This is a genomic window from Streptomyces scabichelini (assembly GCF_011045015.1).
Taxonomy (GTDB): Bacteria; Actinomycetota; Actinomycetes; order Streptomycetales; family Streptomycetaceae; genus Streptomyces; species Streptomyces scabichelini.
The window spans coordinates 1-54,424 of sequence record NZ_JAAKZY010000048.1; the positions used below are offsets into that span (position 1 = coordinate 1).

Consider the following 54,424-nt stretch of genomic DNA (forward strand, 5'->3'; position numbering starts at 1 on the left):
GGGGCGTTGGCCGCCGGCCTGAGGTCGGTGGTCGCCGACCCAGGGGCGTCAGCCGCCGGCCGGGGGGCGGTGGCCGTCGACGCGGGCGTGTTGGCCGCCGGCCTGAGGTCGGTGGTCGCCGACCCGCGGGCGTCAGCCGCCGGCCGGGGGGCGGTGGCCGTCGACGCGGGGGCGTTGGCCGCAGGCCCAGGATCGTTGGCCGCCGGCGCGGGGTCGTTGCCGCCGACGCGGGATCGGTGTCACCAGCGTGGGATCGGTGGCCGCAGGCCCAGGGTCGTTGGCCGCCGACGTGGAGGCGCCAGCCGCCAGCGCGAAGCCGTCAGCCGCCGGCGCGCCCGGCGCGCTCCGCGCGCTCGGTCTCTCCCGTGGCCCCGAGCGGGTCCCCGAAGGACGCTCCGCCACTCCGCCGCTCCATCAACTGCCGTACGAGCCGCACGAGTTCGGCAGGCTCGAAGGGCTTGGCCAGAAAGGCGTCCACCCCCACATCGAGCCCACCCTCGACCTCGTACTGCGTGCAGGCGCTCACGATGGCGAGAGGCAGGTTCCGGGTGCGCGGATCGGCGCGGAGCCGGGCGGCCGTCCGCAGCCCGTCGAGCCGGGGCATCACCACATCCAGGGTGACGACATCGGGCCGCACCTGATGAATGACATCCAGACACTCGGCACCGTCAGCCGCGGTCACGACCTCGAAACCCTCCAGCTCGAGGTTGACCCTGATCAGCTGCCGGATGACCTTGTTGTCGTCCACAACAAGCACCCGACCCGACGCCCCTGGCACAACTCGAGAGTAGGTCCGCACCCCCGCCCGCGTCCGGCTTTTCCCCACTTCCGCCGTGCCCGGGGGCTCGCACGCACACCCGTTTCCCCACCTCAAAACCCGTTCATGACGCCCCCGACAGAGCTGGTAGGGTTCTACTCGTCGCCGCGCACACCGCGCCCGACACGCCCCCGTAGCTCAGGGGATAGAGCAACGGCCTCCGGAGCCGTGTGCGCAGGTTCGAATCCTGCCGGGGGCACTCGCCAGTCAAGCAGCAAGAATCAAGCTCTGACCTGTGCGGATGCCGACATGAGAGAGCGGGAGTCAGTCTCACTGACTCCCGCTCTTTCTCGTTGTCTCTCAGTGTTCGCGCACTATCTGCGATACACGCGACACACCTCCGACGCACTCGTCAGCCGTAGAGCGTGGCATCAGGCCGCGCCAACCGCGACGAGGATGATGTGATGAACGATGGGTTGGCGGCCCTGATCGCCGGGAGCTTCGGACTGATCGGCGCTTTGGCTGCTGGCGCCGCTATGCGGAGCGCTCAAACAGGGGCAGTAGAGGCGCTGCGAGCCTCGCCTTAGTCCCGCCTCTGCTGTCAGCTAGCGGTGACCCGAGGTCGCTGGTCAGCGTGAGATGGCCACCAACGTCGTAGTGACACTGCAAACGAGCATCAGGGCGGTTCCGAACGCCGCGGCGGCTCGGGAACAAGCTACGGGGTAGGTGGCATGGTCTCGGCGTGCAGAGAAAGCGGCAGCGATCGCGGCAAGGGTTGCGAGCAACACGACCGCGACACAGCCCAGTACAACGGCAGCTGAGTGGTCAGACATGATCGATCTCCTGTCGGTAAGCCAATCTGTGCCGCTGAATCTCCTCAAGCTGCTGTTCGTCGTGGTCCGCAGCGGTAGAACTGGTCGAAGACGAACAGGAGCGAACGATCACAGGGGACTGCATGGCCGTAGAGGATGAGGATGGTTGGTCTCCCGGAGCGGCCCTCGTTGAACTACGTGATCGCTTGGAGCGTGGGCTAGCAGAGCGAGGCATGACGAAGACCGCTCTCGCCCGGCGCTCGGAGTTGGGGCGAACTGCTGTCAGCGAAGCTTTCAACAGGTCTGCTTCCGTTCCCTCGGCTCGAACAGTTGTGGCGCTCGCCCAGGCACTCCGTCTGGATGTGCCGGAGCTCCTGAAGCTCCGGGCAACGGCTGCTGGCGTTCAACGCGAGGGGTCCGTGAGGGGCACGTTCTTCCCACCTGCGGGCGTTGGGCGGCCAATCGCTGATTTTGACCCGCACGACCTCGAAGTTCATCCGGCCATCGATGTCGCACCCAGTAAGACCGGCTTAGGGGGCGTACAGGGTCGCCGGTTGCCCGGATATGTACGGCGCTACCACGATCAAGAATTGGATGACCTCGTCAAGGCAGCAGCCGACGGCCATAGCGGTGTGATTGTGCTGGTCGGCCCGTCCTCAACAGGGAAGACCCGCGCTTGTTGGGAGGCGATTCAACCCCTAGCGCCACGGGGATGGCGCCTCTGGCACCCTTTCGACCCCACCCGGGCCGAAGCAGCCTTGAACGATCTCCAACGCGTGGGGCCGGGCACTGTGGTGTGGCTAAACGAAGCCCAGCACTACCTTGGCGCGAGTCGGGGGGTGGGAGAGCGCATCGCGGCTTCCCTACGCTCGCTCCTAGTTGACCGAACGGCAGGCCCCATCCTGATATTAGGGACTCTCTGGAATAACTACGCGGCTGAATACACGGCTCTCCCAGCACCTGGAAAGCCAGATCTACACCCTCAGACGCGGGAACTCTTGGCGGGACGACTGCTCTCGCTTCCAGATAGTTTTGATACGTTCGCGATAAGAGACGCCAGAACCAAAGCTAGCGAAGGAGACCTGCAACTCACTCAGGCGTTGAATCAAGCACAAGGAGGGCGCCTAACTCAATATCTGGCAGGCGCTCCCGCTCTAGCTGAACGGTATAGGACTGCTACCCCTTCCGTTCGTGCACTAATTCAAGCCGCTATGGATGCGCGTCGCCTTGGTGTCGGGAGTCGCATAACCGGGAATTTCCTTACCCAAGCAGCCGAGGACTATATTTCGGACTCTGAATACGTAACCCTAGGGTGTGATTGGGTAGACGAAGCCTTCCGGGAGGCCACTAGACAAGTTCACGGGAACATGGCACCCCTGATGCCCGTTCGCCTTCGCGGCCCTCGTCTGGGCCAATCAAACCGGATCGGCGAGGTTGACGGCAATGAATATCGACTGGCTGATTCGCTGGATCAGCTAGGTCGACTTGAGCGTCGACACAGTTGTCCACCAGCTTCGTTCTGGGAGGCGGCTCATGAGGGATTGACAGATCCTACTGTGCTAGCAAACCTTGCCAGCGCTGCTCATGCTCGGTATCGACTTCAGTGGGCCCATCGCCTCACTGGTCGAGTTGCGGAACAAGCGGACGCTTCCGCGTTGGTTGACTTAGCTGGCATGTGGATGGAAGAACACCCTAGCGTGGCTGAACCGCTGCTTCGGCAGTCTGCTGAAATGGGTAACGCTCGCGCCATGGGCGACTTGGGGTATCTCTGCGAAGAGGCCGGAGATGCAGACGGAGCTGAAGAATGGTATCAGAAGGCTACTAAAGCTGGCGACGGCCACGCGACATACCGCCTAGCTCAAAAGCTTGAAGAATTGGGAGATGCGGAAGGGGCGGAAAGGCTATACCGGCAGGCCTTGAATCGCGGAGATACGGAATCCTTGGGGGCGTTGGGGCGAATCATATTGGACCGAGGTGGGGATGCTTTCGAATCCCTCACGATGTTAAATCGATCCATTCTCCACCTAATACGTCAGACCGCACGCACAATGATTGCATCGCTGGATAGAGCGACTGGAGCGGAAAAACATTCTACTATAGGCCGGTGGGCCGAGAGAAAAGAGGGCGAACGTCTCAGGTCTAGGATTGAGGAGGTGGGGGACAAGGGGGACTTTGATAGATTCCGAGAGGCCGTGGCAGAAGGTAATCGTAACGGTGATACGTATGGAATTTTTTGCCATTATTTATTCTTAGGCATGAAAGATCACGACCGAGCTGGAGCAATGCTTGAGCGCGCTGGGCGGGATGGGAATTCCTATGCACTGATGGAAATTGCAAAGGAACGAGAGAAGACTGGCAGTCTGGATGAAGCAGATGCGATTTATCGAACCTTGCTGGATTCCGGCGATAATGCACCGCTGGCGCCTCTCGCGGGCCTGATGAGAACGGCTGGGAATCTTAAAGAGGCGGAGTCTCTCTACTGGCGATCGGTTGAGGCAGGAAGTACTTATGCGATGTTCCGACTCTGCGAGCTAAAAGAGGACATGGGTGATCACGCTAGTGCCGAGGAAATCGCTCTGCAGGCTGCTAATGCCGGGGATGCATCCGCCGTCCGCGTGCTGTCAGGGGCGAGAGGTGGACGCGCAGAGCCCGATGGCTTATGGCCGTACGGGCTCAACCCGGACGGAACACCGACGGTTGAACCTTGGTGGTTGCCTTAGAGCGATCACTTTCAAGACGGCTCCAGGAGTAATGATCACCCTCGCTAAGCCGCGTCTCCATCCTCCTCAAGTGCCTTTGCGATCTTTGCGTTAGCCGCTTCCTCGTGCCCGTCGATGCAGCCGTGATACCGGCGGTGAATCACCTCTGGTGAGTTGCCGACCCGCCGGGCGACCTCAGCGATCGGGACCCCGGCGTTCAGCCACCGCGTGATGCATGCGTGCCGCAGGTCGTACGGGCGCCCAGCAAGCGGCGATTCGACGCGGTCCGGCGGGAGAGCGAACAACCGCGCCTCCTCCCACACGCGCCAGTAGGTGGATGAGCCGACGACTCCCCCGCGCTCGTTCCCGAACACACGCCCCTCCTTGGCAGCCCCGAAAATCTTCAGGTGGGCCCGAAGAATGGAGACCAGGACGGGCGGGATGGGGACCGGGCGGTCGGTATCGGACTCGCGAGCCTTCAGGCCCCGGCGGTCGTGCCGCTCCCCGGAGTCGGTCCATTGCTTGCCCGAGACGGGGCGCGTCTCCCGCAGCGTCAGCGTGCCCCAACCCTCCTCCGGTAGATGGCAGTCAGGGAGCCTCAGCCCGACCGCCTCAGCGGGCCTGAGCCCCGCGTAGTACAGAACCGCGTAGAACGCCACAAGGCGGCGCCCGCGGCTGCGGTCCCACGAGCCGACGTAAGAGACGGCGGTGAGCAACTGGCGCCCCTGTACGGCGTTCACGAGGACGCGTCGGTCCACCACCCCACCGGAACCCACGCGCTTCTTGTGGTTCCCCTGAAGAGGATTCTCCGGGAGTTCCTTCGCGGCCACCGCGTGTTCGAGGGCCGTGTTCAGGGCGCGGCGCCGCCGCTTGTGCGTCTCCCCCGCCGCCGGGGTACCGTCCAGTCGATAGCTGAGGCGGTACAACACGTCCTCGAACACCTCAAGGTCGACCAGGTCGACAAGCGGCCGATCCTCTTTCGTGAGCCACTCGTACGCGGCCTTCAGTTCGGCCGGCGGCTCCTGTCCCGCGTTCGCGGGGACGATCGCCCACCGAAACGCCAGGCGCAGGTACTTGTCCTCAGGGGTGTTCTCGCCTCGCTTCACCATGGCGAGCGCCACGGCCGCGAGACCGTCCGCCATGCCCTCACGGGTTTTCGCAGCACTCATGCGCCACCGCCCGGCGACGTACTTCCGGCAGAACTCGAACCACCGCAACGACGGCTTGGCCTCAGCCGCCGTTGCCGCCGCTTCAGCCGCCGCGCGGACTTCGGACTCAGGCTGTCCGCTTGCGATCTCGAACGCTTCGCCCCGCCGCATGGCTTGCCGCAACTCCGAGCGTCGGCTTTCGGCGAGTGCCGACGTGGCGAACGTCGCGCTGCTCACCTTCCCGCCGACGACCCATCGGAGTTGATACGGCCGCGCCTTGCGGTCGACCTTCGTGACTTTCCACAGCCGGACATCGAGGGAGTACCCCGGCCGGGCCTCCCCGTGGGGGCGGAGCGCCGCGGTGTCTTCGGTCGTGCTCACGCGGCGTCCTCCCGCTCCGCAAGCCACCGCTCGTATTCCGACCTGCGGATGCGAACGTCACCGTTGGGAAGCTTGATCGACCGCGGGCCCTTCCCGAGTTGGCGCCACCGGTAGAACGTCGACGGAGCCACCTTCAGATCGGTGATGACCTCCGCGACGGTCAACTTCTCGTCCAGCGCGCGGGCGCTCATACCGCCGTCCCTTCGGATTCGGTCGACCCGGACAGCCCGGACAGCTCCAATTCCGACTGTCCGGGGCGTTCGGGCTGGTCAGGTGCGGTAACCGGACAGTCGGACAGCTCGGACAGCTCCGGTACGCCCTGTGTCCGGGTCTCGGTGTCCGGGTAGTACCGGCCGCTGCCGTCCCTGGTGAGCTGTCCGTCAGCGGCCATGCGGGAGCAGGTGCGGCGGATGGTGTCGATGTCGACCTGCGGCAGGTCGCCCGCGATGTCCTTCGGCTTCGCCCCGGGGTTGGCACGGACGTGCCGCAGGATCGCGGCGCGGGTGTCGCCCACGGTGTGGTCGGACACCGGGCCGTCCAACAGATGCCAGGCACCGGAGGCGGCTTGGAAGCTGAGCGCGTACTCGGCTTCGTCCACGTCCCGCCCGGTGACGTGCAGGATGCCGTCTGCCTGCCCTCGGGCCCGCTTGAGTACGAGGGTGGCGTCCGCGGCGCCCGCGATGCCGTTGGTCCCGGAGACCTCCGTGAGGAAGTCGTCGGAGCCTGCCTTGCGGACGTGGTGAACGAGCACAATGGCGATGCCGTAGTGATCGGCGAGCCGCTTCGCGTAGCTGACGGAGACGTAATCCGCGTCGTACGCGGACACGCCCTGCGGGGCTTGGCCGCGCATCTTGGCGAACACGTCGATGACGACCATGCGGGCATCGAGGTTGCGATCCAACCACTGTGCAATGGCCTCGGTCCCGCCCTGGGGGAAGGGCGGGCATTCGGTGACCAGGGTCAGACCGGCCGGGGCCTGTTGGCCGCCCAGGAGTTTGCCCATGCGGGTCTGAAGACGGCGGGGGGTGTCTTCCAGGGCGAGGTAGAGCACCGGGCCGCCCTGGACGGGCACGGAGTCGAACGCCTGCCCTCCGGCCGCGACCGCGAGTCCGAGCCCGAGGGAGAGCCAGGACTTGCCGACCTTGGGCGGTCCGGCGAGCAGGCTGACGCCTTCGGCGAGGAGGCCGGGCACCGCCCATTTCGGCTCCGGGAAGTCCGCCGCCATGAGCTGATCCGCGGTCCATGCGGTGCGCGGGCGCTCCCGCTTCGGCAGCTCCCGCGGGGCCGCCTCTGGGTCGCTGGGTACGGAGTACAGGTGCAGTGGGGGAATCGGGTTGGTGCTCATGCCGCGACCCTTCGGGGGCGGTTGGCTCCGGCCCGCAGGCCGGAAGCGATGGTGCGCCGTGCCTCGTGCTCGCCCTGACCGACTTGGAGCGCGGCGGACAGGAGCCAGCCGGTCACGTCGGCTTCGCTCAGCTCTCCCCCGGCGACAAGCTGTCCGAGAGCGACCGAGGCGAGGTAGAGCGCGTGGTTGTGCTGGTGCTCACCGGAGTCGGTGACGCGGGCCAACTCGCCGTTGACCGCGGCGTTCAGGAACGCGGTGCGCCGGTCGCGGGTGGCGAGCGCGACCGTGATGGGGCGCTGCGGGGGCAGTGGCGCGGGGCGTAGCAGGTCCGTCAGCCATGCGGGCAGCGGCGCCACGGGAGCGGCACGGACGGTCGTGTACGGGTGGCCCTTGACGATGCTGCCCGCGCCGACCACGTAGCCGCCTTCCGCGCGGGTGTCGACCTTCCAGCCGAGCTTGCCCGCGGTGTTGCGCAGCGGCTCGCCCTCGGGGGCGGCGAAGTACAGGTGCGTGCCGCCGCTGGGGGTCTTCACGACGTGCGTGTCCGGGGCGAGTTCGCGGAAGCCGTCGTGCGGCTCGCACCGTACGAGGTAGCCGTCCCATTCGTGCAGCTGGCACAGCGCGAAGAACACGCCCATGCCGTCGCGGATGTCGGGGTGGGCCCAATCGGCCGGCGGGTTGTCCTCCGGGCCCTTGGCGGTGTCGAGGTCGACGACGACCAGGCCGGAAGGGCCGGTGGCGATGCCGACGTTGTAGGGGGCGTGCGTCCAGCACCGGGTGATGCGGTCCGGGTCTGTGGTGGCGCGCTCTTCCCATGCGGTGATGGCGGGGCGCTTGTCGCCGGGCCGGAGGGGGAAGACATGCCAGCCGTGCGACGCAGCTTCAAGCGCCGCGGTGAGCTGGGCAGCGTCGTCCAGGTGAGGCATCCTGGGGACCTCCTGTTCTGTCTACGGATGGGCAGGGAGAACCGCGGCGGCGGGCGACCTTGCTGGGGAGTCCCGCCGCCGCGGCAGTGCTACTGGTTCTTGGCCCAATGGGCGTACTGCTGACGGACGTAGGCGCGCGGCTCGCAACTGCCGTGGACGTCGTCCAGGTCCATCAGCCGGTGGGCGGCCCTAGACGCGAGTTCGGCCGCGTCGCGGGTACTGCTGTCGGCTTCGTCGCTCAGCGCGATGCGGTCCAAGAGAGCGGCTTTGCGGAGCCAGAACTCACGGCTCGATCCGTCGTAGGACGGCCTGTCCGCGACTGTCCGGGCGGTCCATCCGATCTCGCTGATGATGCTCGGGGCGAGCGCGTACGCCTCCTCGGGCTCGGGCCACGACTTCAGCTCGGGGCGATGGTCGGCGGTGACGTACAGCCGCTGCCTCTTGCCGTCGCGGGTGGGGTGCTGGCGTACGGGGCCGACAGTGAAGGCCTGGGACAGGGCCTGGTTGACGCGGTCGCTTTCGGCGGGATCGCAGATGATGCGGATCTCGAACATGGCTTCCTCTCGGGTTCGGGTCAGAACGACGGTTCGTTGCTGTAGCCGTCGGTAGCCCACGGGTCGCGGCCGGTGTCGCGCCGTCGTCGCAGCCATCGGGGCAGGCGCGGAAGGGGCAGCAGGAGCCAACGGCGGTTCTCGTTCCAGCAGGTGCAGGGCTCCCAGTCGGTGCCCTCGTACTCGCCGGTCTCGGGGTGGCCGTAGTCGTGCTCGACGCCGCCGATGCCGTCGCAGTTCTGGCAGTCGGGGCGGGGCGTGTCGGTGAGGATGAGCGCGGGCTGGGGCCAGGTGGCGCGCTGGATACGCAGCCGGGGCAGGGCGCAGCGGCTCATGCGGACTTCCTCTCGGTGGTGGGGAGTTCGGGCAGGCCTGCCGTTTCCAGGGCCTTGGGGTCGAAGCCGGGCAGCATCGCGCGGGCGGTGAGTGCCTGTGCGAGCTGCTCGGCGTAGGCGGCGCCGGTGCGGGCTACCTCGATCTGTGTGGTGCCGCGGATGGTCTCGACGCGTTCGATGTGGGCGTGTTCCTCGCGCCGGTCGCTCACGTGCCGCTCGTGCGCCACGCGCTCGCGGCGGTCGGTGCGCCAGTACCGGGCGACGAGCCCGTAGGTGACGGCCGTGGCGAGCACCCAGAGCAAGAGCGGCAGGGAGAGGCCATCGGCGTATCCGGCCACGCCCGCGAGGGCGATGCCGCCGGAGGCAGCGAATGCGGTGCCCGCGATCACACTGTCTCCGGCGTGTCCGACGCTCGCGCACGCTCCGGCCGCAGCGGCGGCGAGCGAGAGTGCGGTCATCAACACGGCGTTGCCGAGGGAGTGTTCGGCGCCGTTGGCGTTCCAGATCCGGGCCAGGATCAGCACGGTCGAGGTGGCGAGTGCGGGCGCGGCCTTGGGGGCGATGAGGGCGAGCCATTGGCGCGCCACGATCTGTTCGTTCACGAGCGTTCTCCCGTCAGTTGCCGAGTTCGGTCAGGAAGTCGGCGAAGGATGCGACCAGGTCGCGGATGGGCTCGTAGGCGCCGGTCCCGGCGGCGAAGAAGCCGAAGAGGAAGACCAGCAGCGCGGCGCCCGCGCCGGTCGACTTGGTCTTGACGGCGACCACGGAGGCGAGGCCGAAGAGCAGCACGGCGGAGATGTCGATGTTCATCGCGAAGCCTCCGGGCGGGGAGTGTCGGTGCCTGCGCGGTAGATGCGGGCCCAGCGGTTGTAGAGCCAGCGGCCGACGCGTATGCGCTTGCCGGTCGCGTGGCAGCGGCGGCAGTCCTTGCCGCGCTTCATGCGGCCCTTGCGGTCGGTCTTCATCGCGAAGCCCCAGCCGCGGCACTTGCGGCAGTTGCCGAACGGCGAGACCGCGCACAGGGATGCGTAACCGAGGGTGAGGAGTAGGAGGAGGGCGCTAGCGGCGAGCGCGGGGGTCATCTGGGGCCTCCAGGGCCGGTTTTGGGGTGTGCGAGGGGAGGGCCGCTAGGCGCTAGCGGCCTGATCAGGTGCGATATGGGGTGCTAGCGGTGCCGCTAGACCTAGCGGGTGTGGGTGCTAGGTCTAGCGGCGCACTTCGCTCAGCCCGTGTCTCGGTTTCCGTCACGCTCCGCAACAGCGGCGGTGAGTCGGGCGCGCTCGATGCCGCGCCGGTTGGCGCCCTTGCCGGACTCCGTCTTGCCCCATACCTGGCCCGTGGCGATGCCGTAGGGCTTCAGGGCGGCGGCGAGGCCTTCGGCGTCCCAGCCGCCGTAGACGTCCGGGCGCAGCTCGGCGAGCCGGGCGGCGACGGTCTCCGACCACACCTTGGGCTCCTCGGCGGGCACGACGGCGAGGATGTCGGCGAGCAGGTCGTATCCGCCGCTCTCGCTGGTCTCCGGGTCCTGCCCGAGGGCGTATCCGGCGAGCGTGCCTGCCTTCTCGCGAACCGCACGGGCGCGCAGCGCGATGTGCTCGGCAACGACCGCATCGACGAACACCGAGCGGACGATGCGGGCGTCCGCGCCCTCGCCGACGAAGTAGCAGATGCCCTTGTCGGCCCAGCTGAACATGGTGGCCCGCACACCGCGCTTGTACGACGACGTGCCCAGCACCATGTCGTTCTCCAGCTGGCCCATGACCTTCAGGCACCAACGGGCCGACGCGTTCGCGCTGATGCCGGTGGGCAGCGACTTGGCGTCGGGGCGCTGGGTGGCGAGCAGCAGCACGATCCCGGTAGCCGGGCCGCGCTTGACCAGGTCGGTGCAGATCTCCTCGAACTCGGCCCCGTACTTGGGGTGTTCGAACCACTTCTGGCACTCATCCACCCCGATCACGATCGGGTGCAGCCCCAAAGAGGGCTTGTTCGCCAGCTCCGAGGTGACCTTGGACTCGGGGCAGACGTCCCGCGGCAGCGAGCGGATCACCTTCGCCCGTCGGCGTAGCTCACCGCGGACCTCGCGCATGTCGGCGAGGGCGTATTCGAAGTCCTCCTCGTCCTCTCCGGCCCGGTGCCGGTAGGCGACCGCGTCGCCTACCGGGTCCAGGTCGCCGGTGCCCTTCATGTCGTAGGTGTGCAGCTCCGCGCGCGGGTCCAGGGCGGCGAGCAGCATGAGCAGCCGAAGCAGGAACGTCTTGCCCATGCGCGGGATGGCGCCGATGACGCCCGCGATGTACATGAGGGTGATGTCGACCCAGCGTCCGCGCTGGTCGGTGGCGAACGCGGCGGGCTTGAACAGGTCCACCGTCCCGGCCTTGGCCAGCGGCCAGGCGGGCGGCTTCGTCTTGGACATGTCCTGATCGCCCACCCACAGCACTAGGCGCCCGGTGTGCTCGTCGGGCACCGCTTCGGGCCACACGCAGCCCAGCGGGCGCCGCAGACCCGAGGCGAGCCGCTCGCGGCGGTCCATCACGTCCGTGACCGTCACGCCGTACGGGAGGTCGCCCTCGGCGCGCCAGCCGGGCCCGTCGCGGGTGATCGGGGCGGTGAAGGCGAAGCCGTCCCGTCCCTTTGCCTGCGCCTGGTTGATCGCCGGAATGCCCAGCGCTCCCAGCGCCCGCAGCACGATGTCACTGGTCAGCTTCGGCGCATCCGGCAGCTCCACAGCCTTGTGGATGACTGGGGCGTCCGCCTTGCGTCCGGCGAGGCCGAGCGCCAGCGTGACCGCGCCCGCCGATACTGCCTGAAGCCAGGTCGGGGCGAGGACGTAGATGGCGAGCGCGGAGCCGAGTCCGATGAACATCGCCAGCACGGCGACCAGGGTGCGCAGCCGGACCCGTCCGTCCCGCTGTCGCGACAGCTTCAGGTACTCGGCTGCGTCCTCGCGCCGGACGGCGGCGAGTCGGACCGGCTCGCCCTCGCGGTCGGCCATCCGCCGCATGGTGCCGCCCACGAACCGCGCGGCACCCGTCGGGGCTTGGAGAGTGAGGCGGGCGGCGTAGACCGGGGTGCGCAGCGCGTGGTAGCCGACCGAGTGGGCGTAGTGGCGGGCCACCCACGCCGACGCGGTCCGCAGTTCCGCGAGCGACTTGAGCCACACCGGAACGACCGGACGGCGCTTCGCGGCGAGCAGCCGACCCAGGTAGCCGGGCCCCACCGGGGCGGTCGGTTGGTCGACCATCACACGGGCGGTCGGGTCGCCCGACTCGGTACCCGACCGACCGGTCTCGGGGTCGGCGTCGGGTCGGGTGCTCGGGTCGGCCGACTCGGTACGGGCCGACCGTGCCTTGTCGAGGTCGACTACCTCGCCCCCGGAGTCGGCTCCAGGAGTGGCGCTCATCTCGGCTTCGAGCCGGTTGAACAGTTCGTTGTCGTCGTCGGGGTGCTTCACTGAAGGTCCTTCCAATGGGAGGAAAGGCGGGGTCCGGCCGTCGCTGTAGGAGGTGGGCGGACGGCCCCCGCCGGGTGTTCAGGCGGTGCGCTGTTCCTCGGCGGTGATGCACAGGCCGCAGATGCCGTAGGAGGTCGGGATGCAGTAGCCGACATCGAGCAGGCAGCGGGGGCAGGTGCGGCGGGCGAGCATCGCCAGCGCGAGCGCGCCCCACTTGCGCGACGTCATCGGCCGGACCGGCTTGGCGCGGTCGACGCGGTAGAGGTAGGCGACTCGCACTCCCCCGGCCCGTCGGTTGACGCGCATCACCTGCGCGGCGATCGGCTGCCCGCCGGGCCGCAGCCCACGGGCGCGGAGCTGCCGACGGGTCGCGAGGTCGTCGGGGGCCAGCCGCCACGGATAGGTAGGCACGCCGTAGCGGGCGCCGGTCGGGTCGTAGCACTGGCCAAATGCCGCGGACATCAGGCGACCTCAGCCTCGGGTCCATCGCCCTCCGGGTCGCCCACGGAGTGCAGCGGACGGCCGTCGACACGCTCGGCCTTCAGGGTGTCGCGCAGCCTGCGGGCGTTGGCCTGCGAGACGTGCAGCGTGGTGCGCAGACGGTCCGCGGTCAGCTCCGCGTCCTTCCACTCCGCGGAGACCGTCCGGGCCTCGCTCAGCGCTTCCTCGAAGGTGCGCTGCGCCTTGGCCTTGGTCGTGGCCTGTCGGCGCGGGCGCGGCTTGGTCGCGGGCGGTTGTGCCGGCCGATTCTGCACCGCGGGCGGTGCGGGGGTCTCCTGCTCAGCGGCGGGGGCAAGTTCGCCCATGCGTAGCATCACGCGTTCGCGCCGCGGGGTCTGCGTCCGCCACTTGCGGCCGTAGCGCTCGCGCAGGTCCGCGCGGGCCAACTGCCGCTGCTTCTCCCGCGTTAGCGCCTCGGAGTAGGAGGTGACCTCCCACAGCGTCATCCGGCGCCACAACGCGAAGGTGGACGGGAAGGCCAGCAGCCACCGGGAGAACCGGATCTTCTCCATGCGGCGACCGGTAGCTGCGCCGATCCGGACGGCGTAGACGTGCGCGCCGATCTCGGAGAACACCACCCACAGCAGCGGCATCGTGCCGTGCGCCAACTTCGCCGACAGGGAGTGTCCAGCTGCGACGTTCAGCCAGCACGTGACCAGGGTGAGCACCCAGGGAACGAACCGCACCCACGCCCACGCCATGTCCAGCCGGATCAACAGCAGGTTGGCCACGGTGAACACCGGGATGGCCACGTCGATGCCAACCGGCAGCATCCACGGAGAGGAGAAATCCCACTGCTCGGCAGCGGCCGACAGAGCGTCGAAGGAAGAGGCCAACCCGAGTGCGCCGACTCCGGCCGCGGCGAGCGCGCCGATACCGGCGAGCCCCATCTCCGGTTTCGTCAGCGGCGGCACCCCGGACGCGGGCACCTCGGGAGTAGAGGTCGTGGCGGTCATCGCTGACCCCCGTTCCGGCGGCCGTGACGGACCCACCCGACGAACTGCATGGCGAACCCGACAGCGGCGATGCCCATCAGGGACTGGTGGCCGGTCACCAGGGCAGCGAGAGAGCCGCTGAGGGCGACGACGACACCGGTCAGGACCAGCGCGAGCGGCCAGCCCTTCGGCGTGGGCGTGGGGTTGGTCGTCATGCCGCACCTCCCCGCAGCGGCGGGTTGACCAGGCCGGTCAGGGTGGCGATCTCGTCGCCAGTGAGGCTGTCGTGCTCGTCCATGGCGAGCGCCACGGTGCGGATCTCGCGCCACAGGTGGGTCACCTTGCGGCGGGCCATCCCGCGCACCATGCCCCAGGACTTGCCGCCCTTGGGCGTGTGGTCGCGACCGAGCTGGGAACCAGCCTGCGCGAGAACGTCGATGGCCAGCTCACGGTCATGCTCGGCTGCGCAGGCGGCAGCCCGCTCGGGGGTCCACAGACCGTAGACCATCAGGTACTGCACCTGCGCGAGCGATCCGGCCGCGCACTGCGCGGCGAAGTGCCACGGCGGCGTGTCCTGCGCCTGCCACGTGGTGGCGCCGGTGACCGCCCAACCACCGTCATCGGTGGACCAGGCGATGACCTCACTGGTGATGACGTGCATGCCGTAGGTCATGGACAGCACCGCGTGACCGGCCTCGTGGAAGGCCATGCCCAACCGTGTCTGCTCGTAGCTCAGCGGCATGTGGAGGGCGGCGCGGGGCTTGCCGGTGTGGTCGGCCAGTTCCTCAGCGGTAGGGGCCATGGTCCTCATGCCGCCACCCCCTTGCGCGCCACGCGGCAGCGGGCGGGGCGGACCAGCGGCACGACGTCGAACAGGTCCGGGTGGGCCTCGATGACCTCCGCGGCCATGCGGATCAGGCCGTCGGGAAGGTCCGGGTCGTCGGCGAGGATGTCGCGCGCCGCGTCCAGGCGGGCCGCGCGCTCTTCGTCGCTCTCGCCCTCAACCCCGAGCCACAGCTCAACGGGGGTACCGAGCGCCAGTTCCGCGAAGTCCTCAGCAGAGATGGCCTGTTGGTGGCCGATGTACGTGCGCATTGACGTTCTCCTGAGTCGATGGGCAGGGAGAGCTCCAGCGGCGGGCGACCTTGCTGGGGAGTCCCGCCGTCGGACACGCATGTTCAGGGCAGTGCGGAATCCGGGGACCGCTTTCCGGTGCACCGCACTGAGGAACATGTATTACGTGTTCCTCATCTTGCAGAGGAGGATTCGCCCCGTCAAGCCCTTCGGCTGTTTGGAGTTCTGCGGGCCCCTCCGCTCGATGTACCTACAGACTGGCCTCGTCGGCGGCGACGCTCGACTTCGCGCCTGTACGACTTGGGTCGCTCTTGGCTAGCGTGAAGTCGTACCAAGTCGTCCCAACTAGCGGGAGGTTGGCGTGGCGAACGAGCGACTGCGCGGCGCGATAGTGGACTTGGGTCTGACGCTCGATGAGGTCGCTGAACGGCTCGGGGTCGCGTCCAAGACAGTCGAACGCTGGATCAACGAACCTGAGCGCAAGCCATATCGCCGCTTCCAGTTCGCGACAGCCTCGCTGCTGAGGTGCGAGGTGTCGTACCTATGGCCGGACGAACGCACATCAGCCGAGGTCACGGCCTCTGGCAACGCGGAGTTGGTCAGGCTCTATCCGCACCGGTCCGTCGTGATGCAGACCCTTTGGACGAACCTCTACTCCACGGCGACCCGTCAGTTTGACCTGTTGGTGTACTCCGGGTTCTGGCTCACGGAAGACGCGACGTTCCACCGCATCGTGAAGGAGAAGTCAGCCGACGGAGTGCCCATTCGCTTCATGCTGGGAGAGCCCACGTCGCAGGCCGTAGCCGTGCGCGGCGAGGACGAAGGGATCGGCGCGACGATGGCAGGCAAGATCCGGAACGCCCTCATCAACTACGGCCCGCTCTTCGGGCTCCCCGGGGTGGAGTTCCGGCTGCACGGCACGACCCTCTACAACTCGATCTACCGGTCCGATGACGAGATGTTGGCGAACGGGCATCTCTACGGCGTCGGCGCCTACATGGCCCCCGTGCTGCACCTGCGACGCGTGCCCGGCGGTGAACTCTTCGACGCCTACGCTGAGAGCGTTGAGAAGGTCTGGGAATCGGCCCGCCCGATCTCTTCACCTGCCGATTGGGAAGGCACTGCCTGATGAGCCGCATCGACTACTTCCGCGACCCGAACGCTCCTCAGGCCAACTCGGTCGTGCCCTCGGTCACCGCGGTCGTCCGAGACGACGCGGGGCAGTTGCTGCTCATCCACAAGACGGACAACGATCTGTGGGCACTGCCCGGCGGTGGCCACGACATCGGCGAGCGCATCGGTGACACTGTCGTCCGTGAGGTTGCGGAAGAGACCGGCATTGACGTTGAGGTAGACAGCATCGTGGGGCTCTACACCGACCCTGAACACGTGCTGGCGTACGACGACGGAGAGGTTCGGCAACAGTTCTCCATCTGCTTCCGAGCCCACCCCGTCGGCGGTTCCCTTCGTACAAGCAGCGAATCAAAAGAGGTCCGCTGGGTTGCCCCAACGGACCTCGATGGACTGGACATTCACCCGTCGATGATGCTGCGAATCCGGCATGGTCTCGACAAATCGCGGCGAGAGCCCTACATCGGCTAACCGTCGGCAGAGACCTGCACCAACCGGCCCTCAACGCGCTTCGCCGCTGCGTGGATCTCGGGAGCCGCGCGCTGAATGAACCGCCCGACGATCGTGTCCGGACCGTACCGCTGCACGATCTCGTCCAGCCGCTCGGCCGGCGTGGTCTGCGTCCCGTCCGGCGTCGTCGTCATGTCGCAGTACAGCAGGGCGTCAACCAGGTCCGGACGCTCTAGCTCGAACTCCCCCTCTAGCTCCTGCCTCAGTCCGCGCTCCTCAGCTTCCAGCAGGGCGCATGAGTGGTGAGCCACGAGACGAACGACCCGCTCGTCTGCCTTTTCCTGGTCGCGGAGGAACCGCGCACCGTCCAGCGGGTGAAAGCCGGTGGTGGCGATGGTCGGCGAGTATCCGATGTCATGCAGCACCGCAGCGGCTTCCAGCAACTCGGCATCGTCACCCATGATCGGGCCCAAGGAACGAGCGCGCTTGGCGACCCCCAACGAGTGCGCCCACCGACGCGGGAGCGGATCGGACAGCAGCGATTCGGAGAGCGAGTACGCCCACTCAGTCAGTCCCATGACGGCCAACACTACGGCCGGACGGTGGGGGTCGGGAGAGCGCGCACGGTTCGTCCCTTGCCATGAACGGTGGCGAGCAGGCCGTTTCCCTCCATCTGGGCAAGGACACGACGCACCGCGGTACGGGAAGCACCGAACCGCTCGCAGAGTCTCGCTTCGGACGGGTACGTGTCACCCACTGATATCGAGTCCTCCGTGATCACGTCAGTCATCCGTTCCGCGAGAGACCGACGGTCGCCACCCCGAGCGACGCGCCACCCGATTCCGGGAGCGGACTCAACAACACCGTCGGCTTCGAGAACCTTGAGAGCGCGACGGATCGTATTGCGGGAGACCCCGTGCGAACTCATCAGGCCAGCCTCTGACGGCAGGGCGTCGATGCCCTCCCCCTCTTCGATCTCGTTACGCAGCGCCTCCGCAATGACCAGGTAGGTTCCGCGCGGACTGGCCTCCGGCACTTCGGCTCCTCTCATTCCACCCATTGCCCGCCGTCAAGAGTGCCACCGGGCCCCGCAGTGCATCGACGGACAAGCAGTGTCCCACGTGTCCGGCTGTCCGGTTACACCTCTCACCTGCACAAACAGCCCGGACAGCTCCAAGTATCGGTGTCCGGGCTGTCCGGTTACAGACGGCTGCAACACCCCCTGGTGTTACAGCCCGTCGGCGAAGCCGACCTCTCAATGGGCGCAGGAGCCGGAGGCGACTCCCTATCTGGTCTACCTCACAGGGGCAAACAGCACTCGCGGAACTTTCCCTACTTGATCAAGGCCCGCGCGCGGTGCGGGCGCGCGCGCCGCCTCGACGGCGCGGCCTGCCTCTGTCTTCGCCCCGGCTGGCCGCGCCAAGGCGGCGCGCTACGTGCAGCGAGCGAGAAAAGAGACCCGCTGTGGCTGGGGCGGTCGACTCCGCGACTTTAGCTCAGCCTAGAATCGATCACCTTAGCCCCTGAGAGCACCAGCGCGTCTCATAGATAACAGAAGAGATCTTGATGCCCCGCAGCGTGAGGTTCCCACGGCTCAGCTCGCAACGAAACGCATTTCACAACACCAGAGAGTCCCTAGGAGAGCTGGCTAGGACATACGGCGACATGATCGAAGCGGCGTCGCTTCACTGGGGAAGCGGCGAGATCGAAAGGATAAGAAGGGAAACGCGCCTGACTGCCGGGCGAATCGCTCGGGAAAATGCATGGGTAAAGGCGTTTTGCGAAGGTTGGCTTGGCCGCCTGCTTGAAACGCTTATTTATTTGGCGGTACTATTCGGCCTACTTTCCGCTTATAGAGCAATCGGTGCGATCGACGATAACGATTTCTCGTGGGGTGCCATTGGGTTCACGTGTCTATGGCTGCTCGCGGTACTTGCGGCGATTGTCACGACGCGTCTGGGATTTTCAGCGAATCTAAAGTGGCGAGGACAGGAGGATCCCGAGAAGAGCCTGAAGTTTAAGTTTGTTCTATTCATTACCTGGCTCTTGTCGGCGCCGGTAGCAATCACTGGCCTGATGTCGATCGTAGCGCAGACGCTAAGTATCGACTTGCCTGTCTGGCTCTCCGTTAATGTGTCGGTTTCGATCCTTGTGCTATCGCTCGAATTTTTTGCACGACCGCTCCTGCGGGTAGTGGCCAGGACCTGGCTACTACCTCCAAGGCACAGGACTAGGCCGTATGATCGACTCTTTTTGCGCCTTCTAAAGTCCGCATCACTTGTCGAGACATGGAGGACGCGGTGGCACGAATCCGCTCGGTCGAGATTCATTATCGCAGAGATCGAGGCGGCGGCACGCGAGTGTGAGCGCACAACTCGAACGGGAAGGAGAGTTCCTCTCGTGGACGGCGCGACTCGAAAAGAGCTGTGGAATCGCTCCCATCGAATCGCCTCTCAGATCAGAAGCCACAAAAGGGCCATTGCCGGGTCGGCCAAAGCGGACGACTTTTCAAATGTCTCAGCATCCCTCTGCTCGGGAGTGGATGCGATCTCGCGAGGCGATGTCGCCAGGCTTTTGGACTCAGCGCCAGAAGTTACTGCCATCTCTCGAATTCGACAGGCGACGCGTAGAGTGCTTCCCGCGATCCTCCTATTCGTTGCCGCTTTCACTCTTCCCTTCGTTCCGGGGATCAACGAGAATAAGGAACTGATCAATAGTATCCGGGTCACGATGATTGCAGCGGGTGTGTTGGCTCTAGTCCTTCCGGCGGATTCTCCTACTAGCGGTCGAATCCTGGATACGCTGACTAGATCGTTGACATGGAAGGAAAAGTAGGGTTACGCGCAGAGGCCGAGTGAGGTGCGCAACTCTCGATAGTCATCCGAATTCAGCGGCACGTGCTCGGGGTCGCTGTGCAGTCGATGGCGGTCAAGCTAGCCTTCGCCTCAATAGCTTCCATCAGCTTTCACTGACCAAGGCTCTTCGCGGACATGCGGCCTAGATCCAGATCGACCAGGCTCCTGCGATTGTTCCAATCACCACACCAGCACCAGCAAGCCAAGCTGGGCCACGAAGATCGTCCATCGCCTGTTGCCATACGAGGCGCTGCGCCCACTCGTAGGTGTACGTCAGACGGCCGAGGCTGAAGGCTGGCTGTCGGATGGCGGTCATTGCGGCCGAAGCGTCCGGGTATGTGCCTTCGGGTGCCTGAATGATCTCGTCGATGGCTGTGAGGTCATCCACGAGGCGTTGCGGCCGGCGCAGTGCCCAGCCGCGGCGAACTACGGGCTCCTGCGACACAGCTCCGACACAGTGTGCGCCTCCGTACCGCAAGGGACTGGTTCCCGCGCAGGTCAGAAGGGACGTGGGGCTCGATCGGCACAATCACTCCGGAGCCAGAGCGACTTCCGATCTGCTCTGCCGCAATGTCGCCGACCGCAATGTGGGCCCGACACGGCTCTGTCTACCGGAATTGTTGGGTGACCCCGGGAAGAGCTGCCTTGGTGACAAGGAATGACACTGTCGTGAGGTTGACGCCGTCGACGAGGAGGTCGACGAAGTGCGCGCCTTCCTCCGTAAGGGGGATGCTGCGCAGGGGTACAACGATGGGGACCTGCGCCATGGGTTCCCCGGCGCCGCTTGAGTCGGTCTGCTGCCCGAGATCGGGCGCCTCCCAGCCCAGCTGAAGCTTCCCGGTCTCTGTGCCGTCTTCATGGCGCACGATCACCGTGATGCTGTGTGTACCCGCGAACTCGCTCCACGTCTCCGAGCTGAGCATGATGGCCAGATCGAGATCCGGGGCGGTTGGGAGGGTGAGAGAGGTCTTCGTTACCCCAGCTCCCAGGATGTGCAGCAATCCTTCTCTGACCGTCGCGCGGTCGCAGAGGATCCCCATGCTGAGCTTCACGCTGTGTCGCCTGCTTCCATGGCTGTCGTCACGTCACGCATTGAGATGGAGTTCGATGCGGCGTTCGCGACCCCTGTAGTCGCTGTGCCGCCGATCGGGGCTCCCGTTGTGGCGGCAGCAACCGCGGCAGCCGTCGCCAGTATGGGAGTGACCACCTTGCTGACCTTGACTCGCACCCAGCTGGCGCCAGACGAAGTTGCGCTGCGGTTCTCGGCGAGCGCAGGCGTGATGGGATGCGGCACGGGTTGCGGGACGTCGTCGATCATCGCGCTCCACCTGACGTCCAGGTACGCGAAGCCGTGCTCGATCTTCCGCACGACCGCTGGTGCGGCGACCTCGTCCTCGGACTCGAAGGCTGTGACGGTGTCGCCGACAGCGATGTAGCCGTCCGCGTCCTCGATGAACGCCGGGACGAGGCCTTCGTCGTTGCGCGAGTTCAGGTCGATCTCGATGCGCACGCGGGGGCGTGTGGTGATTTCGATTACCTGTCCCATGCCGGGTTCTTCCTCACGTCGGCGAGCAGGAGGGCTTCCAACCTCTTAACGTCCATTTCGCGCAGTTCGTTGCCCAGGATCACGTCATGATGATGCAGCGGGGGCTCTGAGCGTTCCACTCGGAACCCCTCTGCCTCAAGATGTCGCCGGGTAGTCACAGCAACTTTCCGTCCTTGGACCGGTGCCGTTTCGCAGATAGTCGTGATCAGATCATCGACACTCGTGCGCTCGTCAGGGCGAACGATGCCGAACGTGGAGATCGCGTAGATCGGTGACTTCCCCTCCAGGCGCAGGCGCTCGTAGTCACGCTCTGCCTTTTCCTTGATCTTCTCTGCGCTGAACGGGGCAAACCGTGCAATCAGCAGATCCCCCACCAGAACATCCGTCACACCCTTCAAGCTACCGGACGCTGTGGGACCCGGTGCCTCGGTAACAATTTGTCCTCACGTAGTTCAGTCCTGGCCGGGGTCTTCGCGGAAGGCCTGCGCGATCATCGCGTACTGCGAGGCGATCTCAAGCTGGTGGCGGCTGTTGATCGCCGAGTCCTCGGCCTCGGCCCGGACAAGGAAGGCGCGCGCCCGCCTGAGGCAGTACGAGCGGACTTCGTCGTCGCTGGCAGCGTCCAGGTCCAAGCCTTCCGGTTTGGGGGACTGCGTGTAGGCGGCTTGGTTCCAGGGTCGGTCCTTGGCCATGGTCATCCTTCCGTACGGCATCACAGTTGCCGTACCAGCGGTTGGCGTGGTCAGTGGCGTCCTCGGGCGAGCAACGGCGCGTGAGAGGACGCGGATGGTGCCGGCCGTGATGGCGATGCAAGCGGCCTCGAACTCGGGCGACCTTGGCCGCTACGGCGCCTTCTTGGTTGAAGATGGGACGCCGGGGTACCTCGCGGACTGGCCTGCGACACGTGGCCTCCCCTTCCAGTTATGTGGCGGCTTCCCCTAACAGCGTCCCGCCCGGTTGACCGACACCTAGTGTCCCACCTGTCCGGTTGCGTCTCTCACCTGCATAAACGGCCCGGACAGCTCAAAGTACCGGTGTCCGGGCTGTCCGGTCACAGATGGCTGCAACACGCTGGGGGGTTACAGCCCGTCGGCGAAGCCGCCCCCCAACGGGCGCAGGAGCCGGAGGCGACTTCCGACTTCGCACTATCTGCGATACACAAGGGCACCACACGCCCCGCGGGATCAAGGAATCCGCTGGTCAGAGCCTATTTGCGAAACAATCTCTGATTGTGCTCCGGAGCCGTGTGCGCAGGTTCGAATCCTGCCGGGGGCACCTTGCATTAGGTGCCCAAAGACCCCGCCATCAGCGCTTTAGCTGAGAACGGGGTCTTCGCGTATGTGCAGGCGGATGCCGCCGAATGCGGCTCCATGACAGTGATCACGTTGTAATAGCGTGTTGATCTCGCAGGGCGTCACAGCACGTCACCGGCCGTTTTCGGGCCTGTTCAGCGTAGAGGGTCACCGACGAACTGCGCGGGTACTGGGTGACGAAAGGGTGGCGCGCGGACCCGAAGCACTCGACCGGCGCGGACAGCTTCGAGTCGTCCATCCGTACGGCGCAGCCGGAGGTGCGGCAGACTCACCGAGATGGTCGGCTGGCCCTGACTCTGCAAACTTGCGCGCAAGGGAGCCCAGCGTGGCGATCATCGCGATCTTCGACCAACCCGGCATGACGCAGGCCCAGTACGAACAGGTTGCCAACAAGGTGAACCGCGACCGTGGCCTGGTCAAGAACCCCTCGGACTGGCCCGTACCAGGCCTCATCTCGCACACCTCTGCCCCCACTCCCAATGGCTGGTACGTCGCCGACGTCTGGGAGTCCGAGGAAGCGTTCCGACGGTTCAGTGAAGTCGTCCTGCCGCTCCTGCGGGAGGCCGGTGCTCCGGAGGTGGAGCCGAAGATCTACCCGGTCTTCAACCTGGTGACCCCGTAGCCGTCGGCCTACTGGTACGCGACGTGCTGAGGCATGATCCGCAAAACCACAGGTCAACGAATTTCGTCGGCAGCCCCGTAGCCGTGCAGACATGACGCAAGCCCTGGATCTCTCCAGGGCTTGCGTCTATCGGTCCTACGGACCGTTTCACTATTCGGTGTCGCCCTCCTCCCCCAGGCCCTTCAAGATCCGGTCGTTCATCTCGTGCTCCTGACCGTCGATGCACTTCGCGTAGATCTTGAGCAGCACGTCGACCGAGTGACCCGCGCGAGCGGCCACGTCGGGTGCCGGAACTCCGGAGTTGAGCCACTGCGAGACGCCCGCGTGCCGAAGGTCGTACGGCCGGAAGGCGAGCACGGACGAGACCTGTTCCGGCAGGAGCGCCAGCTCTCGCGTCTGCTTCCACACCCGCGAGTACGACGACGCAGCTACGACGTTGCCTCGCTCACTCGCGAAGAGCCGGCCGTCCTTCGCCGTGCCGAACTCCTTCAGGTGTTCCCGGAGCAGCCGTACCAGCGGCGGCGGTATCGGCACGATGCGCACCTCACCTTCGGCCCGCTGCTTCAGGCCTCTTCGGTCGTTCGCCTCGCCAGAGTCCGTCCATGACTTGCCTGCCGTCGGACGGGTCTCGGCCAGCTCGATACGACCCCAGCCTTTCGCCGGGAGTGTGCAGTCCGAGCGCCGAAGGCCCAGCGCCTCACCAGGCCGCATGGCCGCGTAGTACAGGCACCCGAAGAGCGCCCGCAGCCGTCGACCGCTGGCCCGCTCGTAGCCACCCACGTACGTCACCGCCGCGAGCAGCTCCCGCGCCTGCCGAGGGTTGACCACGACTCGGCGGTCAACCTCCTGCACGGGCCGTTTCCCGCGCTTGCGCCGCACCCGGCTCAGCAGGTTGGAAGGCAACAGCTCCAACTCCACTGCGTACTCAAGTGCGTTGAAGACGATTGCTCGACGCCGCCGGTACGTCTGCGTAGCCGCAGGCTTGCCGTCCAGCTTCCGCCCGAGACCGTCGATCAGCTCATGAACCCGAGCGATCTCCTGCAACTCCGCCACCGGCAGTGACGCCTTTTCGATCCAGCGCACCGCCGAAGCGATCTCCTCGGACCGATCCCGCTCCCGCCGAGGCGGAGGCAGCGTGTACGAGCGCAGAGCCCGCCGCACGATCTCCGGCGTTGGCCGCCCCCGTACCGGCTTGACCAGTACGGGGACGGCCGTCGCCAACGAGTCGGTCATGCTGTCCCGCTGCTTCGCCGACGCCTCTGCCCACCGGGCATCGATGTACTTGAGCACCAGCTCCAGGAACGACAGCGCCGCCTTGCCGCCGCGCAGCGAGTCGGGCAGACCGGACACTGTGTCGAAGGGCTCGCCCTTGTCCACGGCCCGCAGAAGCTTGGCCCGGAAGCGATCGGCCAGCGCCTTGGTCTTGTAGGACTCGCTGAACGCCTGGCCGTCGACGACCCAGCGGACGAGATAGGTCGGTTTCTTGGTCGTCTTGTTGACCGTGAGCTTCCATACGGAGACCTTGTACGACTTCACGACGCGGCCCCCTCCGCATGCTCCTCCAACCAGTCGTTGAGCACGTCACGCCGGACCCGTAACTCACCGTTAGGCAGGCGGATGCAGGCCGGAGCGATGCGCAGCTCCCGCCAGCGGTAGAAGGTGCGCCGAGAGATCCCGCCCAGTTCTTCGAGCACCTGCCGCACGGTGAGCAGTTCGGCCGCCTTCTCACGTGCCACGACGACCACCACCTTCCTGCACGGAGGCAGCGAGGAGCGCCGCCTCCGGCGAGTAGCCGCGCCCGGCGTAGCGCCACTGGCGACCGTAGCGGTCGAGCGGTCGGCCAAGCCAAGGGCCGCCCGCTGTTCCTCCGCCCGATGTTCGGCACGGGCCTCGCGGAGTGCGGTCAGGGTGGTGGAGTAGCGACGCGACTTGGTCGAGAGTGACCTCCGTAGCCGTGGACCGGCCCGAAGCCAGGAGCGGTGAGGGTGGCGAACACCCTAGGGTGCCCCATCACCGACTCCGTGACGTTCTTGCCGCCGATCAGTCCGGCCCGGATCAGCTGATAGGTGTCGGCCCGGTAGAGACGAGAGCAGGTCGGGCAGACCGTCGCCCGCCGGTTGCCGCACGCTGTCAAAAGTCCACCACCGTAGACGTCCGACCCGTACGAGAACAGCGCCTCGCCCGTCGTCGTGTCGACGACGGTTGCTCCGCCGACCAGGTGGATCGGGTTGGTACAACCGCCGAGGCGCACGATATTGCGCCGCCAGGCCGCGAACGCCGGCTCCACTGCCTTGGCAAGCAGGGCAGCAACGCTCTTCGGCAGAGGTTCGGTCATCGCCGACCACTGCCCCGAACGCCTGCCACATCACGGCAGTGATCCCCTCCGGTCGGAGTGGAGTTTTGCGAGTCCACGCTCCGCAAGTACATCAAGAAGGGCAACAACACGTTGCCGTTTTCATCGCGGAAGAGAATTGCGCTGCAATTCCTGTACGGCGTCAACTACATCCACAGCGAAGGCCTGCTTCACCGCGATGTCAGCCTCCAAAACGTTCTAGTGAAGACCTTCAACGGCGGGGCTGTTCTTGTAAAACTGTCAGACTTCGGCCTCGCCAAGGACAAGAATTCCGAGTTCACACGAACAAAGACGGAGATGCGGGGAACCTATCGGGACCCCCTCCTGGCGAACTTCAAGGATTATGGCGTACGCAATGAAATCTACTCGATCGGCTGGGTGCTTTCCTATATCTTCACTGGAAGAGAGGCTCTGATGTCCCAAGATGATGCGCCGAGTCAGATCGTGCGGAAATGTGCGGCGCATGATGTCGCCCATCGGTACGGGAGCCTGCGCGAACTAATTGGTGACGTCGAGAGACTGGAATCCACCCCGCCACCCACGGACGCTCCGGCATAACACTTAAGGGGTGAATCCCTGTGACATCTACGGTGTTGGACGGGCATGCACAGCAACGCCCCCGCCTGGCCGTCAGACCGACCATCAGCAGCACTTGGAGCGAGGACGGATCGAACTCCTAAAGCGGCGTTCACCATCTGCTCCGCTCAGGGTGAGGACGCGAAGCTGGCGGGCAGAACGGGGAGCCAGGATTCTGTTGGGGTCCGCCCCTCACGTAGGGCAGACTCGACGGCGTAAGCGACGTCGGATGGTAGTACGGGCTTGGCCTTACGTCGAAACTTGCTCGGATGCACCTGATTGGTGGTGACCACAAGTGTCGCCCCGCGGGCGTCGGCATACTCGACCGCGAACGCGCACGGCGGCCAGGCCAGCGCCTGAAAGCAGGGCGGCTTTATCATGACGTTGGGGGATAGGTCCTTAATTTCATCTTTCGATGCACATCTGCCGCTGTGATCTCGCTTGTCACTGCAGCCATATGCTCAAAGTACGGCAGCACGACCCTCTGCCGAATCTCACGCTCCCGATATACGTAGGGAGCCACGACGACCCAGGCTCGATGCATACTCAGACCGTAGGATCCGATGATCAGATCTTGAGAAACGAACCCGTGCACCACAAGCTTTCCTAATTCCTCGAAAAAGAAAGCAACGCGACGCACACACTCCTTGGGCTCTTCGGGAAGTTCTAGGTAAGAAATAGGCCCCGGGAACTCCTCTTTGAGGTGATAGAGCACGTATTCCATCGACTTCCGAAACTCTGGCGAACGCCCCTCTCGGAACCCATCAAATATCATTGCCAATGCGTTAGCTTTTTGCGTTGAGCGCAGTTGACCGTATGCGATCACGCTAGAGAAAAGCAATGCCACGACAGATATAGCGAGTGCGGCGATATTTAACCCCATGTCTCACTCCATACGATGGCGATCTCACTCGAAAAATGGCGGTCAATAACCGGCGCGCCCTGGCGGGAGCGATCTGCCCGCCAAGACTTGCTTAATTGCCGCAGTGATTTTCACTCTCTTCCAGCCGCTTGGACCAGAAGTCCATGCCTGAGACCGATTATCAACGACTGTGAGTCCTAGCGGGTCGTAGAGAATTGCACCTCCGTTCTGACGTCTTGTTGAAACGTCACCCCCTTCCCGCGTTTGCTGGAAAGATACTTTGAATCCACTTCCGGGCGGAACGAAGTAGAGGTGCGATACTTGAAGAGTGAGGGGTTCCTCGACCTCTGTGCGACCCCACCGAATGGAAAGGGGAGTGAAATTCTCGCGACCCTCCATAATCACCTTTATAGGGAGCGGCCCCTTGTTGTCAAGGTAGGCATACACCTTGCCATCGAGACCTATGCGGGCCCAGTAAGAGACTTGACTGATGAATTCGCCGCGCTGTCGTTCCTGATCGCGTTTCAGGATCACCATTCCGAGCAAGAGAGTGCCGCTCGTGGTGATCGCGCCAACCCATGTTGGAACGTCCCCCCACTCAGTCCCCATATGGTCAGGATAGGCAGGCAACCGCGTGCTGTGGCGGCTCTTCCAACAGACGCGGCTTGCCGCCGAGGTGCCCTCCCGTTTCTTGGCCCTACCCGTTGAGGCCAACCAAGCAACGGCTGGCCTGAGTGATCCGTTCGCTGGGCAAGTCCAGGCGCAGTCGATTTGATCGCTGGGCCGTGCCTGGCCTTGCGAGGGTGCACGAGACCGACCGGCAGCGAAAGTTGAGCGGACATGCTTTCCTGGCAAGCCACCTATGACCGATGTCCCTCGACGGTGCGCCGCTAAGCCCGCACAGCAACCGCACCAGATCGAGCGGGGAACAGCGGGGAACCACAGGGAAAGCGGCCGAGCCTGACTAGGCGCAGCTCAGCCGTTCGCCCAGGTCAGCGCCATAATCAGTCCCAAATGATCGCAGCTTCCCAAGCTGAGAGCGCAGACAGTCCCTGTCAAACAGATCATGTGCACATCGGTGGTCGCCTCCGCCGCCCCGTCCGGCTGCGCCGCTGAGGCGCCGGTCCCGGCCGGGCGGTCGGAGGCGACCACTTGCACGAGATGGTCAGCGACATGCCGAAGCCCTGTGCACCGGTTGCCGTGGCGGAGGCAGTCGGCACACAGGGCCGGGGTCCGGTCCGCTGCGGGAAGAGAGTCTCTTGTACGTCGTCCGCAGCGGACCGGGGTTTCGGGCGGCGGGTATCAGGCCGCCGGAGTGTCCAGATGTCCCTGTTCTTCGGTCGTTGGGGCCGCGCCGTCCGCCATCTCCGAGGCCAGTCCCGAGGCGATCAACTCGGCCAGTAGTACCGCCGCCTCCGGCCGTATTGAGCCGAGGCGCACCAGGCCGTCACCGAACACGTTCGTCCGAGCCGCGAAGGTGGAACTGCACAGCCAAGTTCCCTGAGGTAACTCTGCAGCTGTGGATACAACCGATCCAGCGGAGTGCGCCAGTCGACGCAGAACAACTGAGCGGCCCCCAAGGGGGCCGCTCAGCGCTGTTCATAGCATCTCTAGGCAGTCAGCCGTCGTTGCCTCCCAACCCATAGCCCTCTCAATCCTCTGGTTGTTCTCCGCCTCACTGTCGTCGATACAGCCCGCGTAGCGACGATGGATAACCTCCGGGGAGTTACCGGCGCGCCGAGCCACTTCAGCCCGGATCCACCGGCTTGATTCCCGGTTGATCGTTTCGGGGTCGTGCAGGCCGTATTGGGCTGAGTTGCGGATTCGGGCATGGAGTGGCCGCTGGTCTGCCCGGCTCTTCCACTTTTTCCACAGGTCTCGGGCCCTTTCGGGCAGGTCGGTCAGGGAGCGTAAGAGGGCCGTCGGTTCATGCACCGTGCTGAACAGCTGGGTGAAGTCCTCGCTCCAGGGCCAGCATTCGGGCAGGTGCAGGGTGAGGCGGCGGGCGGAGCGGGCCAGGCGGGCGGGCACGTTGATCAGGCGGTCACGGTGGTGGCGGTTGTCGCCCTGGCATGGAACGCGAAGGCCAGGGCGCCGACGGCGCGGGGCAGGTTGTGTGCCAGGGCCACCAGGGCGAGCCACACGGCATTGGCCAGTGCATCGTTGGTCTCGTTGCGGGTCTTCGCTACGACCTGGGGCCAGCGCATCTCCAGGTACTCAAGCGCGAAGGCGTACCAACTGGGAAAGGCTGAGCCATGGCCTGGCCCTACGGAGGGCGGGTCATCGGCAGCGCTTTGCCGGACAGCCCGGACGAGCGCAGCACCAACTTCATCGGCCAGGGCCCTGACGTCCGTCGCGCCTCCCGCGGAACCCTTTCCACCGAGCCGCGCCGCCCTCGCAGTCCTCCCGCCACGCCTCCGGCTGCCGACGCCACCTGTCTGGGATACCGAACGGCTCATGACGTCCACCACCTCTCTGCCCAGGTGAACGCATCTAGACCACATCTAGACCAGCTCACAATGGCGTCCTCGGAGGTCCCGTTGTGCACGTCAGGCAACGCATACACGCGCAAGAAACCGAGTCATAGCCATAGGGCGACTCTCTCCGCTGAGCAGGCCTGCGACCCGGAAGACAAGAGGTAGGATAGGTAGCATGACCGAGCCCACCGGCAAGTATTCAATCACTATGCCGCGCGACATCGCGGAAGCGGCCAAGGCCCGCAGCGGCCCCTCCGGGCTGTCCGCCTATGTAGCCGCCGCCGTGGCCCGCCAGATCGAACGCGACAACCTCAACGAAATCATCCAGGTTGCCGAGGCCGAGCACGGACCCGTCACCGACGAGGAGATCCAGGCTCTACGCGATCAGCTCCACCAGGCCCGCCAGCAGCAGAAGCAAGGCGGAGCAAACGCCGCATGACCCGCTCCCCCGCCGTCCCCGGCGGCACCCTGGTCCTCGACAGCGAGGGCCTGGCCAAGGCCGTGCTGCGCGACCGCACCGTCACCGGCTGGCTCGCCCTCGCCCGCGCCGACGACCTGCGGGTGATCACCTCCGCGGCAACTCTTGTCGAGGTGGTCCATCCTCGGATCAACCGACCGGCCCTGGAGTGGATGCTCTCCCGCCTTGTCGTCGAACCGGTCACCGAGTCCATCGCCCGCCACGCGGGCACTCTCCTTGCCGGCGCCGGCCTGCACGGCCACAAGTACGCCATCGACGCCATACTCAGCGCAACCGCCCTCGCCGCCCACACCCCCGTCACCGTGCTCACATCCGACCCGGAGGATCTCACCGCACTGTGCGGTGGACGTGTCACCGTCATCAAGGTTTGACCCCAAAGCTTTTCGCGGCGCGAGTCAGGGCCGGCGGTTGGCACCCGCACCGGCCAGAGCAGCCCGGCAACGCTTCCGCCGCCTCCGCTGTAGGCGCGCCCGCCTCGGCAGCAGATGTCCATCAGACGACTTCCGCCGGGTTTCAGCCCCGCTGGGGAGCCCTATGAGCTCGTCCGCTGTCAGTAGAGGCTGAGACGATGTGCGGATGGCGGGTGACGTCTTTGGTTCGTACGGGCTACGAGGAGCTGGTCACGGAGGAGGCAAGCCTCCGTGAGGGAGCGCTAGCACTGCCCTCCGTGCTGGCGGCAGCTGGGGCGATGGTCGTGCCGGGTGAGCCAGCCAGGGAGAGATCCCGAACAAGACGTCCAAATAGGCTATTTCATTACCGCGGGACATGCGCGGGACATGCGCGGGACGACGGGCCCGACAAACCATCAGGCAAGCCTCCGACCTGCTAAAACGTGTGGGAATCCGACGCCTCCGGAGCCGTGTGCGCAGGTTCGAATCCTGCCGGGGGCACTCCGGGAAGAGAGCTCCTGACCTGCAGAAATACAGGTTGGGAGTTTTTGCGTATGCGTCAAAACGCACGCGCCCTTTTGACCGTTGCCGTGCCGCAGACCGGGGACTACAGCTTCACCGCCTCACCCAACCCCCTTCTGACTTGGCTGAATGTGGCTGATGCCGCACTGAAACGCACACGGTCTGGCGGGTCGTCACTCTTTCGGCCGCCGGCGCGCCATCCGGGAAGTTGACTGCGCGTGTCCCGGCCAATGCCACGTTCACGACATCACCCGCCATGGCCGCGCATGCCTGCCTGGCCGTTCTGCGCGCCTGGGAGCTGGGCGTGAGCAATGGAGAAACGGCCGTGAGGGCGGGCGGAAGGGAGGCTCGAAGCCTCCTCGCCGGGTTGGGGAGTCGGGGGGTCGGCCTGCGGAGGCCGTATCGCCCGTACCCTTCGTGGTGTCTACGGCGTCACATAGCGGGCGCCGAACCACTGGAGGCAATACCCCGTGCTGATTGCTCAGCGTCCGTCCCTGACCGAAGAGGTCGTCGACGAGTTCCGCTCCCGGTTCGTGATCGAGCCGCTGGAGCCGGGCTTCGGTTACACCCTCGGCAACTCCCTGCGTCGTACTCTCCTGTCGTCGATTCCCGGTGCGGCTGTCACCAGCATCCGCATCGACGGCGTTCTGCACGAGTTCACCACCGTGCCGGGCGTCAAGGAGGACGTCACCGACCTCATCCTCAACATCAAGCAACTGGTGGTTTCCAGCGAGCACGACGAGCCCGTCGTGATGTACCTGCGCAAGCAGGGCCCGGGTCTGGTCACCGCCGCCGACATCGCGCCCCCGGCCGGTGTCGAGGTGCACAACCCGGATCTGGTCCTTGCCACGCTCAACGGCAAGGGCAAGCTGGAGATGGAGCTGACCGTGGAGCGCGGTCGCGGTTACGTCTCCGCCGTGCAGAACAAGCAGGTCGGTCAGGAGATCGGGCGTATCCCGGTCGACTCGATCTACTCGCCGGTGCTGAAGGTCACGTACAAGGTCGAGGCCACGCGTGTCGAGCAGCGCACCGACTTCGACAAGCTGATCGTCGACGTCGAGACCAAGCAGGCCATGCGTCCGCGTGACGCCATGGCTTCCGCCGGTAAGACGCTGGTCGAGCTGTTCGGTCTGGCCCGCGAGCTCAACATCGACGCCGAGGGCATCGACATGGGCCCGTCCCCGACGGACGCCGCCCTCGCCGCCGACCTGGTCCTGCCGATCGAGGACCTCGAGCTCACCGTTCGGTCGTACAACTGCCTCAAGCGTGAGGGCGTCCACTCCGTGGGTGAGCTGGTTGCGCGTTCTGAGGCGGACCTGCTGGACATTCGTAACTTCGGTGCGAAGTCCATCGACGAGGTCAAGGCCAAGCTCGCCGGGATGGGCCTGGGCCTCAAGGACTCCCCGCCCGGGTTCGACCCGACCGCTGCCGCCGACGCCTTTGGCGCCGACGACGACGCGGACGCGGGTTTCGTGGAGAACGAACAGTACTGAAGGCTGACGGCGTTATGGACGGGCTGCCAGGTGGGCCAAGTAGAGGTCCACGAGATGCGCAGCCTCGTCCGGGGTGCGATGGCCGAGCAGTACCGCATCGGCCAGGCCGCCGACCAGAGCCAGCATCAGATCCGCCTCTGTCGTCGGATCCAGGTCGGCGGCCAGGTCACCCGCGGCCTGCGCCCCCGCCACCAATGTGGCGATCATCTCGCGTAGTTGGGCGTGGCCGGCTCGGCGATCTCGGGGTCCTTGAGGGCGCGCATCAGGAAAGCGTTGGCCACCAGGGCATCGGTGCGTGTGTTCTCGTCGACCCGCAGTAGCGCCAGGATCCCCGTGGCTATGTCGGCGCGACCACCACGGCGGCATGGAGATGCGGGGATCGAGCGCAAGTAACGTGTCGTGGCGGACGGTCCGCAAGGCGGTGGAGTGGGTCTGGCCGGAGCCGAGGAAGAAGCCGCCACCGCGGCCGGCGCTGCGTACCAGTCAGTGATCGACACCAGCCCGTGACCGACACCAGCCCGTGATCGACACCAGTCGGATCGACGGGATCCTGTGGGCGGCCCGGGACGCGCCGCGCACTGCGGAAGCGTTTCAGGCGGGCAGCTTCGTGTCGACGAGGAGGCTGATCTCGATGACCTGGCCGGGGAAGGTCAGTTCAGTGACACCGACGACCGTGCTGGCCGGGCGGTGGTCGCCGAAGTACGCGAGGTTGCCCTCCGCCGTCGCCGCAGCGTTCTGCCGCAGGCTCACCACGTACAGGGTCTGCGAGATGACCTGGTTGCGGGTGGCTCCGTAGTGGTTCAGGACCTTGTCCAGGTTGGCGTAGGTCTGCTTGAGCTGGGCGGCGAAGTCGCCCGCGTGGCGGAACTCGCCCGCCTCGTCGAGCGAGAGTTGTCCGGAGACGTGGATCAGCTCGCCGGACTTGATCGCCTGCGAGTAGCCGAAGTCGCTCTCGGCCGGCACGTTGTGGTTGAAGACCGCGTTGTGGTTGAAGACCACATTGTGGTTGAAGACATCGATGGTGGCCATGGGCCCGCCCTTCCGATCTGCTCTCTTGCGGTTACTCGGAAACTGTAGGAGAGTGACCGCTGACCTGGAAGAACGCACTTTTCGGTGACTGGGGAACCTGATGGTGACCAAGCAGCTGCTCACGGACCTGCCCGAGGACGCTGACCTGAGGCGCGCGGACTCCCTGGCGCGGGAGATCTTCTCGGACGTCGCCAACAAGTGGGCGCTCCTGATCATCGAGGCGCTCGGCGAGGGCACCCTGCGCTTCAGCGAACTGCGGAACGAGGTCGAGGGCGTCAGCCACAAGATGCTCACCCAGAACCTGCGCATGCTGGAGCGCAACGGCCTGGTCGACCGGAAGGTGCACCCCACCGTGCCACCGCGGGTCGAGTACACCCTTACTGAGCCGGGCCGGGCTCTGCGCACCACGGTCGACGCCATATGCGGCTGGACCAACCAGTACCTCGGTCACATCGAGGGCGCGCGCCGCCGCTTCGACGGCTGACGGGCACGCGGCACGCAGCACGCGGTCGTCGGGCTCGGCGTCACCTGCCGCCCGCACTCCGCGCCCCGGTCCTCGACCGTCCGAGCCCGGGGACGAAGCGGCCCGCCATGGTCCCGTACTCGACGTAGGCACTGCCGTGACTCGCCCGTGACTCGCCCGGAGGTAGGGCTCTTCGACGACGCGTACCGCCGTGCGTTCGTCTCTGGTCTACTCCCACGCGCCAGGAGGCGCCCATCGCCCGCTGCGCCGCCGGCGTGCCCGGAGTCCGGTCACGGCCAGGCCGGTGCCGGTTCCGTAAGCGGCCGGAGCATGCGTGATGAGGACCGGCAGGCCCGCCAGGGTGGCGGTGGGTGCGGTGATCGCGCCGAGCAGCGCCGCCACGAACAGGACGCCCGCCCACCAGGAGGCCGAGCCGGGCGTGCCGGGGCGTGCCGGACAGCCCGCGGAAGCCCGTATCGCCGGTGCGGCGGCGCTGGAGCACCGCGCGGACGCCGAACGCGGACAGCAGCCAGATCCCGTACAGCGCGAGTGCCGCTCAGGCCCAGCCGGTCATCGGCGGTCCGCCTCCTGCTGCGGCGCGCAGCCCGAGCAGTCCGGGCCGCAGCCACAACTGCCCTGCTCCGCTTCGGAGATGGCGCCGATCGGCACCGCGCAGCAGGTGTCGCCCCGCCATGCCTGACGGCCTTCCTTGACCGCGACGGCAGCGATCACCAGGGCGGCGATCGGGTCGGCCCACGTCCAGCCCAGCAGGGAGTTGGCCAGCAGGCCGGCCAGCAGCACGGCCGAGAGGTAGGTGCACAGGAGCGTCTGCTTGGAGTCGGCGGCGGCCGAGGCGGAGCCCAGCTCCCGCCCGGCGCTGCGCTGGGCGGCCGACAGGAACGGCATGACCGCGAGGGAGAGGGCGGCCAGCATGATGCCGGGGGTTGAGTGCTGCGCCTGTCCGGTGCCGGTCAGGGCGCGGACGGAGTCCACCGCGACGTACGCGGCGAGCGCGAAGAACGAGAGGGCGATGATGCGCAGCGCGGTCTTCTCCCGGGCCTCGCGTACGGCGTGGTCGGCGGCGGAGAACTGCCAGGCGACGGCCGCGGCGGAGGAGACCTCGATGACCGAGTCCAGGCCGAAGCCGATCAGGGCGGTGGAGGAGGCGGCGGTGCCCGCGATGATCGCGACGATCGCCTCGATGACGTTGTAGGTGATCGTGGCGGCGACCAGGAGCCGTATTCGCCGGGTGAGCGTGGCCCGGCGGTCGGGGGCCGGTGTGAGGTTCACGGACGTCTGCGTGGTCATCAGCAGCAGCCCTGCTCGTCGGCGTCCGGGCAGGTGCGGTCGGCCTCGACGGCGAGGACCGCGCCGCGCAGGTCGTCCAGGGCGTGTCCGAGGCGGGTGTCGGCCAGCTCGTAGCGCACGCGGCGGCCTTCGGGGACGGCGACGACGATGCCGCAGTCGCGCAGGCAGGCGAGGTGGTTGGACAGCCGGGTGCGGGAGATCTCCAGCGTGTCGGCCAGATCGGCCGGGTGGGCCGGAGCCTCCCGCAGGGCCAGCAGGATGCGGCAGCGGATCGGATCGGCGAGCGCGCGGCCGAAGCGGGCCAGCGCGTCGATGTCGGAGGCGACGGTCAGCACCCTTCGAAAGTACACGACTTCCTGAATTCAGGAAACCTTGAATCATTCGGAGGCGGTGACGGAGAAGCCGGCCGTCAGTGCCGGTGCGGCTCTCCTCGGTGGACCGGGCCGTGTGGGTCCTCGCAGTGCGCCGCGTCGCCCGCAGAGTCGCCGGGCAGGGCCAGCTGCAGCACCTTCTCCGGGACGTGGTCGACCTGGAGCGTGGTGTGGGTGATGCCGTAGTCGTGCCGGAGGAGTTCCTCCAGGTCGCGGCGGACGGCGTGGCAGTCGCCGCCGGGTTGGACCAGCACGTGGGCGGACAGGGCCAACTGGCCGGAGGTGATCTGCCAGACATGCAGGTCGTGCACCTCGACGACGGCCGGCTGTGCGACGAGCTTGTCACCCAGCGCGTCCGGGTCCACGTCCGCTGGGGCGGCTTCCAGGAAGATCCGGCCGGACTCGCGCATCAGCCCCCACCCGGCCTTCACCATCAGCGCGACCACCACGAGGGTGGCGATGCCGTCGGCGCGGGCGAACCCGGTGAGCAGCACGACCAGACCGGCCACCGCGGTACCGATGAAGGCGAAGAGGTCGTTGAGGATGTGCTGGTAGGCGCCCTCGACGTTGAGCGAGGAGCGGTTGGCCTTGGAGAGGCACCAGGCGGCCGCGATGTTCACCACGATCCCGGCGAGGGCCGTGCCGAACACCAGTCCGCCCTCCACCTCCGGCGGATCGATCAGGCGGTGCACGGCCTCGTACGCCAGCCAGCCGCCGAGCAGCAGCAGGGTCAGGCCGTTGGCCTGCGCGGACAGTATCTCGGCCCGCTTGAGCCCGTACGTGAAGCCGCCGCGGGCCGGGCGGGCGGCCAGCCGCATGGCGATCAGCGCGAGCACGATCGACACGGCGTCGGTCAGCATGTGCGCCGCGTCGGAGATGAGGGCGAGGGACTGGGCGATGACGCCGATGACGACCTCGATCGCCATGAATCCGGTGATCAGCGTGAGCGCGATCACCAGCCAGCGGCGGTCGGCGTCCGCGGAGACGCCGTGGGAGTGCCCGGTGTGCCCGGCGTGCCCGCCCGCACCGTGCTGGTGCCCCGGGCCGTGCTCATGACGGTGGTCACTCATGCTGTACGCCTTCCCCCTCGCGACGGATGCCTCGACCGCAGTGAAACGCATGGATGCGCGAATCACCAAAGGCTGCATCGGTGACCGTTGTCATGTCGGTTAACAGGCCTCTGACCTGCACAAACTTGGCGATCCGTGACTGGCCCCGAGAGACCGCGCCGCGACCTCGACCCTGTCGTGAACCGGGGACGGAGGTGTCGGCCGGTTCGGACCGGGTCAGGGTGGCATGGGTCGTGCGGTGCGGTGCGGTGTGGCCCGGCCCGTGCGGGCTGCGGTGGTCGGGGGCGGAGCTGCCGCTACGGCGCGCTCGGGGACGGGTTCGGGCCCACGCCGCTCAGTTCCCGAACGGTCCCGCCGAGCTTGGCCCGGAACGTCTCCAGCATCTCCGGCTCTTTCGCGCTGACGACCCAGCGGGAACCAACCAGGTATTTGCCCCCGTAGATGGCGGCGCTGTCCAGCCAGGTCTCTTTGTACTTCTCCTCGGGGAAGGTGGTGATGAGGTAGTCGGCCTTCTTCGTGTGGCAGAGGCCCTGGCGCAGTTGGTCCGCGTCGATACGAATCTTGGCCTTGCAGCCGGTCAGGGAGGCGATCACCTCGACCTTGGCCGGGGCCACCACCGCCGCCGCCGGCGCGTCGGAAATCTCCGACGGCTTGCTGCTCGCCGAAGCGCCGTCCTCACCACCACCACTGCTGCAGGCCGTGGCCAGGGGAAGGAGGGCCAGGCTTGCAGTCAGAGCGGCGCCACGCACCAGGCGGGTGGTGGGCAGAGTGCGGCCGGTGCGTCCTCGCTGCGACTTCTCTGGCACGTTGCCTCTCCGTGTCCGGTTTGCTCCCGCCCGCATGAGCGGTCAGGCATACGACAAGGGGTACGGGTGAAATCCGGTGGACGTTCACCCTGTGTCGGGCGGCTACGGCATCACCGGATGCGGGTTGAAGCCCTGCCGGGGCATCTCCATCCTGGGGTGGGGACGCGCTCCAGGGTGGGGGCGCAGCCCCATCGCGGAGCGACGCCCGCCGTGCCGATGAGTTTCCGGGGCGGGGCCGGTCTGCAGGGTATGGAGACACACACACTCAAGACAGCCGACGCGGACCTCGTCCATGACGTTCGCGGGCCGCTGCCGACCACAGATGGACGCCCGCCCTTGTTCATGATCGGGCTGCCCATGGACGCCACCGGCTTCGCCGCGCTCGCGGCGCGCTTCCCCGATCGCACGGTTGCCACCTATGACCCGCGCGGGCTCGGTCGCAGCACGCGTACGGACGGTCGGGTCGACCACACGCCGCAGATCCACGCCGACGACGTGCACGCCGTCATCGAGGCGCTCGGGGCCGGGCCGGTCGAGATGTTCGCCAGCAGCGGCGGAGCGATCACCGCGCTCGCGCTCGTGGCGAAGTACCCCGCGGACGTGACCACCCTGGTCGCGCACGAGCCGCCGCTCATCACCCTCACGCCGGACGGCCCGGCGGCCGTGCGGGCGCGGGCCGGTGTCCGGGAGGCGTACGAGAAGCGGGGCTGGGGGGCCGGGATGGCCGCGTTCGTGGCCATGACCTCGTGGGAGGGAGAGTTCACCGACGGGTACTTCGAGCAGCCAGAGGCGGATCCCGCCGCGTTCGGGATGCCCACGGAGGATGACGGCTCGCGTGACGATCCGCTGCTGTCCGACCGGTCATGGGCGGTCAGCAGCTATCGGCCGGACGCCGACGCGATCGCGGCTGCGCCGACCCGCATCGTGATCGCTGTGGGCGAGGAGTCCAAGGACGTACAGACCGGACGCACCTCCGTCGCGACCGCCGAGCTGCTCGGGCAGCGGGTGACCGTGTTCCCGAGCCATCACGGCGGTTTCCTCGACGGCGAGTTCGGATATCCGGGGAAGCCGGACGAGTTCGCACATCGACTGCGGGAGGTCCTTGACGGCGCCTCGTAAGCCACACGAAGGCCAAGCAGGTCCGCGAAGTCACTCGCCCGTCTCAACCAGGTCGGCGGTGCCGATCGTGGTCGGTGTGGCGTGTCCGGACAGGGCGAGGGTCAGGTCGAACTCCGCGAGCAGACAGCGGATCACGTGCTCGACGCCGGCCTGACCGTCGAGTCCGAGGCCGTACACGTACGGCCGTCCCAGGAGCACCGCCCGCGCGCCGAGCGCGAGTGCCTTGAAGACGTCGTCGCCGGTACGGATGCCGCTGTCGAACAGCACGGTCAGCCGGTCGCCGACCGCTTCCACGACCCGTGGCAGCGCGTCGGCCGCCGCGATCGAGCCGGCCACCTGACGGCCGCCGTGGTTGGACACCACGACGCCGTCCATGCCGGCGTCGGCGGCGAGCCGGGCGTCGTCCGGGTGCAGGACGCCCTTGAGGACGATCGGACCGTCCCAGGTCTCCCGCAGCAACGCCAGATCCGGCCAGGTCTTGGCGGGATCTGCGAACATGCCGACGAAGTGCAGGACGGCCGCGTTCGGATCCTCGAGCACCGGCTTGGCCAGTCCCGCCTGGAACGCCGGGTCGGAGAAGTAGTTGGCGGTGCCGACGCCGCGCAGGAACGGCAGGTACGCCTGGTCGAGATCGCGTGGACGCCAGGACAGCAGCGGCGTGTCGAGTGTGACGACGAGCGCGGTGTACCCGGCCGCCTTCGCCCGGCGCAGGAAGCTCAGGGCCACCTCAGGGTCCTTCGGCCAGTACAGCTGGAACCAGCGCTCGGCGTCCCCCATCGCCTCCGCGACCTGCTCCATCGGCGTGCTGGACGCCGACGACAGGATGTACGGCACGCCCTGCGCGGCGGCGGCCCGGGCGGCGCCGGACTCGGCGTCCGGGTGCATGATCGACAGCACGCCGACCGGGGCGAGGGCCACCGGGGCGGGCAGGGAGCGGCCGAGGACCTCGACAGACAGGTCGCGGGCGTGCACGTCTCGCAGCATGCGCGGCACGATCCGCCGGCGCTCCAGTGCGGCCCGGTTGGCACGGGCCGTACTGCCGTCGCCCGCGCTGCCCGCCACGTAGCCGACCGGGCCGGGGCCGAGCCGCTGTTCGGTGAGCTCCTCCAGCCGGGTCAGATCGGTGGGCAGCCGCGGTACGGCGCCCGACATCCCGTTCAGGTAGATCTCGTACTGGAAGTCCGCCCAGTGCTTGGCCATGGGTCTGCCCCGTCTCTCGTCGTCGAGCCCGTGCCGCTCCCCGACGATACTGACCGGTATGAGTGGCCGGCCGTGGGCGTGTCCGGCCCTCGCACGGTAACGGCGTCGGACGTGTCAGACGTGGGTGAGGAGGCGCTCCAGCGGCCGTGGAACGTGTCCGAGGTCCAGGTGCGCGACCAGCGCCCGCGCGTAGAGCGCCTTGCGACCGCTGTGCGTGCCCATGAAGCGTCGCAGCTGGTGCTCCACGGGCCGTTCCCGCTGTGCCGGCTGGCCCTGGAAGGTGTGGAAGGGGCGCATCTCGCCCTGGGCCTCGATCACCTGCTGCACGCCCTCGGCCCCGATGGCGCGGATCAACTCGTCCTCCAGATCGGCGACGCACACGTGGAACCCGAGGGCCTCCAGTCCGGCGCGCGTGAGACCGGACCCGAGCCCGACCCGCTCCAGATGGCGCCGGAAGTGACGCTCCTCGCCGATGTCGCACAGACCGGCCAGCGGAAGGCCGAGCCCCGGAGGACCGCACACGTCCAGGAAGCGCCCGATACTCGTCGCGCCTCCGAGCGGTACCACCGCGACGCCCTCCGCGCCGAGGTCGCGGCCGTAGCGCGAGGCCAGCGCTTCGAGCGCTGTCTGATCACTGGCCCCCTCGACGAGGACGATCGTACGTACAGCGCCGTCGGCCAGTTCCCGCGCCACCTCGGCGGCCGCACCGGCCCCCGCTCCGCCGGCCGCCCACTCGGCCAGCGCCCGGCCGAATCGCCTCAACTCGTCCACGAGACCTCGCTTCCCCACACCATCCTGGCACGGCCGAAATCCCGTACGCACGCACGTTTTCCGGAGGCGATCCGGGGGATCCGGGGGGATGGCGTACGAAGTCATTGCGAACGTGTCGGCGTTCGGAGTCGCGACTGGTGGTCCGGGGACGTCGGGCGGCTGCCGCGGGCGGCGTAGGCGGTCAGGCCGATGACGGCCAGAACGGCGGCGACCACAGTGGTGAACGTGCTGTCCGGCGACTGTACGGGCCAGGTGAGCACACGCAGGATCTCCGGTTCCGTACGGGCGGGAAGGACCGCCGCCGCTCCTGCCCACATGGTCGGCAGCGTCCAGGCGAGTTGGTGGCCGAACAGCGCCGCCGCCAGCGCGGTGAGGCCGGCGAGGCCGGCCGTGTCGCGCAGGATCGTGCCCGTCGGTGCGCCGCTCGTGGCAACCGCGACCGCGAACACCGCGGCGGCGATCGCCCCGACGTGCGCCATGCGCCAGTAGACCCAGCGGGTCGCCGCCGTGCGTTCCAGCGCGGGATCGGCACCACCGAGCCCGTTGCCGAATACGCCGAGCCCCAGTCCGAGGGCGAGCACGGCGAACAGGAGCGTTTGCAGCGGGTCTTCGGAGTCGTTGCCCAGCAGGGCCACCACTGCGACACCGGCCGTCACCGCGGCCGCTGCCACCGGTACCTGACGCGACCGCAGGTACAGCGTGAGGAGCCGCATCACCGAGCACCACCGGTCAGCGCCGCCTCGGCGTCGCCCCGGCAACTCAGCTCCACCGTGCGTACCGCGGTGATCCGGCGCAGCTGCTCCTCGGCGGGCAGCGCCCGCAACGTCCGCCACGCCGCATCCCGTTCGGCTGATTCCTCGCCCGGCAGAAGGTCCTGGCCGGGCGCCGGATACCGGCCGTACAGCCACGCGCCCGCGACAGCCCTCGGCCCGAACGCGACGGGCTCGCACGGACGGGTGCCCGCTCCGGCGAGGATGTTCACGACCAGCTCGTCCTCGCTGTAGGCGTCCCAGCCGCGATCGGACTCGTAGTAGTCGGAGTGCAGCCATGCCTGGTCGGCGGGCTGCGGGCCTGGCCGGTCGCCGGTCACCTCGTGCACCGAGGTGGGTGCGTCCGGCAGCTTCGCCAGCAGTTTCAGCGCGCGGCGGGCCGGGCCGGTCAGGCTCTTCAGGCCCTGCTCGTGTGCCTTGGTCACACAGACCTTGGGGCCACCGTCGTCAGTACAGACCTCGGCCGACGCCCCCTGGTCGGGCTGCAGGCCGGACGCCGGCGCCGCGTTGAGCAGCGGCATCGCCAGTAGGAGGCCGAACAGTGCGGGCACTCCCGCGACGATGGCCGCGCGACGCCGGGCGACCAGGACCAGCAGCAGCCCACTGCCCGCCAGGCCGGTGAACCACAGGGACTGCGCCAGGCTCACCGAGCCGGCGATCGTGGTGAACTCATCGAAGTCACTGGTCAGGTTGGGTGCCAGCAGCGTGGCGGCACCGGGCTCCGACGACTTGGCCAGCTGGATCGGCAGGAGCAGCACCATGAAGCCGGCCACCACCAGGACCGGAGGGGTGTAGGCCGACGGGATCAGCCGGCCGAGGCCCATGCCCAGCCACCCGGCGGCGACCAGGGCCAGTGCCCCCACGGAGGCGATGGGCAGCCAGCCGGCGGGCAGGTACCCGGTGCTGCCGACGACCCGGACCGCGCCCGCGGCGAGCGTCACCACGTAGCCGAGGACCAGGCAGACCGCCAGGGCGACGGCGGTGGGCAGCATCCGTCGCCAGGTCGGCAGCGAGGTGGTGCCGAGCAACTCCTCGACGCCGCACCGACGGTCGCGCCGGGCCTGCCAGGCACCTCCGCCGAGCGCCAGCGGCCACAGCACGACCAGCATGATCCGCTGAAAGGCGGCGAGCAGCGTCCACTGCCTGTCCCACAGCTCCCCCTGGCCGGACAGGACCAGTAACCACAGCCCGGCCACGCCGAGCGCGGCGATCAACGCGCCGATGACCGCCGCGGACGAGCGGCGCAGCTCGATGCCCAGGATCCGGGTGGTCATGGTGGTTTTCATGGTGGTCATGGTGGTCATCAGGCCACCTCCCGCTGTGCGCGGTGCCGGGCGAGCAGGGCGGTGTAGCCGCGCTCGATCGGGTTGTCCCCAACGTCCTGCGCGTCGCCGTGGCCGGCCACCTCGTCGGGCGGGCCCTGGAACACCAGTCGGCCCTCGTCGACGAGCACCACATTCGTGCAGGACGCGGCGACGTCCTCGACCAGATGGGTGGACACCAGCACACATGCCTGCGCGCCGAGATCACGCAGGAGCGTGCGGAAGTCCAGGCGCTGCGCCGGGTCCAGGCCCACCGTCGGCTCGTCGAGCAGCAGTACGTCCGGGTCGTTCACGATCGCCTGGGCGATGCCGGCGCGGCGCAGCATGCCCCCGGACAGCGTCTTCATCCGGTCATCGGCGCGACCGGCCAGTCCGACCCGCTCGATCGCCCGCTGCACCGCTCCGGGAACCTGGGCCGCGTCCATCTTCTTGAGCCAGGCCATGTACTCCACGAACTCGCGCAGCGTGAACCGCGGGTAGTAGCCGAACTCCTGCGGCAGGTATCCGATCTTCTTCCGCAGGCCACGCAGGTCGGTCCGGCCACCGATCGGCCGGCCCAGCAACTCCAGCTCGCCCGCGGCCGGTTGCAGCACTGTCGCCAGCGAGCGGATCAGCGTCGTCTTGCCCGCGCCGTTGGGGCCGAGCAGGCCGTGCACGCCCTGGCCCAGCCGTAGGTCCAGGCCGTTGACTGCCATGCGGCGCCCGGCGCGCACGCGTAGGTCCTGTGCCTGTATGTGCCAGGCGTAGGTGGTTGGCGCCAGGTCGGTGGGGATCACCGCACGCACCATCGTGTCTCCCGTTCGTCAGTTGGTTCGATGTCAGGTGCCAGGTCTGTTGGCTTGGTGTCGGGTGTCAGGGCTGTCGGTTCGGTGTCTGGTCTGTTGGCTCGGTTGTCAGGTCTGTTGGCTCGGGCTCAGGGCAGTTCCGCGCCCGGCAAGGTCATGAAGGCACGGGCTCGTACGGTGATGGCGAGCGCGGCCACCGTGACCGCCAGTCCCCAAAGGGGCAGGCTCTGCGGCGCCAGCAGCACGGACAGCTGAGCGGTGAACAGGCTGGGGAGGATCGCCGCGAGCACCCACGCCGTGCTCAGGAGCGCCGCCGCCCGCCGTACGCCGATCACCGTGCCCAGCGCGAGCGTCCCGACCGTGAAAGCCAGACAGGGCAGGAGGCACAGGGCGAGCGACACGCCGACGACGCCGCCTGCCATGGCCAGCACTGGAATCACCACCACCAGCACCAGGGCCGTACGCCGCAACACCAACTGCAGGCCCGCGCGCGGTGTGGTCACGGTCAGCTCGCCCATCGGGTCGAGGCGCTGCGTCCACGCGGCCGCGACCCCGAGCAGCGGCACCACAGGGGAGACCAGCAGCACCAGCGAGGGCGCGGTTCCCCCTTGGACGAGCAGGTCGATCCCGAGCGCGGCGAGAACCATCAGCACGCTCATCAGCAGCCAGGGCAGCTGCGACGGCGGCGCCCACCGGCGCACCCCGCGCAGCAGCGGGGAACGCACGGGTGCGGGCGGGTCGACCGCCGCCGCGTCCACTTCGGCCCACACCTGGTCCAGCAGCGTGTTGACCGTGGGCGCGTGTGTCGTGACCGCCTCGGCCACGCGTCGCCTGCACAGCGCGCAGTTCTCCAGGTGCGCTTCCAGCGCCCATTCCGTATCCGCGGGCAGCGTGGCATCCCCCGCGGCATAGGCGGTGATCAGGTCACGCTGCACGTGTGGTCCCGTGGTACCGGTCATGACATCGCCTTCCGCATCGCAAGCCTCGCGCGGCGAGCCCGCGTCTTGACCGTTCCTTCCGGTATGCCGAGCAGCGCCGACGTCTCCCGGACACTCAGCCCGTCCAGCACCATCGCCTGAAGGACCTGGCGCAGTTCGGGTGCGAGCGTGGCGAGCGCGTTGCCCACGTCGCCGGACAGCGTCGACTCCAGCAGCTCCTCTTCGGCGCTGGGTGTGTCCACGTCGGCCGTGCCGGTGGCGGCCCGGGCGATGGTCTGGTGCCGTCCCTCGGCACGGAAGGCGTCGACAAGCCGTCGGGCGGCCACGGTCCACAGCCAGCCCAACGCGCTGCCGCCGGCCGAACTGCCGGCGAATGCGCCCGCACCTCGCCACACCGCGAGGTAGGTGTCCTGCAGAACGTCGACCACGATCTGCTCGTCGGCGCAGCGTCTGCGCAGCCGCACCGCGAGCCACGGTGAGGTACGGCGGTAGAACTCCTCGAACGCCGCCCGGTCGCCCCTGGCCACACGGCGCAGCAGGCTCTCCTCGTCCAACCGCCCCATGACGGTCGTTCTTTTCCACACATCAAGGCGGTCGTGCCGGGCGACCTCGCAGGTTCACCAAGTGAGTGTGACGCCGCTCACTGTTGTCAGGAGTGGGTGACCTCGAGGCCGGAGATGCGGACCTCGCCGTAGTTCTTGTCGGTGCAGGGATCGGCGTTGTCGCAGTTGGCCTGCGTGTAGGCCCCTGCCTTGAAGTAGTTGGTGTCGCCGTCGTGGGAGATCGTGGTCTGCAGCTTGCCGTTGTAGTACACGTCGATCTCCCCGTCCTCCGCCACGAACCTGGCCTCGAAGTCGGTGCCCAGTTCGTAGTCGTCGGTGACGAGGTGGTGGTGGCGGTCGTCGCCGTCGGTTATGTAGAGGCTGCTGCCTTCGAGACGGAAGACCGTGACGTCGTCGTCCCCGCCGTGGACCTGAGCGCCGACCAGCCACGGCCGGTCGGCGGGCAGGGCCGTGAACGCCTCGGTGACCACGAGGGTGTGGGTGCCCTCAGTGGTGGACCAGGCGGCCTCCTCCTCGCCGTCGTCGGTCATCTCCCGGAGCTCGGCGCGCGGGTAGCTGGAACCTCCCGTCGTCACACCGTTGACGGCGGCCCGGAACCGGACCGCGTCGCAGGCGGAGCCGGCCTGGAACCACGGTTCGGCGGAGAAGGTCGCCAGCTCGGGCTGTGTGATCTCGGTGGGGTCCTCGTCCTCGCCGGTGGGCAGGGTCAGCTTCCAGTTGGTCAGGTCGAGGACCTCGGACGGGTACGCGCACCGGGCGGCCACCCGCTCGTACGGGGCGGGAGTGGCCGCCCGCTCGTCCGGGGCGGAAGTGTCGGCCTGCGCGGACAGCGTGAGCGCTGCGGTCGAAACAGCCGCGGTGATGCCCGCCAGTACGAGGGTCCGAGTGCTTGGCATGGGGGGTCCTCACTGTCGGGGGTTGTGCGGTGCGGGCCGACGCGTACCGTAGTCGCCGTTCTCGGGACCGGTCCCCGGACCTCCGCCCTTCGCTGTGCCGTCAGGACAACTGCAGTGCGATCTCCGGGATCGTCTGCCCCGGCAGCACATAGCGCTCGACCTCGACGAACCCGTGCTTCAACGCGAACCGCAGCCCGTCCTGGTTGCTCTCCAGGACGAGCGTCTCGATCACCCCGGCGCCCCACTGCCGCGCCCGCTCAAGGCCGCGCGCGTACAACTGCTCGCCGAATCCCTGCCTTCGGTGCTCGGCGAGCACCCGCGCGATCACGGTGACCACGGCCTCGTCGCCCTCGGGCGGACGGACGGTCGAGCACCCCACGAGGACGTCGTCGGCGTACGCGACCTCCATGTGGTTCCGCCCGGCGCGCTCTCGGACGGCGTGGAGGGACAGGTGGAACGGAGGCACGACCACGTTGTGGACGTGCTGCCAGTCATTCAGCCGCTGGAAGTCCGCGTCGCCGTCCACGCGTTCGACAAGAAGATCGGTCACGGACGCAGCAAACCCGCACGCTTCATGAGCCGTCAACCGCAATCATGAGTCGTCATCAGCAATACGGTGCCGAGGGACGCCGCCGTCAGCCATCACGGCGGGGTCCCCCGGGGTTTCGTGATCCGTCAGTCGCTGTCCGACGCGGACGGGTCCGATCAGGACGGGTCCGATGCGGGCTCCAGCTTCACCCACTTCGCGATGCTCGGCACGCCCCGCTCGTCCAGCAGGAACAGCATGTACCAGCCGGGCGGGGCGTCGGCCGCCGTTGCCGGGGTCTGCAGGCCGAGCCTGTTGCCGTCCCTGCTGTTGATCTTCAGCCGGAGATGGCGCTGGTTGGGATTCGTCGAGTGCGTGGCGGTGGTCGGCGCCACCAGGACAGCGCTGTCGACGCGCCCCGGCGTGGAGGTCCGTACCGAGAAGCCGGAGCCGTAGTGCAGCGGACCGTCCGGGACCCCGTTGAGCTGGGGCCGTTTGCCGGCGTGCAGGTACCACGGCTCGAACATCTCGATGCTGCCGTGCATGTCGTCACTGATGTCCGGGTCGTTGGCGATCTGCTGGGCCTCGTCCCCGGTGACCAGGATCCGCCCGTCGGGCATGAGCACCGCGTTGGAGTGGTAGCCGCGCGGGAGCCGCTGGACCGGGCCGAGCTTCCAGTTGCCGTTCTCCTCGCGCGACTCGGTGTGGCGGTACTTCGGCAGGGCGTTCGGGTTGTACATGCCGTTGCCGTAGTTGCGGATGTGGAAGGAGCCGTTGACGGTGAACAGCTTGCCGTCCGGCAGCATGAGGGTGCTGTCGTTCGACCGGCCGAAGGCCCGCGGCTCGCGCTTGGTCCAGGTCTTGCCGTCGACCAGCTCGTAGGTGTTCGCGTCATCCCGGTTGCCGCCGAGGATCAGCACCGAGTCCGGGCCCCGGAAACCGTTGGGCAGCGCCACCGCGGAGCCGTTGATGCGTTCCGGATTGCAGCCCTCGCCGTTGTTGTCCCTCTTGTCCTTGCAGGGGATGTTGGGCCGGTCCGGCAGCTTCGTACGCTTCTCCGTGTCCAGGTCGAAGACGTACTGCTCGTCGACCATCCGGCCGAGGCCGTAGACCTTGCCGTCGCGCAGCGTGAACAGGTGCGGGTAGTCCTTGGTGAAGGGCGCCCGCGCACGGAACGTGTCGACCGGTACGTTCTCGGGGACGTCGTTCTTCTGCCACGGCACCGGGCGCGTCTTGGCGGGGAAGCGCTCGACGAGGGGCGTGGGAGTGCCCCAGCCGAGCTCCGACTGGCCCGACATGATGAGCAGCCGGCCGTCGGGGCCCTCCACGACGCCGGGATACCACCGGCCGACCGACATGTCCTTGTTGCGGTGCCACGTCTCGGTCCAGGGGTCGAAGACGAGCGAGAGCTTGGCACCGCTGCCCCCGTTGCCGCCGAGGTTGCCTCCGAACACCCCCAGCATGCCGTTGGGCAGGAACGCGTGACCGGAGCAGAAGAACGGTGCCGGGCGGGCCTCGTTCCTGCCGTCCGGCATCACCACCGTCGGCGGGGGAACGTTCTTGAACGCGTCGCGTCCCGTGCCCTTGGCCGGGTCCCACAGATACGCGCGGCCCGCGTTCTCCTTGCCGATGACGTCGGTGGGAGCGGTCTCCTTCTGGGGGTTGTCCTCGACCGGTTCGAAGGAGAAGAGCAGCACCTTGCCGGTGGGCAGCATGGCGATGTGGTCCCCGTAGTCCGGTGAGGGGAAGTACTCCGCGAACCGGCCGAACTCCTTGGGCGCGTACCGCTTGTTGGTCTCCGCCTGGGACTCCGTCAGCTTCTGCAGCCGGGCCGTACGCGTCGCCTGCGGATACCCGCTCAGCGCCTTGGCCGTGGCCCGGAGGTCGGCGTGTTCCCGGGCGTGCGCATCGCCCAGGACGGCGGCCTCGTCGGCTCTCGTCTCCTTCTGCTGGGCCTGTTGGGCCTGTTGGGCCTCTTGAGCGCCGTCATGCGCGTCCGCGGAAGGCGCGGCCACCCCTGTTGTGACGGTTACCGCGGATACGAGCGCGCACGCCAGAAAGGCCGCAGAAATCTTTCGTGGGGGCATTGGTCTCCTAGCTGCCTGAAGAAAACAGGGAAGGGAGAAGCGAGAAAAAAGAATTCAGCCGGAACCCGTGGCAGGCATATGCACCGGGGCGCTCCGATTCTTTCCGGAAAACGTGCCGTTTTAACATCCGAAAACACTTACGAACAGTCACCCTCTCAGCCCACAACGGGACGCCGTCCGCGCCGGTGGCGACGGCGCGCAACACCGGCGCGGGTGGCTGGACTTGTGGCTGGACCTGCGCCCGAACTGCGCCCCCTCGTCGGGGTGAACATCACACCCACACGAGTGATGGGCGCGGGCCCGTTTCTATTGCGCATTCCGACGGGGTACAGGGGACCCGACATCATCCCGCCGAATTCCCCGGAGGAAGCTCACATATGGCCACGGCGACGACCGATCCACACAATTTGTTCCTTCGCGAGGACACCGAGATCCAGGGCGACGTACTCGCCGGGTTCAAGAAGGACCATATGCAGCTGCTGTTCCTGCGGTTCGAGGACCAGCAAATGGCGCGGACGTGGCTGAAGCAGTTGCGACCTCTCATCGCCACCACCGGTCAGGTGGCGAAATTCAACAGGGAATTCTCCCGGGCCCGCTCGTACTCAGGCGGCGACGACCCGAGGAACCTGAACGCGCTGTGGTACGGCCTCAGCCTCACCTTCGAAGGGCTGGCCTTCCTCACCGGCCACAACCCGCTGCCCGGCGTCGACGACAACACCAAGGACGGCCCGCTGAAAGCCTTCATGCAGGGCCCGGCCAAGCGGGCGGCGGATCTGGGCGACACGGGCCCGAACGCCCCCAAGAACTGGCTCTTCGGCAACTTCGGCGACGGACGTGTCCACGCGGTGCTCACCCTCGCCGCCGACCAGCCGCACGTGCTGCGGGCCACCCTCGGCGACGTACGCCAGGACCTCGCCCGCGCCAAGATCGTCACCGTCTATGAGCAGGAGGGCGCCACTCTCGAAGGCCCTCGCCGAGGCCGGGAGCACTTCGGCTTCAAGGACGGCGTCAGCGAGCCGGCCGTGAAGTACCTCGACGAGCCCGACCCCGACCCCGAGAAGTCGCAGTACGAGAAGGGCCACCCGGGCACCATCCTCGTCAACCCCGGCGAGTTCGTCGTAGGTCTTGAGCGGGAGCGTCCCCACCCGCTGCCGTATCCGGAGTGGGCGCACAACGGCTCCTTCCAGGTGGTGCGCCGGCTGGCGCAGGACGTCCCCGGCTGGTGGGCCGGTGTGGCCGAACAGCTGAAGGTGCTGAAGGAGGCGAAGGCCGCGCCCCCGCAGGCCACGACCGAGTGGCTGGCGGCCCGCGTCGTCGGACGCTGGCGCTCCGGAACCCCCGTGGCGAAGTGCCCGCACGCCGACATGTCGTACAACGCGGAGTCGTCGAACGACAACCTGATCTCGTTCAGGGACGACCCCGACGGGACGACCACCCCGCTCTGGTCCCACCTGCGCAACACCAACCCGCGGGACGGCTTCCCGGACAGGAAGAACCCCGGGAAGTTCCACCCGGACACGAAGTTCAACCACCGCCGGATCATGCGCCGCGGCATTCCCTACGGCCTGCCGTTCGACCCGGCCGCCTCGGCGCTCAACGGCCCGGACGGGCCACGCGGCCTGGTCTTCGTCTGCTACCAGGCCGACCTGTATCGGCAGTTCGAGTTCATCCAGCGGAACTGGATGAACGACAAGACGTTCCCCAAGCCCAACCCCGACCCCCACCACGAGAAGGTGGACCCCGGCCCGCTCCCCGCCGGCGCCGACCCCGTGGCGGGCGAGGAGACCGTGGTCTGCTGGGAGCGTCCTGAGGGCGGCGAGCAGGTCGCGCTGAAGTTCTCCCAGTTCGTACGGACCGAGGGGGCGGTGTACGCCTTCGTGCCGTCGGTCTCGGTCCTCGACCAGCTGGCCGAGGGCCGGATGAACACCAACATGGTCGTCTTGGGCCCGACGATGTTCACAGTCGACAGCTTCGACAACACCGAGCGCGACAGGGTCGACTCGGGCACGGTGAGGCTGTTCCTCCAGAAGGACGGCAACCTTGTGGTCGTCGACAAGAGCGACAACGTGCTCTGGGCCGCGGACACCGCCAACCCCGCCCGCGACAAGACCCAGGCCAGGTTCCAGGACGGGGAGCTCTTCGTCTGCACCGTGAAGGAGCGCAACCAGATCGACAAAAAGCTCTGGTCCTCCGGCACCGCAGGCAACCCCGAGGCCAAACTTGTCGTCCAGACGGACGGGAACGTGGTGATCTACCACCACGGCCGGGCGATCTGGCACACCGACACCGCTGTCCGCTGACGCCCCACCGCGTGCGTCGCTCCCGTCAGCCGCCCACCCGCCTCACAAGGGCGGGTGGGCGGCCGTGGACCTCCGGTCTGCGCCGCCTTCCGTCCAGGTGACGGGAAGGGCGGCGAGCACTTGGAGGCGCTGGTGTTCCGACCAGCCCGCGGACGCTTCAGGGACCGCAGGGCGCAGCGTGGGAAAGCGGGCCAGTAGTGACGTGAGGCCGATCCGTAGTTCCGCCCGCGCCAGATGGGACGCCAGGCAGCGGTGGATGCCGTGGCCGAAGGCCACATGCGGATTGGGGTCACGGCCCAGATCGAGGCGCTCGGCGTCGGGGAAGACCTCCGGGTCGTGGTTGGCGGAGTTGAGCGAGGCCACGACGGACTCCCCCGCGCGGACGGTGACCCCGGCGATGTCCACATCCTCGGTGGCCACCCGTATCTGACCGTCCCTCAGCACCAGGTGGTAGCGCAGCAGTTCCTCCACTGCGCTCTCCGCGAGCGCTGGTTCGTCCCGCAGCCGCGCGAGGTCGGCGGGCCGGTGCAGCAGCGTCCACAGGGCGGAGGCCAGGGCGGTCGTCACCACCGTGTGGCCCGCGAACAGCAGACTGATGCCCATTCCGGTCAGCTCGGCGTCGGAGAGTACGCCCTGCTCGTCGTGCGCGGTGACCAGGGCACTGAACAGATCGTCTCCGGGTGCCGAGCGCCGGGAGTCCATCAGGGCGGCCAGGTAGTGGCACATCTCCCGCTGGGCCGCCGTGATCCGCTCCAGGGGGCCCTTGCCGTTCATCCTGTCCACCAGGGCCAGGATCCGGTCACCGTCCTCGGCCGGGACGCCCAGCCAGGCGCAGATCACGGCCATGGGCAGGGGGCGTGCGAAATCGGCGACCAGGTCGGCGGGCGGGCCGGCCTCGGCCATGGCGTCGAGCAGCCCGTCGCTGATCTTCTGGATCACCGACAGCGACCGCTGGACCTGCCGCGCCCTGAACTCCGGCATGACCAGCCGGCGCAGCCGGGCGTGGTCCGGCGGCTCGGTGTCACGCAGCAGGGAGACGCCGGGTGGGAAGGGGGTCGTGAACAGACGGGGCGCGTCGGGCGCGGTGTTGGCCGTCACGCCGAACCGCCGGTCGCGGAGCACCTGCCGTACGTCCTCGTACCGGGTCACCAGCCAGACCTCGTGTCCGCTGGCGATGACCACACGGGTCGCGGGTTCGTTCTCGCGCAGCCAGGCCAGCCTCTCGAACACCTCGGGGTGGACACGGGTGTCGAAGGGGAAGGCGACGGGTCGGCTCGGGACGGGCATCGGAGCCACTCCTCACTCGACTCAGGGTTTGTGGAAGGACGGATCGTGGTCCTCGCCGAGCGCGGCGCGGCCGATGGTGGCGAGGATGTGGTCGTCGTTGTCGTGGCGCTGGTAGAAGGTCAGGTCGCGCAGGATCCGCTCCACCGGGCTCGGGCGGACCAGACTGCGGGCCCCGCAGGCACGGATGCAGTGGTGGACGGTCTCCTCCGCCAGGTGCTCGATGACATGCCGGGCCTTGCTGCCGGCGAGCCTGGCCTCGTCCGCCCTGCCTTCGTCCCACAGCCCGGCGACATGGCGCAGCCACAGGCGGGCGGTGTCCACATTGACCGCCATGCTGCCCACCCGCTGCCGTACGTACGGGTCGGCGCCCTTGTCCTGCTTCTTGAGGTACGCCAGCCCGTAGTCGTACGCGGCCTCGGCGGCGCCCAGGAAGCTCGAGGCGTAGTGGGGGACGAACGCGGCCTGCCAGTGCCCGGTGAGATAACTGCCGGGTGCGCCGATGAGGTGGTCCCGGGGGATGAACGTGTCGTCGAACCGCACCATGTGGCTGACCGTCGCGCGCATGCCCACCGGGTCCCACCACGAGCTGTCGACGGTGACGGTCGGCTCCGACAGATCGCAGGCGAGCATCAGCAGTTGGCTGCCGGCGGCCCGGCCGTTCCGGGCGGACTGTGTGGACTGTGCGGGCTGGGCATGTCGGGCTCCGCCGGGTCCGGCCGGGTCGACGAACAGGATGGCCCACTGGGCGCCGGTGGCACTGGTGGCGAACGCCTTGGTGCCCCGTACGGTCCAGCCCCCCTCGACGGGGGTGAGCGTGGTGCCGAAACGGCTGCTCTCCCCGGGCTTGGGTGCCCGGGGCTCGCCGCTCCAGGCGACCCACTTCTCGCCGCGCTCGACCACGCCCGCGAACCAGCGCTGTTTCTGCCCGGGTGTCCCCAGGGCGTCGATGAGCACCAGGGAGTTGGCGTGCCCTTCCCAGCAGCGCGCCAGCGACAGATCTGCTGCGGCCAGGGTGGTGGTCAGCTCCCACAGGGCCAGCGTGTTGCGCTGCTGCGGGCCGAAGCCGAGGCCGCCGTACTCGCGCGGTACGGCGGCGGCCAGCAGACCGGCGGCGAAGAGGTCGTCGAAGTCCTCGGCGGGGAAGGCCGCCCTGCGGTCGTAGTCCTCCGCGCGGGCGGAGAACGTCTCCACCGCGAGCTTCGCCGCGCTGTCGAGGGCGGCGCGTTCGGCGAGAACCGGGTCGGCGGTCATGGGAGAGGAGCCCCTTCCAGGGATGCGGACGGCCGGGCGTGTTCCGGACGGTAGTAGTGGGCGCGGTACATCACGGGCGGCGTCCGCCGGTCGTCGGGGTGGGACGTGTGGACGTCGATGGTCAGCAGGCCGCGGTTGAGGTAGCCGCAGAGGATGGCGTCGAGGGAGCCGAGCCGCCCCTCGGCGAGGAAGCCCACGGCCTGGCCGTCGCCGTCCGGGTCCAGCAGCGCTGTGGCGGTGAGTGCGGTGTGGCTGTCGGGGACGCCGGGGCCGCCCTCGGCGATGGTCAGTGCGAGTCGGCCCTCGTCGTCGATGACGTCGACGAGCCGGATGCCGGTGGCGGTGGTGTCGAAGTTGACCCACCCGCCGGTGAGTTCGGCCAGGTCGGACAGGTCGGTGTGCGGTGCGTTCATGCGCCCTCCCCCACCGGGTGGAAGAACGACCGGGTCCACGTGCCGGGGCCGCCGCCGTCGAGGGGGACGCTGGAGGCGGTGGCCACCAGGATGCCCGTCTTGTGGTAGGCGCAGAGAACCGTGCGGAACGCGCCGAGTTCGTAGACGGCGGAGAACGAAGAGGCCACGGATGGCGCGCCGGGCGCGGTGTAGACGGCCGCCGGTACCTCGCCCCAGTCGGGCGGCTGCCGGTCCGCCGCGAAGCGGCCGTCGGCCGCGATGCTGCCGAGGACCCGTACGGCGATGCCCGTTCCCCGCGCGGCGACGGTCAGCCGGAGAGGGCCTTTGGACATCGCTCTCCGGTCGGTGTTGAGCCAGTCGCCCAGCAGGGCCGAGACGTCGGGACGGTCGAGTGGGAGCGGCCGGGCAGATGGTGCCGCACCGGCCGCCGAGCGGATGGTCATGAAGTGCTCTCCCTTCCACAGAGATGCGCCGTGATGTCCTGACGGAAGTCCTGAGGGAAACCCTGACGGGAGCACAGGGACCGCAACGGCACGGCAGGAGGCATCGGATGCCCCGTCAGCAGCCGGAACTGCTCCTGGACCTCGACGAGCAGCACCTCCCAGCCGTCGATGCCCAGCAGCCCGCGGGCGCGCGCGGCCTCCATCAGCGGGGTGGGCGGATCCCGGTACGCCATCTCGAGCACGGCGGCCGTGGGGTCGGCCGTCGCGACGGGAAAGGGCGGCCGTTCCACCAGCGAGGTGGCCTGGACGAGGACGCCGTAGCCGGCCGCGCTGAACCCGGACAGCGGTACGTACGGGACACGCATCCGCCGTGAGGCGTCCTGGCCCCGCGCGTGCCCGCGGTTGACGAGGGTCACTCGAGCCCCGGCCATCAGGAGGGCCAGCGCGACCGCTCGCCCGGCGCCGCCGCATCCGACGACCGCCGCCCGAAGGCCCGCCGGCTGGATCCCGGCCCGGGCCAGGGCATGCAGGGCGCCCACCGTGTCGGTGGTGTCGGCCCGCCAGAGCCCGTCGTCCTGCCACATGAGGTTTGCCGCACCGCACCCCTGGGCCGTCGGGCTCGCCACGTCCGCCAGCTCCAGGGCGGTCTCCTTGTGAGGGGCGGTCACCGTCAGTCCCCGCACCGGCAGTCCGCTCTTCTCCCCGAAGCGGACGGCGGCCCGCC

At 67.7% G+C, this 54,424-nt stretch carries 63 protein-coding genes, 1 tRNA gene and 1 pseudogene (1 of these 65 cut by a window edge); 14 read left to right on the top strand and 51 right to left on the bottom strand.

The annotated features are described in order from the left end of the window. Positions 1–319: 319 nt before the first annotated feature. The gene (locus G5C60_RS17180) at positions 320–826 is read right to left on the bottom strand and encodes a response regulator (protein WP_165260118.1); all 507 of its coding nucleotides are present in this window, start codon (positions 824–826) and stop codon (positions 320–322) included. A 118-nt stretch (positions 827–944) separates the two neighbouring features. Between G5C60_RS17180 and G5C60_RS17185 the strand changes: the two genes are divergently transcribed. The 3 genes and pseudogenes from G5C60_RS17185 (at position 945) to G5C60_RS52130 (ending at position 4,289) form a co-directional block, all read left to right on the top strand. Continuing rightward, positions 945–1,016, top strand: a tRNA-Arg gene (locus tag G5C60_RS17185). Positions 1,017–1,712: 696 nt separating this feature from the next. Beyond that, positions 1,713–1,940: pseudogene (locus G5C60_RS54165) on the top strand (helix-turn-helix domain-containing protein); the annotation flags it as partial. Between the two features lie 1,326 nt (positions 1,941–3,266). Further along, complete coding sequence (locus G5C60_RS52130) at positions 3,267–4,289, top strand: SEL1-like repeat protein (RefSeq protein ID WP_241266869.1); 1,023 nt, start codon at positions 3,267–3,269, stop codon at positions 4,287–4,289. 44 nt (positions 4,290–4,333) lie between these two features. Here G5C60_RS52130 and G5C60_RS17195 read toward each other — a convergent pair whose 3' ends face one another. The 15 genes from G5C60_RS17195 to G5C60_RS17265 form a co-directional block, all read right to left on the bottom strand. Then, on the bottom strand, positions 4,334–5,797 hold the full coding sequence (locus tag G5C60_RS17195; RefSeq protein ID WP_420907381.1) for a tyrosine-type recombinase/integrase: 1,464 nt from the start codon (positions 5,795–5,797) through the stop codon (positions 4,334–4,336). Continuing rightward, complete coding sequence (locus G5C60_RS17200; RefSeq protein WP_067029612.1) at positions 5,794–5,988, bottom strand: helix-turn-helix transcriptional regulator; 195 nt, start codon at positions 5,986–5,988, stop codon at positions 5,794–5,796. Before G5C60_RS17200 ends, G5C60_RS17195 begins: the two co-directional genes overlap by 4 nt. Further along, positions 5,985–7,142: an AAA family ATPase gene (locus G5C60_RS17205; protein ID WP_165260122.1), complete on the bottom strand. Its 1,158-nt coding sequence runs from the start codon at positions 7,140–7,142 to the stop codon at positions 5,985–5,987. The genes G5C60_RS17200 and G5C60_RS17205 overlap by 4 nt, the downstream gene beginning before the upstream one ends. Then, on the bottom strand, positions 7,139–8,068 hold the full coding sequence (locus G5C60_RS17210; protein ID WP_165260124.1) for a bifunctional DNA primase/polymerase: 930 nt from the start codon (positions 8,066–8,068) through the stop codon (positions 7,139–7,141). Before G5C60_RS17210 ends, G5C60_RS17205 begins: the two co-directional genes overlap by 4 nt. 89 nt (positions 8,069–8,157) lie before the next feature. Continuing rightward, positions 8,158–8,622: a hypothetical protein gene (locus tag G5C60_RS17215; protein WP_165260126.1), complete on the bottom strand. Its 465-nt coding sequence runs from the start codon at positions 8,620–8,622 to the stop codon at positions 8,158–8,160. Between the two features lie 20 nt (positions 8,623–8,642). Further along, the gene (locus tag G5C60_RS17220; protein WP_241266871.1) at positions 8,643–8,954 is read right to left on the bottom strand and encodes a hypothetical protein; all 312 of its coding nucleotides are present in this window, start codon (positions 8,952–8,954) and stop codon (positions 8,643–8,645) included. Further along, entirely contained in the window at positions 8,951–9,556 is a 606-nt protein-coding gene (locus G5C60_RS17225) for a hypothetical protein (protein ID WP_165260128.1), read from the bottom strand. Before G5C60_RS17225 ends, G5C60_RS17220 begins: the two co-directional genes overlap by 4 nt. A 13-nt stretch (positions 9,557–9,569) precedes the next feature. Next, positions 9,570–9,764, bottom strand: coding sequence for a hypothetical protein (locus G5C60_RS17230; RefSeq protein ID WP_165260130.1), 195 nt, complete (start codon positions 9,762–9,764; stop codon positions 9,570–9,572). After that, on the bottom strand, positions 9,761–10,036 hold the full coding sequence (locus tag G5C60_RS17235) for a hypothetical protein (RefSeq protein WP_165260132.1): 276 nt from the start codon (positions 10,034–10,036) through the stop codon (positions 9,761–9,763). The genes G5C60_RS17230 and G5C60_RS17235 overlap by 4 nt, the downstream gene beginning before the upstream one ends. 140 nt (positions 10,037–10,176) lie before the next feature. Continuing rightward, a complete protein-coding gene (locus tag G5C60_RS17240) occupies positions 10,177–12,405 on the bottom strand; it encodes a cell division protein FtsK (RefSeq protein ID WP_338145844.1) in 2,229 nt (742 codons plus the stop codon). A gap of 78 nt (positions 12,406–12,483) precedes the next feature. After that, the gene (locus G5C60_RS17245) at positions 12,484–12,867 is read right to left on the bottom strand and encodes an RRQRL motif-containing zinc-binding protein (protein WP_165260134.1); all 384 of its coding nucleotides are present in this window, start codon (positions 12,865–12,867) and stop codon (positions 12,484–12,486) included. Then, entirely contained in the window at positions 12,867–13,862 is a 996-nt protein-coding gene (locus G5C60_RS17250; RefSeq protein ID WP_165260136.1) for a DUF2637 domain-containing protein, read from the bottom strand. Before G5C60_RS17250 ends, G5C60_RS17245 begins: the two co-directional genes overlap by 1 nt. Further along, the gene (locus tag G5C60_RS17255) at positions 13,859–14,056 is read right to left on the bottom strand and encodes a hypothetical protein (protein ID WP_165260138.1); all 198 of its coding nucleotides are present in this window, start codon (positions 14,054–14,056) and stop codon (positions 13,859–13,861) included. The genes G5C60_RS17250 and G5C60_RS17255 overlap by 4 nt, the downstream gene beginning before the upstream one ends. After that, positions 14,053–14,643, bottom strand: a complete 591-nt coding sequence (locus G5C60_RS17260; RefSeq protein ID WP_241266872.1) for a hypothetical protein — start codon at positions 14,641–14,643, stop codon at positions 14,053–14,055. The genes G5C60_RS17255 and G5C60_RS17260 overlap by 4 nt, the downstream gene beginning before the upstream one ends. Before the next feature lie 5 nt (positions 14,644–14,648). Then, on the bottom strand, positions 14,649–14,936 hold the full coding sequence (locus G5C60_RS17265; protein WP_165260142.1) for a hypothetical protein: 288 nt from the start codon (positions 14,934–14,936) through the stop codon (positions 14,649–14,651). A gap of 340 nt (positions 14,937–15,276) precedes the next feature. On the opposite strand from G5C60_RS17265, the gene G5C60_RS17270 reads away from it, so the two are divergent. Further along, positions 15,277–16,044: a helix-turn-helix transcriptional regulator gene (locus tag G5C60_RS17270; RefSeq protein ID WP_165260144.1), complete on the top strand. Its 768-nt coding sequence runs from the start codon at positions 15,277–15,279 to the stop codon at positions 16,042–16,044. After that, positions 16,044–16,517, top strand: a complete 474-nt coding sequence (locus tag G5C60_RS17275) for an NUDIX domain-containing protein (protein ID WP_165260146.1) — start codon at positions 16,044–16,046, stop codon at positions 16,515–16,517. Before G5C60_RS17270 ends, G5C60_RS17275 begins: the two co-directional genes overlap by 1 nt. On the opposite strand, the gene G5C60_RS17280 is transcribed toward G5C60_RS17275, so the two are convergent. Then, positions 16,514–17,074 carry an HD domain-containing protein gene (locus G5C60_RS17280; protein WP_206439641.1) on the bottom strand — a complete coding sequence of 187 codons (561 nt, stop codon included), beginning with the start codon at positions 17,072–17,074 and terminating at the stop codon, positions 16,514–16,516. The genes G5C60_RS17275 and G5C60_RS17280 overlap by 4 nt on opposite strands. 11 nt (positions 17,075–17,085) lie before the next feature. After that, a complete protein-coding gene (locus tag G5C60_RS17285; RefSeq protein ID WP_165260149.1) occupies positions 17,086–17,532 on the bottom strand; it encodes a GntR family transcriptional regulator in 447 nt (148 codons plus the stop codon). Between the two features lie 530 nt (positions 17,533–18,062). Here G5C60_RS17285 and G5C60_RS17290 point away from each other — a divergent pair. Continuing rightward, positions 18,063–19,331, top strand: coding sequence for a hypothetical protein (locus tag G5C60_RS17290; protein ID WP_165260151.1), 1,269 nt, complete (start codon positions 18,063–18,065; stop codon positions 19,329–19,331). A gap of 162 nt (positions 19,332–19,493) precedes the next feature. On the opposite strand, the gene G5C60_RS17295 is transcribed toward G5C60_RS17290, so the two are convergent. The 5 genes from G5C60_RS17295 to G5C60_RS17315 all read right to left on the bottom strand — a co-directional run bounded on the left by G5C60_RS17295 (position 19,494) and on the right by G5C60_RS17315 (position 21,589). Next, the gene (locus G5C60_RS17295; RefSeq protein ID WP_165260153.1) at positions 19,494–19,739 is read right to left on the bottom strand and encodes a hypothetical protein; all 246 of its coding nucleotides are present in this window, start codon (positions 19,737–19,739) and stop codon (positions 19,494–19,496) included. 220 nt (positions 19,740–19,959) lie between these two features. Then, on the bottom strand, positions 19,960–20,403 hold the full coding sequence (locus G5C60_RS17300; RefSeq protein ID WP_165260155.1) for a DUF6941 family protein: 444 nt from the start codon (positions 20,401–20,403) through the stop codon (positions 19,960–19,962). Beyond that, complete coding sequence (locus tag G5C60_RS17305) at positions 20,400–20,897, bottom strand: hypothetical protein (RefSeq protein ID WP_165260157.1); 498 nt, start codon at positions 20,895–20,897, stop codon at positions 20,400–20,402. Before G5C60_RS17305 ends, G5C60_RS17300 begins: the two co-directional genes overlap by 4 nt. Continuing rightward, positions 20,885–21,286: a hypothetical protein gene (locus tag G5C60_RS17310; protein WP_165260159.1), complete on the bottom strand. Its 402-nt coding sequence runs from the start codon at positions 21,284–21,286 to the stop codon at positions 20,885–20,887. Before G5C60_RS17310 ends, G5C60_RS17305 begins: the two co-directional genes overlap by 13 nt. Before the next feature lie 63 nt (positions 21,287–21,349). Continuing rightward, positions 21,350–21,589, bottom strand: coding sequence for a hypothetical protein (locus G5C60_RS17315; RefSeq protein WP_165260161.1), 240 nt, complete (start codon positions 21,587–21,589; stop codon positions 21,350–21,352). A gap of 946 nt (positions 21,590–22,535) precedes the next feature. Between G5C60_RS17315 and G5C60_RS17320 the strand changes: the two genes are divergently transcribed. Beyond that, positions 22,536–22,832, top strand: coding sequence for a hypothetical protein (locus tag G5C60_RS17320; protein ID WP_165260163.1), 297 nt, complete (start codon positions 22,536–22,538; stop codon positions 22,830–22,832). Between the two features lie 150 nt (positions 22,833–22,982). Here G5C60_RS17320 and G5C60_RS17325 read toward each other — a convergent pair whose 3' ends face one another. The 3 genes from G5C60_RS17325 to G5C60_RS52135 form a co-directional block, all read right to left on the bottom strand. After that, on the bottom strand, positions 22,983–24,368 hold the full coding sequence (locus tag G5C60_RS17325; protein ID WP_165260165.1) for a tyrosine-type recombinase/integrase: 1,386 nt from the start codon (positions 24,366–24,368) through the stop codon (positions 22,983–22,985). Then, positions 24,365–24,577: a helix-turn-helix domain-containing protein gene (locus tag G5C60_RS17330; protein WP_165260167.1), complete on the bottom strand. Its 213-nt coding sequence runs from the start codon at positions 24,575–24,577 to the stop codon at positions 24,365–24,367. The genes G5C60_RS17325 and G5C60_RS17330 overlap by 4 nt, the downstream gene beginning before the upstream one ends. 158 nt (positions 24,578–24,735) lie before the next feature. Further along, on the bottom strand, positions 24,736–25,167 hold the full coding sequence (locus G5C60_RS52135; protein WP_420907382.1) for a replication initiator: 432 nt from the start codon (positions 25,165–25,167) through the stop codon (positions 24,736–24,738). 57 nt (positions 25,168–25,224) lie between these two features. On the opposite strand from G5C60_RS52135, the gene G5C60_RS17340 reads away from it, so the two are divergent. Beyond that, entirely contained in the window at positions 25,225–25,743 is a 519-nt protein-coding gene (locus G5C60_RS17340) for a protein kinase family protein (protein ID WP_338145845.1), read from the top strand. Between the two features lie 394 nt (positions 25,744–26,137). Here G5C60_RS17340 and G5C60_RS17345 read toward each other — a convergent pair whose 3' ends face one another. Beyond that, complete coding sequence (locus tag G5C60_RS17345) at positions 26,138–26,644, bottom strand: DUF4760 domain-containing protein (RefSeq protein ID WP_165260169.1); 507 nt, start codon at positions 26,642–26,644, stop codon at positions 26,138–26,140. A gap of 2,015 nt (positions 26,645–28,659) precedes the next feature. Further along, on the bottom strand, positions 28,660–28,830 hold the full coding sequence (locus G5C60_RS17350; protein WP_165260116.1) for a hypothetical protein: 171 nt from the start codon (positions 28,828–28,830) through the stop codon (positions 28,660–28,662). Positions 28,831–29,275: 445 nt separating this feature from the next. Here G5C60_RS17350 and G5C60_RS17355 point away from each other — a divergent pair, with 445 nt between their 5' ends. The 3 genes from G5C60_RS17355 to G5C60_RS17365 all read left to right on the top strand — a co-directional run bounded on the left by G5C60_RS17355 (position 29,276) and on the right by G5C60_RS17365 (position 31,982). Then, positions 29,276–29,539, top strand: coding sequence for a CopG family transcriptional regulator (locus G5C60_RS17355; RefSeq protein WP_165260171.1), 264 nt, complete (start codon positions 29,276–29,278; stop codon positions 29,537–29,539). Then, a complete protein-coding gene (locus G5C60_RS17360; RefSeq protein ID WP_165260173.1) occupies positions 29,536–29,949 on the top strand; it encodes a type II toxin-antitoxin system VapC family toxin in 414 nt (137 codons plus the stop codon). The genes G5C60_RS17355 and G5C60_RS17360 overlap by 4 nt, the downstream gene beginning before the upstream one ends. Before the next feature lie 1,010 nt (positions 29,950–30,959). Continuing rightward, a complete protein-coding gene (locus G5C60_RS17365; protein ID WP_165260175.1) occupies positions 30,960–31,982 on the top strand; it encodes a DNA-directed RNA polymerase subunit alpha in 1,023 nt (340 codons plus the stop codon). A 12-nt stretch (positions 31,983–31,994) separates the two neighbouring features. On the opposite strand, the gene G5C60_RS52140 is transcribed toward G5C60_RS17365, so the two are convergent. From G5C60_RS52140 to G5C60_RS17375, 3 genes are all read right to left on the bottom strand, one after another. Beyond that, the gene (locus G5C60_RS52140) at positions 31,995–32,189 is read right to left on the bottom strand and encodes a hypothetical protein (protein ID WP_241266873.1); all 195 of its coding nucleotides are present in this window, start codon (positions 32,187–32,189) and stop codon (positions 31,995–31,997) included. Next, positions 32,186–32,371, bottom strand: a complete 186-nt coding sequence (locus tag G5C60_RS52145) for a hypothetical protein (protein WP_241266874.1) — start codon at positions 32,369–32,371, stop codon at positions 32,186–32,188. The genes G5C60_RS52140 and G5C60_RS52145 overlap by 4 nt, the downstream gene beginning before the upstream one ends. 202 nt (positions 32,372–32,573) lie before the next feature. Next, on the bottom strand, positions 32,574–33,011 hold the full coding sequence (locus G5C60_RS17375; protein ID WP_165260177.1) for a RidA family protein: 438 nt from the start codon (positions 33,009–33,011) through the stop codon (positions 32,574–32,576). Positions 33,012–33,111: 100 nt separating this feature from the next. Here G5C60_RS17375 and G5C60_RS17380 point away from each other — a divergent pair, with 100 nt between their 5' ends. After that, positions 33,112–33,495, top strand: a complete 384-nt coding sequence (locus tag G5C60_RS17380; RefSeq protein ID WP_165260179.1) for a winged helix-turn-helix transcriptional regulator — start codon at positions 33,112–33,114, stop codon at positions 33,493–33,495. A 207-nt stretch (positions 33,496–33,702) separates the two neighbouring features. Here the strand turns inward: G5C60_RS17380 and G5C60_RS52150 are convergent, their stop codons facing one another. The 5 genes from G5C60_RS52150 to G5C60_RS17405 all read right to left on the bottom strand — a co-directional run bounded on the left by G5C60_RS52150 (position 33,703) and on the right by G5C60_RS17405 (position 37,029). Further along, positions 33,703–33,876, bottom strand: a complete 174-nt coding sequence (locus G5C60_RS52150) for a hypothetical protein (protein ID WP_241266875.1) — start codon at positions 33,874–33,876, stop codon at positions 33,703–33,705. Positions 33,877–34,044: 168 nt separating this feature from the next. Further along, a complete protein-coding gene (locus G5C60_RS17390; protein WP_165260181.1) occupies positions 34,045–34,782 on the bottom strand; it encodes a cation efflux transmembrane domain-containing protein in 738 nt (245 codons plus the stop codon). Further along, complete coding sequence (locus tag G5C60_RS17395; RefSeq protein WP_165260183.1) at positions 34,782–35,117, bottom strand: metalloregulator ArsR/SmtB family transcription factor; 336 nt, start codon at positions 35,115–35,117, stop codon at positions 34,782–34,784. The genes G5C60_RS17390 and G5C60_RS17395 overlap by 1 nt, the downstream gene beginning before the upstream one ends. Before the next feature lie 74 nt (positions 35,118–35,191). Then, positions 35,192–36,223 (bottom strand): cation diffusion facilitator family transporter, encoded by a 1,032-nt coding sequence (locus G5C60_RS17400; RefSeq protein ID WP_165260185.1) that lies wholly within the window; start codon positions 36,221–36,223, stop codon positions 35,192–35,194. Between the two features lie 296 nt (positions 36,224–36,519). After that, the gene (locus tag G5C60_RS17405; RefSeq protein WP_338145846.1) at positions 36,520–37,029 is read right to left on the bottom strand and encodes a hypothetical protein; all 510 of its coding nucleotides are present in this window, start codon (positions 37,027–37,029) and stop codon (positions 36,520–36,522) included. 249 nt (positions 37,030–37,278) lie between these two features. Here G5C60_RS17405 and G5C60_RS17410 point away from each other — a divergent pair, with 249 nt between their 5' ends. Then, positions 37,279–38,148, top strand: coding sequence for an alpha/beta fold hydrolase (locus G5C60_RS17410; RefSeq protein WP_165260187.1), 870 nt, complete (start codon positions 37,279–37,281; stop codon positions 38,146–38,148). A gap of 30 nt (positions 38,149–38,178) precedes the next feature. Here the strand turns inward: G5C60_RS17410 and G5C60_RS17415 are convergent, their stop codons facing one another. The 10 genes from G5C60_RS17415 to G5C60_RS53695 all read right to left on the bottom strand — a co-directional run bounded on the left by G5C60_RS17415 (position 38,179) and on the right by G5C60_RS53695 (position 47,934). Further along, on the bottom strand, positions 38,179–39,348 hold the full coding sequence (locus tag G5C60_RS17415; protein ID WP_165260189.1) for a lactate 2-monooxygenase: 1,170 nt from the start codon (positions 39,346–39,348) through the stop codon (positions 38,179–38,181). Between the two features lie 114 nt (positions 39,349–39,462). Next, entirely contained in the window at positions 39,463–40,119 is a 657-nt protein-coding gene (locus tag G5C60_RS17420; protein ID WP_165260227.1) for a TOPRIM nucleotidyl transferase/hydrolase domain-containing protein, read from the bottom strand. A gap of 101 nt (positions 40,120–40,220) precedes the next feature. Continuing rightward, entirely contained in the window at positions 40,221–40,832 is a 612-nt protein-coding gene (locus G5C60_RS17425; RefSeq protein WP_165260191.1) for a hypothetical protein, read from the bottom strand. Further along, positions 40,832–42,193 carry a hypothetical protein gene (locus G5C60_RS17430; RefSeq protein WP_165260193.1) on the bottom strand — a complete coding sequence of 454 codons (1,362 nt, stop codon included), beginning with the start codon at positions 42,191–42,193 and terminating at the stop codon, positions 40,832–40,834. Before G5C60_RS17430 ends, G5C60_RS17425 begins: the two co-directional genes overlap by 1 nt. Next, complete coding sequence (locus tag G5C60_RS17435; RefSeq protein ID WP_165260195.1) at positions 42,193–42,999, bottom strand: ABC transporter ATP-binding protein; 807 nt, start codon at positions 42,997–42,999, stop codon at positions 42,193–42,195. The genes G5C60_RS17430 and G5C60_RS17435 overlap by 1 nt, the downstream gene beginning before the upstream one ends. Before the next feature lie 125 nt (positions 43,000–43,124). Next, positions 43,125–43,955 (bottom strand): zf-HC2 domain-containing protein, encoded by an 831-nt coding sequence (locus G5C60_RS17440; protein ID WP_241266876.1) that lies wholly within the window; start codon positions 43,953–43,955, stop codon positions 43,125–43,127. After that, on the bottom strand, positions 43,952–44,497 hold the full coding sequence (locus tag G5C60_RS17445; protein ID WP_165260197.1) for an RNA polymerase sigma factor: 546 nt from the start codon (positions 44,495–44,497) through the stop codon (positions 43,952–43,954). The genes G5C60_RS17440 and G5C60_RS17445 overlap by 4 nt, the downstream gene beginning before the upstream one ends. A gap of 86 nt (positions 44,498–44,583) precedes the next feature. After that, the gene (locus tag G5C60_RS17450) at positions 44,584–45,393 is read right to left on the bottom strand and encodes a polysaccharide lyase family 7 protein (RefSeq protein ID WP_165260199.1); all 810 of its coding nucleotides are present in this window, start codon (positions 45,391–45,393) and stop codon (positions 44,584–44,586) included. A gap of 100 nt (positions 45,394–45,493) precedes the next feature. Next, on the bottom strand, positions 45,494–45,943 hold the full coding sequence (locus G5C60_RS17455) for a GNAT family N-acetyltransferase (RefSeq protein WP_165260201.1): 450 nt from the start codon (positions 45,941–45,943) through the stop codon (positions 45,494–45,496). A gap of 155 nt (positions 45,944–46,098) precedes the next feature. Further along, complete coding sequence (locus tag G5C60_RS53695; protein ID WP_338145847.1) at positions 46,099–47,934, bottom strand: galactose oxidase early set domain-containing protein; 1,836 nt, start codon at positions 47,932–47,934, stop codon at positions 46,099–46,101. A gap of 449 nt (positions 47,935–48,383) precedes the next feature. On the opposite strand from G5C60_RS53695, the gene G5C60_RS17465 reads away from it, so the two are divergent. Continuing rightward, positions 48,384–50,306: a Dyp-type peroxidase gene (locus tag G5C60_RS17465; RefSeq protein ID WP_165260205.1), complete on the top strand. Its 1,923-nt coding sequence runs from the start codon at positions 48,384–48,386 to the stop codon at positions 50,304–50,306. A 42-nt stretch (positions 50,307–50,348) separates the two neighbouring features. On the opposite strand, the gene G5C60_RS17470 is transcribed toward G5C60_RS17465, so the two are convergent. The 5 genes from G5C60_RS17470 to G5C60_RS17490 form a co-directional block, all read right to left on the bottom strand. Beyond that, positions 50,349–51,593, bottom strand: a complete 1,245-nt coding sequence (locus G5C60_RS17470) for a cytochrome P450 (RefSeq protein WP_165260207.1) — start codon at positions 51,591–51,593, stop codon at positions 50,349–50,351. 21 nt (positions 51,594–51,614) lie between these two features. Continuing rightward, the gene (locus tag G5C60_RS17475; protein WP_165260209.1) at positions 51,615–52,844 is read right to left on the bottom strand and encodes an acyl-CoA dehydrogenase family protein; all 1,230 of its coding nucleotides are present in this window, start codon (positions 52,842–52,844) and stop codon (positions 51,615–51,617) included. Beyond that, positions 52,841–53,257, bottom strand: a complete 417-nt coding sequence (locus tag G5C60_RS17480) for a hypothetical protein (RefSeq protein WP_165260211.1) — start codon at positions 53,255–53,257, stop codon at positions 52,841–52,843. Before G5C60_RS17480 ends, G5C60_RS17475 begins: the two co-directional genes overlap by 4 nt. Further along, on the bottom strand, positions 53,254–53,700 hold the full coding sequence (locus G5C60_RS17485) for a hypothetical protein (protein WP_165260213.1): 447 nt from the start codon (positions 53,698–53,700) through the stop codon (positions 53,254–53,256). The genes G5C60_RS17480 and G5C60_RS17485 overlap by 4 nt, the downstream gene beginning before the upstream one ends. Then, the coding region annotated (locus G5C60_RS17490; RefSeq protein ID WP_165260215.1) for a shikimate dehydrogenase family protein crosses the window boundary (this coding region is incomplete at its 5' end): on the bottom strand, positions 53,697–54,424 show 728 of its 1,384 nt. Its footprint extends 656 nt past the window's final position. The genes G5C60_RS17485 and G5C60_RS17490, both read right to left, overlap by 4 nt.

Bases quoted from the DNA above. Each gene is read 5' to 3' on its own strand.
- G5C60_RS17235 (WP_165260132.1), bottom strand. From the start codon at position 10,036: ATGACCCCCGCGCTCGCCGCTAGCGCCCTCCTCCTACTCCTCACCCTC.
- G5C60_RS17380 (WP_165260179.1), top strand. From the start codon at position 33,112: ATGGTGACCAAGCAGCTGCTCACGGACCTGCCCGAGGACGCTGACCTG.
- G5C60_RS17230 (WP_165260130.1), bottom strand. From the start codon at position 9,764: ATGAACATCGACATCTCCGCCGTGCTGCTCTTCGGCCTCGCCTCCGTG.
- G5C60_RS17265 (WP_165260142.1), bottom strand. From the start codon at position 14,936: ATGCGCACGTACATCGGCCACCAACAGGCCATCTCTGCTGAGGACTTC.
- G5C60_RS17475 (WP_165260209.1), bottom strand. From the start codon at position 52,844: ATGACCGCCGACCCGGTTCTCGCCGAACGCGCCGCCCTCGACAGCGCG.
- G5C60_RS52135 (WP_420907382.1), bottom strand. From the start codon at position 25,167: ATGACCGAACCTCTGCCGAAGAGCGTTGCTGCCCTGCTTGCCAAGGCA.
- G5C60_RS17275 (WP_165260146.1), top strand. From the start codon at position 16,044: ATGAGCCGCATCGACTACTTCCGCGACCCGAACGCTCCTCAGGCCAAC.
- G5C60_RS17425 (WP_165260191.1), bottom strand. From the start codon at position 40,832: ATGCGGCTCCTCACGCTGTACCTGCGGTCGCGTCAGGTACCGGTGGCA.
- G5C60_RS17315 (WP_165260161.1), bottom strand. From the start codon at position 21,589: ATGGCCAAGGACCGACCCTGGAACCAAGCCGCCTACACGCAGTCCCCC.
- G5C60_RS17260 (WP_241266872.1), bottom strand. From the start codon at position 14,643: ATGGCCCCTACCGCTGAGGAACTGGCCGACCACACCGGCAAGCCCCGC.
- G5C60_RS17435 (WP_165260195.1), bottom strand. From the start codon at position 42,999: ATGGTGCGTGCGGTGATCCCCACCGACCTGGCGCCAACCACCTACGCC.
- G5C60_RS17445 (WP_165260197.1), bottom strand. From the start codon at position 44,497: ATGGGGCGGTTGGACGAGGAGAGCCTGCTGCGCCGTGTGGCCAGGGGC.
- G5C60_RS17355 (WP_165260171.1), top strand. From the start codon at position 29,276: ATGACCGAGCCCACCGGCAAGTATTCAATCACTATGCCGCGCGACATC.
- G5C60_RS17210 (WP_165260124.1), bottom strand. From the start codon at position 8,068: ATGCCTCACCTGGACGACGCTGCCCAGCTCACCGCGGCGCTTGAAGCT.
- G5C60_RS17440 (WP_241266876.1), bottom strand. From the start codon at position 43,955: ATGACCGGTACCACGGGACCACACGTGCAGCGTGACCTGATCACCGCC.
- G5C60_RS17375 (WP_165260177.1), bottom strand. From the start codon at position 33,011: ATGGCCACCATCGATGTCTTCAACCACAATGTGGTCTTCAACCACAAC.
- G5C60_RS17465 (WP_165260205.1), top strand. From the start codon at position 48,384: ATGGCCACGGCGACGACCGATCCACACAATTTGTTCCTTCGCGAGGAC.
- G5C60_RS17200 (WP_067029612.1), bottom strand. From the start codon at position 5,988: ATGAGCGCCCGCGCGCTGGACGAGAAGTTGACCGTCGCGGAGGTCATC.
- G5C60_RS17350 (WP_165260116.1), bottom strand. From the start codon at position 28,830: ATGCGCTGGCCCCAGGTCGTAGCGAAGACCCGCAACGAGACCAACGAT.
- G5C60_RS17415 (WP_165260189.1), bottom strand. From the start codon at position 39,348: ATGGCCAAGCACTGGGCGGACTTCCAGTACGAGATCTACCTGAACGGG.
- G5C60_RS17360 (WP_165260173.1), top strand. From the start codon at position 29,536: ATGACCCGCTCCCCCGCCGTCCCCGGCGGCACCCTGGTCCTCGACAGC.
- G5C60_RS17250 (WP_165260136.1), bottom strand. From the start codon at position 13,862: ATGACCGCCACGACCTCTACTCCCGAGGTGCCCGCGTCCGGGGTGCCG.
- G5C60_RS17390 (WP_165260181.1), bottom strand. From the start codon at position 34,782: ATGACCACGCAGACGTCCGTGAACCTCACACCGGCCCCCGACCGCCGG.
- G5C60_RS17205 (WP_165260122.1), bottom strand. From the start codon at position 7,142: ATGAGCACCAACCCGATTCCCCCACTGCACCTGTACTCCGTACCCAGC.
- G5C60_RS17485 (WP_165260213.1), bottom strand. From the start codon at position 53,700: ATGACCATCCGCTCGGCGGCCGGTGCGGCACCATCTGCCCGGCCGCTC.
- G5C60_RS17470 (WP_165260207.1), bottom strand. From the start codon at position 51,593: ATGCCCGTCCCGAGCCGACCCGTCGCCTTCCCCTTCGACACCCGTGTC.
- G5C60_RS52140 (WP_241266873.1), bottom strand. From the start codon at position 32,189: ATGATCGCCACATTGGTGGCGGGGGCGCAGGCCGCGGGTGACCTGGCC.
- G5C60_RS17480 (WP_165260211.1), bottom strand. From the start codon at position 53,257: ATGAACGCACCGCACACCGACCTGTCCGACCTGGCCGAACTCACCGGC.
- G5C60_RS17410 (WP_165260187.1), top strand. From the start codon at position 37,279: ATGGAGACACACACACTCAAGACAGCCGACGCGGACCTCGTCCATGAC.
- G5C60_RS17305 (WP_165260157.1), bottom strand. From the start codon at position 20,897: ATGGGACAGGTAATCGAAATCACCACACGCCCCCGCGTGCGCATCGAG.
- G5C60_RS17245 (WP_165260134.1), bottom strand. From the start codon at position 12,867: ATGTCCGCGGCATTTGGCCAGTGCTACGACCCGACCGGCGCCCGCTAC.
- G5C60_RS17255 (WP_165260138.1), bottom strand. From the start codon at position 14,056: ATGACGACCAACCCCACGCCCACGCCGAAGGGCTGGCCGCTCGCGCTG.
- G5C60_RS17345 (WP_165260169.1), bottom strand. From the start codon at position 26,644: ATGGGGTTAAATATCGCCGCACTCGCTATATCTGTCGTGGCATTGCTT.
- G5C60_RS17220 (WP_241266871.1), bottom strand. From the start codon at position 8,954: ATGAGCCGCTGCGCCCTGCCCCGGCTGCGTATCCAGCGCGCCACCTGG.
- G5C60_RS17400 (WP_165260185.1), bottom strand. From the start codon at position 36,223: ATGAGTGACCACCGTCATGAGCACGGCCCGGGGCACCAGCACGGTGCG.
- G5C60_RS17215 (WP_165260126.1), bottom strand. From the start codon at position 8,622: ATGTTCGAGATCCGCATCATCTGCGATCCCGCCGAAAGCGACCGCGTC.
- G5C60_RS17280 (WP_206439641.1), bottom strand. From the start codon at position 17,074: ATGGGACTGACTGAGTGGGCGTACTCGCTCTCCGAATCGCTGCTGTCC.
- G5C60_RS17290 (WP_165260151.1), top strand. From the start codon at position 18,063: ATGCCCCGCAGCGTGAGGTTCCCACGGCTCAGCTCGCAACGAAACGCA.
- G5C60_RS17450 (WP_165260199.1), bottom strand. From the start codon at position 45,393: ATGCCAAGCACTCGGACCCTCGTACTGGCGGGCATCACCGCGGCTGTT.
- G5C60_RS17430 (WP_165260193.1), bottom strand. From the start codon at position 42,193: ATGACCACCATGACCACCATGAAAACCACCATGACCACCCGGATCCTG.